Here is a 55,615-nt window from a genome sequence, read left to right on the forward strand (position 1 = left end):
CCCTCCAACCCTGGCCCCTCCAACCCTGCCCCCTCCAGCCCTGACCCCTCCAACCCTGGCCCCTCCAACCCTGCCCCCTCCAGCCCTGACCCCTCCAGCCCTGGCTCCACGCCCACAGGGCCCACGGGGCTCAGACAGCAGCCCGCTCGTCAGGGTGTCGGGAGGGGACTGCTCGTGTCCATGGTGACGTGGGTGGTCAGGGTGGGGTGCCAGGACGCGGGGATCTTCTCGCCGTACGCGACCTTGCGGGCGCCCGCGAAGGCGGCCAGGTCGCTGATCGACTGGGCCACGGAGCGGATGGTGGCCTCGTCGCCGGCCGTGGCGGCCTCGGGGAAGACGCCCTCGATCTCCAGCACTCCCGCGCGCCGGTCCATCCGGGGGACGAGCCGGCCGATCAGCCGGTCGCCGTGCAGGATCGGCATGATGTAGTGGCCGTACTGGCGTTTGTGCCGGGGGATGTACATCTCCGTGCGGAAGGTGAAGCCCCACAGCCGCACCGTTCGCTCCCTGTCGCAGATGAGGTTGTCGAACGGGGACAGCAGCGTGGAGCGCGGCTCCCAGCCGGGCGCCGGCTCGGCGGCGAGGTCGAGCACGTCGCGGTGGGCATACCAGACCTCGTCGCCGCCCTCGACCGCCACCTGCCGGACGCGGCCCGAGCGGCACAGGCCGTCGAGCACGCCGGCCAGGCCCGGATAGCGGTCGCGGGTGAAGTGGCGCTCGATGTCGATCGGGCGGGCCACGCCGAGGGCGCGCAGCGCGTGCTCGGCCGCCCGCGTCACGATCTCCTCTTGCGGCAGGGGGTCGGCGCGCACCGCTTCGGGGAGCCGGCGCTCGGCCAGATCCCAGTGGCGGGCGCGGCCGTGCCTGCCCGCCACCATGACCTGGCCCTGGCACCACAGGAAGTCGAGCATCCGCTCGACGCTGCGGCCGTTGGTCCACCCGGTCTGGGCGCGGAGTCCGCCGGCCTGTGGGATTCGCGTGCTAGCGTCGGAATTCGGACGGGCTCCCCCCACGGAGGTGGGATCGCCGTGGCGTGGATCGTCCTGGTCATCTCGGGGATTCTGGAGGCGGTGTGGGCCGCCGCGCTGTCGGCCTCGCACGGTCTGTCGCGCCTGCGCCCCAGCCTGCTGTTCGGCGTGGGGCTGGCCGCGAGCATGGTCGGTCTCGGCTACGCGCTGCGGACGATCCCCGTGGGCACGGGTTACGCGGTGTGGGTGGGCATCGGGGCGGTCGGCACGGCCTTGTACGGCATGATCTTCCTCCAGGAGCCCGCCACGGCCGCCCGCCTCATCTGCCTGGCCCTGATCATCGGCGGCGTCGTCGGCCTCAAGTTCGTGCACTGACCCCGGCCCGGCGGGCGGCCGGCTCCCGGCACACCCCACCAGGTCCGGGGGCATGCCGCCCGGACCTGGATGGGGCCGGGAGTCAGGGGCGGGTGGCGTCGATGAGGTTCTGGTGAGCGTCGGCGGGGAGGAGGTAGCCCGCCTTGAGGTTGCGGGCGTCGGCGCGGACCACGGCCGAGACGTAGTGGCTGCGGGTGGGGTAGAGCCGGTCGAGCTGCTCCTGGCCGAACGGGATGTGCGCGCCGAACAGCACGCAGAAGCTCGGCCCCGAGTTGTCGCCGTCGTTCAGGGCGGTGGGCGCCTCGACCTGGGAGAGCCGGATGCCGCCGCGCGCCAGGCCCAGCTCGTCGCGGGCCTTGGTGCCGTCCGGGGCGAACTCCAGCGGCGGCGCGGTGGGCGGCGCGATCCCGCGTTCGGCCCAGCGGGTCAGGTGGTCGTAGGCGGCGGCCAGGACGTGGTGCAGGGGGACGCGGCTGAAGGGCGGCCGGTCGCAGGTGTAGGTGGGCGGGGCGCCGAGGTCGCGGGTGAGCAGGGGCAGGCGGGCGTTGTAGCCGTGCCAGCCGGAGTGCGCGCTGCCGGCCACCTCCCAGCGGCGGAACCGTTCGGTGTCCGGCGGCCGTACGGGCGTGCGGACGTCGGTCTCCGACAGCACCTGGAAGACCGGTTCGGCGCCGGCCCGGGTGGGGGCGGAGCCGACGATCTGGCCGTAGCCGTCGAAGACGCTCTCGATCTTCGGCAGCACCGCGTCGTAGTAGACGGTCATCCGGCCGGCGGACTGCGAGGCGCCGACGGCCAGCACCGTACGGGGGCGCAGGCGGCCCAGCAGCGCCGTCGCCCTGATCGCCTTGGCGGCCTGGGAGAAGACGTCGTAGGAGAGCTGGTCGGTCATGAACTGCCCGCCGCCGGTGACGTCGAGCGAGCCGTACCGGGCGGGGCTCCACTGGCGCAACTGGTTCACGCCCACCCGCTGGGCCGAGACGCCGACCCAGGCGTAGCCGGCGCGGGTGATCGCCTCGGTGTGCCAGAGGGCGTCGAGGTCGTAGCCGGCGGAGACGTTCTGCCACTCGGTCAGCACGGTTCCGTTGAACTTGAGCGGGCTGACCGGGCGGCGCACCACGACCCTGGTCCGGTACGGCACGTCGGCGGCGAGCAGCTCGCCCGTCGCGCTGTAGGCGTCGGCGTTGCCAGATAGGTGGAACTCCTGCTCGACATAGCCGAGCGCGGCCAGGTCGGCGTCGGTGGCCAGCCACGGGTAGGTGTCGGCCGGGTCGGGCGAGGCGGGGTCGCCCGGCGGCGCTCCCGGCAGCGGTCCCTCCACGCGGGGCACCGCGACCGGCGCCCTCTCGGCTCCGGAGGGGGCCTCATTCGCTGAGGCGGCTTGGGCGGAGGCGGGTAAGAGGGTGGCGGTGATCAGGGTGGCGAGGGCGATTCGTACCGATCCGGGGAATGGCACCATGGCTCGATCTCCTTCCGGGCCCAGCGAGCCGGCCACCCCCGATGCTCTTGCGTTCCCGTCGCTCCCGCATCGGCACAATCACCGGTCACGGCCATGGCGACGCGCGGAGCCCGGGGCGGGGGTGTGGGAGTCGATGCGGAAGAGGGAGCTGAACAGCGGCCAGGTCAGGCGGGCCATCTCAGCCGGTGAGTGCACGCAGCCGCGCTGCAGCCAGTCGGCGGCCACGCCGATCAGCGCCCCGGCGGTGAACGCGGCGGGAACCTCGGGCGGAAGGTCGCGCGGCGGGCCCGCGTGCTCGGGGAGGCCCGGCAGCGCGGCGGCCGCGTCGCGCAGGCGGTCCTCGATCGCCTGGGCGCTGCGGCGGCGGATGTGGTCGGCGACGCGTGCGCTGCCCTGCGGCCCCAGCAGCGCGCGATAGAGCCCGGCGTGCTCGGCGAGGCTGGCGAAGAACGCCTCCAGGGCCAGCGTCGCCGACGGCCCCGGGTCGGCCAGGTCGATGCCCGTGGTGTCGGCCAGGGCCTCGACCATGTGGTCGATCATCGCGGTGCAGGCCACCTCGGCCAGTTCGTGCACGTCCCGGTAGTGGTCGTAGAACGTCGAGCGGCTGACGCCGGCGCGCTCGGCGACGTCAGCGACGCTGACCCGGGACAGGTCCTGCTCCTCGACGAGTTCGAGCAGCGCCCGCGCCAGGGACGCCTGAGTGCGGCGGACGCGCCGGTCGCCCGTGGGAGAGGTGTTGTTCCTGGTCGTGGCCACGCGTTCACCTTATCTCCTAACGACAAGTGCAGGTTTTCCTACATGTGTAGGGTAATGTGGGGACGAGACGAGCGAAAGGACCATGACCCATGCGGACATGTGCAGACCGGCGCCGGGAGAGCGCGGCGTGACCACGCCCGGGAGCGTGCTGATCGTCGGCGCCTCGGCCGCCGGGCTGAGCACGGCGGAGGCGCTGCGCAGGCAGGGTTACGAGGGCCGGCTGACGCTGCTCGACGCCGAGCCCCACCTGCCCTACGACCGGCCGCCGCTGTCGAAGCAGGTCCTGGCGGGAGCCTGGGAGCCGGCCCGCGCCCAGCTCCGGGGCCAGGCGCAACTGGAGGCGCTGAACGCCGCGTTCGTACGCGGGGAGCCCGCCGTCGCCTTCGACGCCGCCGCCCGCGAGGTCCACACCTCCACCGGCCGCGCCATGCGGGCCGACGCCGTGGTGATCGCCACCGGCCTGACCCCCTGCCGCCTGCCCTGCCAGGAGAGCCGCAACGGCCAGAACCGCGAGGACGGCCAGAGCGGGCGAGACGGCCAGAGCGGCCAGAGCGGGCGGAACGGGCCGGCGGGGGTGCACGTGCTGCGCGGTCTCGACGACGCGCTCACGCTGCGCGCCCACCTGACGGCCGCCAGGCGGCTGGTGGTCGTGGGCGAAGGCGTGCTGGGCGGCGAGGTCGCCGCGACGGCGCGCGGGATGGGCCTCGACGTCACCCTCGCCGGCCTCGGCTCCGGGATCCTCGCCGGCCAGCTCGGCGAGCAGGTCTCCGCGCTGCTCACGCGTACGCACGCCGAGCGCGGCGTCGTGCTGCGGCTCGGCGTCGCGGTGGCGGAGCTGACCGGCGCGGACGGGCGGGTGACGGGCGTCCGGCTGGCCACCGGCGAGCTGCTGCCCGCCGACGCGGTCGTGGTGGCGATCGGCTCGCGCCCCGCGACCGGCTGGCTGGAGGGCAGCGGCCTGGCGCTGGGCGACGGGGTGGAGTGCGACGCGCGCTGCCGGGCCGCCGAAGGCGTCTACGCCGTCGGGGACGTCGCCTCATGGGAGCACGAGGGGCTCGGCAGGCGGCTGCGGCTGGAGAACCGGACGAACGCCACCGAACAGGCCCAGGTGGTGGCGGCCAACGTACTGGGCGCGGACCGGGCGTACACGCCGATCCCGTACTTCTGGACCGACCAGTACGACATCAAGATCCAGGCACACGGCCTGCTGTCGGCGGCGGCCGAGGTGAGCATCGTGGAAGGCGGTGTGGAAGGCGGCGTGGAAGGCGACGCTGAGCAGCGGCGCTTCGCCGCGATCTACCGGGAGGGCGGGCAGGTCACCGGCGTGCTCGGCTGGAACATGCCCAAGCAGGCCCGCCTCCTGAGACAGCAGCACCTCGTCACCCGGCCCCTCGCCAGCGCGTGAAGGGCCGCGGCGGAGCAGGCGCCGAGAGCGACCCGGGCATGACGACGCGGGCATGACGACACAGGCATGACGACACAGGCATGACGACACGGGCCGCCCCGCACGAGGGCGGCCGACGATCCGTACGCGAGGAGATGCCGAATGAGCGTGAACGAGCAGGTCCTGAACTATCCGATCCCGAGCGACGCGCCGCTCGACCCGCCCGAGGAGTGGGCGCGGCTGCGCGGCGAGTGCCCGGTGGCGCACGTGAAGCTGCCCAGCGGCGACTCGGCCCGGCTGCTGACCCGTTACGACGACGTCAAGCAGGTGCTGGCCGACCCGCGCTTCACCCGCCAGCTCACCGCCCCCGACGCGGCCCGGCTGTCGGCGGACGGCGGCGGGGTGTTCAACAGCGACGTGGCGCAGATCATCCCCGACAGCGGCGAGGAGCACCAGCACTGGCGGCGCCTGGTGGGCAAGTGGTTCACCGCCAAGCGCATGGCGGCCCTGCGGCCCCAGATGGCCCGGATCGCCGACGGCCTCATCGACGACATGGTCAAGAGCGGCGCGCCCGCCGACCTCAAGGCGGGGCTGGGCTTCCCGCTGCCGGTGTACGTCATCTGCGACATGCTGGGCGTGCCCGCCGAGGACCGGGAGAAGTTCTCGTACTGGTCCGACACGCTGCTCAACCTCACCCGCTACGGCAAGGACGAGATCGAGGCCGCCCAGGCCGCGTTCTTCCAGTACATGTCCGACCATCTGGCCGCCAAGCGGGAGCAGCCGGGCGAGGACCTGCTCAGCGAGCTGATCGCGGCCGGCGGCCCGGAGGAGGGCGGGCTGAACGACCTGCAGATCCTGGTCACCGGCATGGCGCTGCTGGTCGCGGGGCACGAGACCACCGCCAACATGATCGGCAAGATGGTCTCCATGCTGCTGGCCGACCGCACCCGGTGGGAGCGGCTGCTGGCCGACCCGTCGCTGATCCGCACCACGGTGGAGGAGACGCTGCGGCTCGACGCCAACTCCGGCTTCGGCCTGCCGCGCTACCTGCCGGTGGAGGCCGAGATCGGCGGCGAGACCCTGCCCAAGGGCACCACGGTGATCTGCAGCATGGCGGCGGCCAACCGTGACGACAGCGCCTTCGAGGCGGCGTCCGAGATGGACCTGACCCGCAGCCCGAACCCGCACCTGGCCTTCGGCTCCGGCGCCCACTCCTGCCTGGGGCAGTCGCTGGCCCGCACCGAGCTGCAGGTCGTGCTGGAGGTGCTGCTGCGCAGGCTGCCGACGCTGGAGCTGGCCGTCCCGGCGGCGGAGATGGAGCGCGTGGAGGGGCTGGCGGTCGGCGGCCTGCGCACGGTCCCGGTCCGCTGGTAAGCCCGATCGACGAGGAGGGAAACCGACATGAAGGTCACCATCGACGAGGACAAGTGCTGCGGGGCGGGCTCGTGCGTGCTGCTCGCGCCGGAGGTCTTCGACCAGCGTGAGGACGACGGCATCGTGATCCTGCTGGACGCCGAGCCCGGCGAGGACCGGCACGCCGTGGTCCGCGAGGCCGCCGCCGTCTGCCCCGGCGCGGCCATCGCGGTCAGCGAGTAGATCCGGAAGAGTCTCAGGGCCGGTCCCCTCGCGGGACCGGCCCTTTCCCCTGCGATCCCGGCCCTTTTCCCCGGGATCCGGGCCTGGGCGGGCTCATGGGCGCGGGGGCTCATCGGCGCTGGGGCGTGATGGCCGTGAGGAGGGAACGGGTGCGCGCGGGCGCGCCCTCGGGCAGCTCGGCGAGGACGTCGGCGAGCGAGACCCCGGCCAGGCTCTTGCGCCACGCCCGGTGCGCGTCGGCCATCCTCGCGGCCAGGACGCAGATGCGCCGGCACTCCTCCGGCGGCAGCGCGCCCCGCCCCTGCTGCCGGATCTCCCTGCACTCGTACGGCGACTGCGCGCCGTCCACCGCCTCCACGATCTGCAGCAGCGTGATCTCCGAAGCCGCCCGCGCGAGCCGGAACCCGCCCCGCGGCCCCGTCGTCGCCGACAGCAGCCCCGACCTGACGAGCGCCTGCAACTGCTTGGCCAGGTAGGGCGCGGGCAGGTCGTAGTACTCCGCGAGCTGCGCCGCCGACGCCGTCTCTCCGGGTTCGAGCTGCGCCAGCGACGTCGCGCAGTGCAACAGCCATTCGGTGCTCCCAGGCAGCTTCATGATCTCAGCATATCGCGGATATTGCGGATCTATTTAGTCCGAGATATGGTCGTGGCCGTCACGAGAGCGAAGGAGATCATCATGCGGATCGCAGTCGCCGGGGCGACCGGGAACATCGGCCGCCTCACCGTCGCCGCCCTCGAACGGGACGGGCACGACGTCGTGCGCGTCAGCCGCTCGCTCGGGGTGGACCTGGAGAGCGGCAAGGGGCTCGACGAGGCGCTCACCGGTGTGGAGGCGGTCGTCGACGCCGTCAACGGCCCGGCCGCCGGGCGGGAGGAGACGGTGGCCTACTTCGGCGCCACCACGCGCAACCTGCTCGCCGCCGGAGAGCGGGCGGGCGTGCGCCACCACGTGCTGCTGTCGATCGCCGGCGTCGACCGGGTGGAGGGCAACGCGCACTACGCGGGCAAGCGGGAGCAGGAACGGCTCGTGTCCCAGGGTCCGGTGCCGTGGACGATCGTCCCGTTCACGCAGTTCCACGACTTCGCCGCCATGGTGGCCTCCTGGACCGAGCAGGACGGCGTGGCCACGGTCCCGCCGCTGCTCGTGCAGCCGATCGCGCCCGCCGACGTGGCCGCGGTGCTCGCCGAGCTCGCGGTGGGCCCGCCCCGGGGACGGTACGCGGACGTCGCGGGCCCCGAGCCGCAGGACCTCGTCGACATGGCCAGGCGCACCCACCAGGCGCTGGGACGTGAGGTGCGGCTCGTGCCGACGTGGTCGGGGCTGTTCGGGCCCGGGATGGCGGGCAATGCGCTGCTGCCCGGCGAGGGGGCCCGCATCGCGCCGACCACGTTCGAGGAGTGGCTGGCGGACCTGAAGGAGAGCGCCGCCGGCTGATCGGGTACGGTGCCGCCATGATCGAGCCCACTCTGGTCGACCTGTCCCACGTCATCGAGCACGGCATGACCACCTACCCCGGGCTTCCCGGCCCCGACATCACCGACCACCTGTCCAGGGAGGACTCCCGCCGCACCTACGCGCCCGGGACGGAGTTCCAGATCGGCCGCGTCACGCTGGTCGCCAACACCGGCACCTACGTCGACGCGCCCTTCCACCGCTTCGAGCACGGCATGGACCTGAGCGAGATGCCGCTGCACCGGTTCGTGAACCTGCCGGGCACGCTGGTGCCGGCGACCGGCGGGGCGCGGGCGATCGGGCCCGAGGCGTTCGCGGGGCACCCGATCAAGGGCCGGGCGGTGCTGGTGCACACGGGCTGGGACCGGCACTGGGGCACGCAGGCGTACGGCGACCCCACCCACCCCTACCTGACGGCGGACGCCGTGAAGTGGCTGGTGGCGCAGGAGGTCGCGCTGGTGGGGATCGACTCGGTCAACATCGACGACGTGGCCGACCGGACCCGGCCCGCCCACACGGGACTGCTGGCCGCGGGCGTCCCGGTGGTGGAGCATCTGACGGGGCTGGAGCGGCTGGCCGGGCGGCCGTTCGTGTTCCACGCCGCGCCGCCGGCCATCCGGGGGATGGGCACGTTCACGGTGCGGGCGTACGCGGTGGTCTGACCCGGCCGGCGGGCGGCCCGCGGCTCAGAAGTACTGCTTGATGCGGAACTCGCGGACCACGAGCGGCAGGGCGGCGCGGCCGAGCACCTTCACCTTCCTGATGTGCGTGGCCTTGTCGATCACCACCTGCACGCACTTCAGGTGCACGATGTGGTGCCCGGGGGGCGCGTAGCGGGAGATGATGATGCCCGCCTTGCCGAAGCCCCGGTCGGACAGGCCCACCCCCACCTGCCGGTAGGTGCGCCACGAGCCCTTGCGCATGAACGCGGTGGAGCCGATGAGCGCGTGGTTGGAGTCGACGGGACAGTGGAGGAGCGCCCGGACCACGTCGTTCTGGTGCGCCGAGTGCGGCATGAGGTGGAACGAGGTGAGCTTGCGCCACCACCGGCCGTCCTTGGCGTCTTCGGTGTCCTCGTCGTTCCTGGTGTCCTCGTCGTTCCTGGCGTCCTCGTCGTCCTCGCCGGCCTGTGCCGCGCCGGCGGGGACGATCGCCAGGACGGCCGCCGCCGTCATGCCGATGATGGCCCGCATCCGCACCCCTTCGCCCACCGTGACCGTACTGTCTCTCATTGTGCTGGTTACCGGCCGGGAGCCGCGGGCCGCCACGCCGACGGAAGGGGCGGCGCGGACGTGAACCGTTCGCCGCCCGCCGCGCGTCCTAGGGACAGGAGCACCCATCGGCCGAAGGGGGATTCCATGCGCGCCGCTCTCAGGATCACCGTCATGCTCGCCGTCACCGTGCTCGCCATCGCGGTCGTGCAGGACGCGGCCTCCGCCGCCACCGCCATCGAGTACGGGCTCGTCGCCGCCCTCATCCCCTGATCGGACCGGGCAGTAAACTGCCCGATATGCGGCGTTTGAGCAGCACAGTGGTCGTGGTGGCCGGCGACGGGGCCCCGGACGTGGTCGCCGGACTGGACAAACTGCACAACGTACGGGCGATCACCCGGGGAGAACGCAGCCCCGCCGAGGTCATGGACCTCGCCGGACGCTCGGCGGCCACCTATGTCGTGCACGACGCCGACCCGCTGGCCGACGTGGCAGCCGCGTGGGCCGCGTACTTCGACGGCACCGGCGTGACCGGCGCGCTCGAAGTGGCCATCGAGGCGGCACTGGCCGAGCTGCGGGCCGACCGGCTCGCGCTGCCCGACTACTACCTGGTGCTGGAGCCCGACACGCTGACCCCGACGTGGCGGCACTGGTGGCTCGGGGTGCTGGCCGGGGCCGCGCCCGTGCGCGTGGTGCCGGTGAGCGCGTCGTCGGCGGCGGTCGCCGGGGAACTGGGCCGGCTGGCGGCCGGCCGGTGGTGGCCTGCCGACCTGGAGGCGTGGCTGCGCGCGCTGCCGAAGGTGGTGCCCGACCAGGCCGGCCTGCCCGGCGCCGCCACCGCGCCGGCCTGACCCGCGCCCTCTTGATGGGCCGCCGGGCTGCGAGCAGCGGTCCCATGCCGGGGACCGCGTCGATATCACTCACGGTCTTCCCCCGCGCAAGGTCAACATCGGACATGTGACCAGCCTCGGGCTCGCGGCCGGGGGCGGGGGCGGGGGCGGGGGCGGGGACCAAAGTCCCTGATCAGAGGTCCGATGGACCCGCGGCACCGGCCGGCACTGGGCGGCACTGGGCGGCACTGAGCAGCACTGGGCGGCACTGGGCGGCACTGGGCAGCACGGCGGCGTGGCCGGGGGCCGTACGTGGGGGTGCGGCGCTCGCGAAGGCTCCGCGGGCTGCGGGGGCGGTTTCAGGATGACGGGGCCGGGACCGATCAGAGGAGGGTGGAGAGCCGCTCCTCACGAATCCCGTGCCGCCCGAAGCTCATGACCGGCCTCGGGCGGCCGGGGTCAGTGCGCGGCTTCGTACTGCTCGACGACGGTGGAGGCGATGCGGCCCCGCTCGCTCACCGGCAGGCCCTGGGCCTTGGCCCAGCGCCGGATCTCCGTGGCCTTCTCACGGCTGACGGCCCGAGCGGAGACGCCGGCGCCACGACGGCCGCGACCGACCCTGTCGGCGCGGACGGCCCGCGCCTTGGTGATAAAGGGCGCCAGAGCCTTCTCCAGCTTCTCCCTGTTGGAACCCGACAGGTCGATCTCGTAGCTGATTCCGTCGAGAGCGAACCTTGTCGTCCCCTCGGCCTCACTACCGTCGATGTCGTCGATAAAGGATTCAACAATGCGCTTTGCCATAAGGGTGCTCCAATTAGGTCACGGTTGCAGGTACTGTAGCCCTCTTCAGCACATCATGCATCATCTGGGCAGGCGATACCTGCGCAAACGACTTTACCGAACCCGCCCTCCGCCGCGCTGCCGCCGACCGGCGCACGACCACTCCCGCCTTTCCCCGGCCTCGCATTCCTCGGCGCCATAGGGGGATCGGACGATGCCGACACCGGAGGTCATCCGGCGTCACCCGGCCTGTGAGAAAGATCCTGGCCTGTCGCGGCCCGTCCACCCGGCCGCCGCCGCCACCGCGCATCCCCCGCACCCGGCCCCGATACCAGCAGTTGCCCGATCCGGCCACCAATGGCGCGGAATCCATGGTATTGAAGTCGAATTCAAACAAGCCGACTCCGCATCCGGCATTGGCACAAAGCACGATCCGCGTCAAGAACCACCCATCAATGGCCGGGCCGCCCGCCGCCCCATCCGGGCGCGGCGGTGACGTCCCCCGCACGGAAACGCGGCAGCTCGCCGCCGGTGGATGCCCGGCGAAAGGCGGCGGTCGCCCGCCGGCCGTCCACGAAAACGCGCCGGCCTCCGTGGAATCGCGGCGACCGGCCCGTGGGACGGACACGGGAACGCGGCGACCGGCCCGTGGGACGGACGCGGGAACGCGGCGACCGGCCCGTGGGACGGACACGAAACGCGGCGACCGGCCCGTGGGACGGACGCGGAAACGCGGGAGTGCGGCGCCGGTGGGCGGGTCCGTGAAACTTTCATCGCCGTCTTCGCCTGCCGCTCACCCTTCTGACCTGGGCGAATCCGGAAGCCCTGCAACGAGGTGCGGCGACTTGCCGCCCGTTTGCAGCCGTTGGATCGGCGGCACTTCCCGCCCGCGATCGCGCTGTGCTTAACTCGACCACGCCTCGGAAAGCGCTTACCCGAACGGCGCGTCCCGTCCGTCCGGACTCCTCGGCCGAGCCTCCGGCCCGCGCCGGGAGAAGCACCGTTTTCGGCACTCATCATCGAACGGAGTTCGACGTGCGCCACGACAAACGTCTCAGGAGGCTGGCAGTCACGCTGGCCGCCGGCCTCATCACCACGGGAGGGCTGGTGGTCGCGCTCGACACGCCGGCCTCGGCCGCACCTTCCAGCGGCGACTACACGCTGGTCAACGCCGGGAGCGGCCTGTGCGCCACCGTACCGGGACAGAGCACCGGTGACGGCGTGCAGCTCGCCCAGAGCGCGTGCACCGGCGGCGCCGGGCAGGTCTTCACGCTCACCGCCAGTGGCTCCAGCTACACGATCAAGGCCCGGCACAGCGGCATGTGCGCGGGCGTGCGCGACGCCTCCACCTCGGCGGGCAAGGCGATCCAGCAGGAGAGCTGCACCGGCGCCGCCTCGCAGACCTGGACGCTGACCGCCTCCGGCGCCGACTACCGGGTGGTCAACTCCAACGGCGGCAAGTGCCTGAACGTCAAGGACAACTCCACCTCCTCGGGCGCCCTCCTGCAGCAGAACTCCTGCGACTCCGCCGCCACCAAGCAGTGGACGCTGCGCCCGGCCGACGGCTCCGGCCCCGAGCCCACCCCGACCGTCACCCCGACCTCGGGGCCGGGCGGCGGTGACGGCAGCGGCCCGTGGCCGACCGCGAAGGGCAGCGTCAAGGTCAGCGACACCCAGCAGGTCACGAACTTCGACGGCGGCATGAAGAGCTACTACGGCATCGGCGACGGCGGCCAGAGCGAGAGCCAGGACCCGATGTTCGAGGTGGCCAACGGCGGCACCATCCAGAACGTCATCATCGACGCCCCGGCCGGCGACGGCATCCACTGCCTGGGCTCGTGCACGATCCGCAACGTGTGGTGGAACGACGTCGGCGAGGACGCCGCCACGTTCAAGAGCTCCAGTTCCTCGGCCACATACCTGGTGGACGGCGGCGGCGCCAAGTCCGGCTCGGACAAGGTGTTCCAGCACAACGGCGCCGGCAAGGTGACCATCAAGAACTTCCAGGTGCACAGCTCCGGCAAGCTCTACCGCGCCTGCGGCAACTGCTCCAGCTCCTACCAGCGCCACGTGGTCATGGACGGCGTGACCGCCCGCTCCACCAAGGTGCTGGCCGGCATCAACACCAACTGGGGCGACACCGCGCGCTTCAGCCGGATCACGGTGTACGGCAGCACGACGATCTGCGAGAAGTACAAGGGCGTGCCGAAGGGCAGCGAGCCCAGCAAGATCGGTGAGGGCGCGGACGGCACCCACTGCCTGTACTCCCCGTCCGACATCACCTACAAGTAGCCAGGGCAGCCCGCCCGCTCAGACGTGAAGAGCTCCCGGCCCGGGGTCCGCAAGGGCCGGGAGCTCCTTCACCCCCGCTCGCCACCGCCCCCGCGGACTGCGAGCAGCGCCCTCACCCCCGCTCACCCCCACCCCGCTCGATCCCGGCCCCGCGGACGGCGAGCAGCGCGGCCATGGCGACCGAGACCAGCACCAGGCCCAGGTTCGGCCAGGCGAACTCGCCGCGCACGACGTAGCTGAAGACCGAGGTCGTCAGGACGCCCCCGGCCCAGCCGAAGGCGAAGATCAGGCCGGGCCGGGCGAGCCGCTCCGGCAGGGCGGCGGCCACCGCGAGGAACACGGCCACGGCCACGTCGGGCCAGAGGAACAGGTTGGCCGGCCGGTGGGCGCCGTCGAGCGCCAGGTAGACGGCCATGATCAGGCTCAGCACGGCGGCGACGCCGCGGGCGGCCAGGACGACGTTCACGGGAGGCTCACTCTCATCAGGAGGCCGGCCCGCGTGCCGGGCGGCCTTGACGAGGACGAGTGTGCTGGCCGGGCCGGGCGGTGAGAAGCGAGCCCGCCCCCATCCGCCCCCGTGCCCGCCGCATCCCCCTGGTGCGGCTACCCGCACCCCGGGGAACAGTGCGGCCACCCACCTTCCGGAACCGGTGCGGTCATCCGCACCTCGGAGAAACACAGTGCGGCCGTCCCGGCTCGAAGGCGGTCAGGCGTTCAGGTAACGCAGGACGGCCAGCACGCGCCGGTGGTCGTCCGGGCTCGCGGGCAGGCCGAGCTTGGCGAAGATGCCGGTGCAGTGCTTCTCCACGGTGCGCTCCGCGATGGCCAGCCGCTCGGCGATGGCCTGGTTCGTACGGCCCTCCGCCATCAGCCCCAGCACGGCCCGCTCCCGCTCCGTCAGCGCGCGCAGCGGGTCGTCGCCGCCGTCGTGCCGCCCCACGAGCTGGTCCACCACGATCGGGTCGAACGCCGAGCCGCCCCGGCCCACCTGGCGCACCGCCGCCGCGAACTCGGCCAGGTCCGACACCCGGTCCTTGAGCAGGTAGCCCAGGCCGCGGGCGCCGCCGTCGAGGAGCTCGACGGTGTAGCTGACACGCACGTACTGCGACAGGACCAGGACGCCCGTGCCCGGATGCGCCCGCCTGATCTCCCTGGCCGCGCGCAGCCCCTCGTCGGTGCGCGTGGGCGGCAGGCGGATGTCGACGACGGCGACGTCCGGCCGCCGCGCCGCCACCTCGGCGAGCAGCGCCGCCGCGTCCTCGACCGTGGCGACGACCTCGAACCCGGCCTCGGTGAGCAGCCGCGCGACGCCCTCCCGCAGCAGCGTGTTGTCCTCGGCGATGACTACGCGCACGGCAGCGTCGCCTCGATCCTGGTGCCCCGGCCCGGCAGGCTGTGCACGCGCAGGCGGCCGCCGTTCGTCTCGACCCGGCCGGCCAGGCCGCGCAGGCCCGAGCCGCGTCCGGGGTCCGCGCCCCCGTGGCCGTCGTCGGTGATCTCCACGGAGAGTGTCCCGTCCGTCCTGCTGACGCTGACCGCCGCCCGGCGGGCCGCGGCGTGCTTGGTCAGGTTGGCCAGGGCCTCGGCGACCACGTAGTAGGCGGTGGTCTCGACCTCCGCGGGCAGCTCGCCGGCGACGTCGAACGAGAGCGCCACCGGCACGGGCGCCACCGCCGCCAGCTCGCGCACCGCCCCCGCGAGGCCGCGCTCGGTGAGGATCGGCGGGTGGATGCCCTGGGCCAGCGCGCGCACCTCCTCCAGGGCGGCGAACGCGGTCTGCCGGGCCTCCCCGATCAGCGGGCGCGCCCGTTCCGGGCCGGCGGACAGCGCCGCCTCGGCCAGGCTGAGCGTCAGCGGGATCGCCAGCAGCCGTTGCTGGACGCCGTCGTGCAGGTCGCGCTCCAGCCGCCGCCGCTCGGTCTCGGCCGCGCGCAGCACCTCGGCCCGGGAGTCGGCGAGCTGGCGCAGCCGCGCGCGCAACTCGGCGGTCAGGCGCTCGTTCTCCAGCGCGAGCGCGGCGGCGGCGCACGCCGCCGCGATCAGCTCGGGGTCCTGCAGCAGCGCCGGGTCGTGGGCCAGCACGGCGAGCGGCCCGTCCCGGTCCACCCTGGTCAGCACCTGGCCCGGCCCCTCCCGTACGGGGTCGCCCTCGACGTCGAGGTACGCCTGCGCCTCCGGCACCCAGTACCCCACGCGCAGCGCCGGGTCGTGCAGCGTCTCGGCCAGCGCGCCGCGCAGGGCGGCCGGACGCGTCTCCCCCGTCAGCCGCACCACCAGCCCGGCGACCCCGCCCCTGTCGATGCGGCGGCGCAGCAGGCTCCACAGGAACGCCAGGGGGATCGCGGCGAAGGCGAGCTGCACGGCGAGGGTGAGCGCCGCCCCGGCCCCACTCCCGGCCCCACTCCCGGCCCCGCCGAGGACCGCCGCGCCGTCGGCCCCGGCCGGGGCCGACGGCGGGGCCGCGATCTCCAGGGGTTTCCAGACCACGAACAGCGCCGTGGCCACGAGCGCGGCCGCCAGCACCGGCGTGAGCGTGCGGCGGGCGGCCACGCTGCTGCGGCGCAGCCGCGCCGCCTGAAGGGCGATCACGGCCGCGCCGATGAGCACGAGCGCCACCGTGCCCGCCGTGCCGATCGCCGCCCCCGTGGCCGGGGCGGCGAGGTGGCGCAGGCCCATGACGGCCGCGCACAGGTAGCCCAGCCCCACCACCGCCCCGGGCAGCGGGCCGCCCAGCCGGCCGGTGGGGAAGGCCATCACGAGGTGGGCCAGCAGCGCCGGCCAGACCCCCGTCGTCGCGGCGGCGACCTCGCGCGGGATCGGCAGCGGAAGCTGGTGCACCGTCCACAGCACCCCTTCGGCGACCAGCAGCCCCCCGAACCGGCGCCCGGCCCGCCGTCCGGGGTGGGTCAGGAGGGAGGCCAGGCCCGCGACGGCGAAGGCGGCGCCGGTGGCGGCGGGCACGAGCGCGGTGGACAGGCCCGGGATGTCGATCGGTGATCGTCCTCTCTCACTGATCCGGCAGGGGGCGCCTCGCGTCAAGAATACGCAGGCGGGCCGGGCAGGTGGAGCCGTGGCCAGGAGGCGGTGTCCCGCAGGAGCTGCCTGTCGTGCGTGGCCAGCACCACCGCGGCGCCGGTCGTGGCCAGCGCCCCCGTCAGCTCCTCCACCAGCGCCATGGACAGGTGGTTGGTCGGCTCGTCGAGCAGCACCACCTGGGGCCGCGCGGCCAGCAGCAGCGCCAGGTCGAGCCGGCGCTGCTGGCCGACCGACAACTCGGCGACCGGCCGGTGCACGGCCTCGGCGGGCAGCAGGCCGAGCCGGCCGAGCCCGATCGTGTCGGGCTCGGCGAGCCGGCCCGAGGTGACGAGCCGGCCCACGGCCGCGTCGTACACCTCCGAGGCCCGGCGGCGCGACGGCTCGGGCGACTCCTGGGCGAGCAGTCCGACGCGCACGCCGCGGCCGGCCTGCACGCTGCCCGAGTCGGGCGGCAGGGCCCCGGCGAGCACGCGCAGCAGGCTCGACTTGCCCGCGCCGTTCGGCCCGGTGACCACCAGCCGGTCGCCCGCGCGCAGCAGCACCGACTGCGGGGCGGCGAACCGGCCGCGCACCAGCACCTCGTCCGCGCGCAGCAGCGTGGCGCCCGGGGACGCGTCCAGGTCGGGGAGCCGGAAGCGCAGCGGCGGCGGGGGCACGTCCACCACGTGCGACTCCAGCTCCTCCTGCCGCCGGTGCACGGCGCGCACGAGCGCGGGGGCGCGGGTGGCCCGGGCGTGCTTGCCGGTGCCCTTGTCCGGCCGCCAGCCGGTGACCAACCGGTTCTGCGCCTCGGAGAGGTTCTGGGCCAGGCGGCGGCGTTCGAGCTGCTGGTCGCGGTAGGCCAGCTCCCAGCGCTCCCGTTCGGCGTCGCGGCCCTCGCGGTAGCCCGCGTAGCCGCCGCCGTAGGTGCGGGGGCGTCCGTCGCTGGTCGGGTCGAGGTCCAGCACGGCGGTGACCACGTCGGACAGCAGCGCCCGGTCGTGGCTGACGAGCACGACCCCGCCCGGGTGCGTACGCAGCCGCTCGGTCAGGTGATCGAGCCCGCCGGCGTCGAGGTGGTTGGTGGGCTCGTCCAGCAGCAGCAGGTCGTGCCCGGCGCCGAGCAGGCAGGCCAGCCTGATCCGGTACCGCTGCCCGACCGACAGCTCGGCCAGCGGCCGGGCGCGGTCGCTCACCGCGCCGAGCGCCGCCAGCGAGACGTCGACGCGGCGGTCGGCCTCCCAGGCGTCGATGGTCTCGGCGGCGGCCAGCGCGGCGGCGTAGTCCTGCTCCGCGCCGGGGCGCTGCTCGGCGAGCGCGAGAGTGGCCGCCTCGAACGCGCGCAGCACGGCCCGCACGTGGGCGAGCTCGTCGTCGATCAGATGGCCGACCGTGCGGTCGTCGCCGACCGGCATCTCCTGCCGGGCGACGCCGAGGGCGCCGGCGCGGTGCACGGTGCCGGAGTCGGGGGCCAGGGTGCCGGCGAGCACCTCCAGCAGGGTGGTCTTGCCGCGGCCGTTCTCGCCGACGACGCCCAGCCGGTCGCCGGGCGAGACGGTGACGTCCACGCCGGTGAGCACCGGGCGGCCGCTGCGGGAAACGTGCAGGTCGGTGGCGTTGAGGTGGGCGCGGGCACGCGCCGCCGGAACGGGGTGGGTGAACATGCTTCTTCCTCGGTGAGCGCAGGCTCGCGCGCGCCTCGGCAGGAGGCGGGGAACCTGGAAGGTGAGAGACGACGGCTCAGCTCGGCCGCGCCCGGGGCGGGCGGGCGAGCCGGTCGTTCTCACAGGAAGAAGTACAAACGCACGTCCCCACTGTAGCGGACGTCGGTCAGGCGTGCCCGTGCGGTCCCGCGCCGTACGGGGAGGGGTGGCCGTTCGGACCGGCGCCGTACGGGGAGGGGTTGCCGTTCGGACCGGCGCCGTGGTGGCCGTCGTAGCCGTGGCCGTTCGCGCCGCTGGGCACGTGCGGCGGGGGAGGCGGCGGCTGGACCTGGCCGGCGGGCAGCCGGTGCCACGGAGGCGGCGCGACCGTCCCGTACGCGGGCGGCGGGAAGGCGTGCGCGGGACCGCGGCGGCGTCGCCTGCGGCGCAGGACCTTGAGCACGACCAGGGCGAGCACGGCGACGATCAGCGCCCCCGCGCCGATCAGCAGCCAGGTCCACAGGGGCCGCGGCGACTCGTCCTTGCCCGCCGAGATCGCCTGCTGGGAGTCGCTGATGTACTTGGCGACGTACGGGTGGTTCGGGAACAGCGCCTGCACCTCGCGGAACTTCGGCAGCGCGGCGGCGTAGTGGCGGCGGAAGAAGTCGTCGAGCGCCTCGTTGTACCGGGTGGTGGTGAGGGCCTGGGCGGGTTTGACGTTCTTCTCCCCGAGCTTCTCCTTGACGATGCTCACGGGCAGCACGAAGCTCTCGCTCTCCGAGGCCTCCCCGCCCTCGCTGACCGTGCCGGCGATCAGCATGCCGATGACCTTGCCCTCCGCGCCGAACACCGGGCCGCCGGAGTTGCCGTGGTAGGACGGCGCCTGCGTCTGGATATAGGGCACGCCGGTCTGGGTGCTGCGTCTGGCGTTGTACGGCCCCTCGGTCAGCGCCGGTTCGAGCCGCGACTCCAGGCTGAAGAAGGGGGTGTTGGTGACCAGGCCGGGGAAGCCGCTGATGTAGAGGGTGTCGCCGGTGCGCACGTCGGCGTCGTCGCCCAGCGGCACGGTCGGCAGGTTCTGCTGCCCGCTGACCTTGAGCAGCGCGAAGTCCTTGCCCGGGTAGTTCTCGCCCACGGAGACCAGCTCGGCCGGAACCGCCTTGGCCGTCTTGTCCACGCCGCCGCCCGGCAGGCTCTGCAGCACCGACAGGCTCTGCTTCAGGTCGCGGATGCGCATGTGGGCGGTGTTGAAGGTGACGTAGATCTGCTGGGCCAGCTTGAGGATCTCCTCGTCGGCCTCGATGCCGCGCAGCCCGCTGACGATCTCCTTGGCGTCCTGCTCGTTGAACGCGGCCAGCGCCTGCTGCGCGAACAGCCGGCTGAGCTCCGTCTCGCCCACCTGGACGCAGTGCGCGCCGGTCACCATGTAACCGTCGGGGGTGACCCACCAGCCGGTGCACATGCCGCCGACCTCCGCCTCGACCGTGCGTTCCGGGGTGGTCGCGGCGAGGTAGGTGTCGACGTCGGCCGCGATCCGCCGGAACAGCCACGTGGCGATGCTGCGCTCGTCGGAGGAGATCTTGCCCTGCTGCACGGCGACGACGGCCTGCCGGGTGAGCCGGTCGAAGGCGTTCTGATTGATCGTGCTGGTCGGCACGGCGACGGTGCCGGTGTAGGTGAGGCTGGTCAGCTGGACCGCGGCCTGGGTACGCGCGGCCAGCCAGGTGCCGACGGGCACGTCGGGCCGGTCCTCGGGGGCGCCGTCGGCCGCCGCCGGCGCCGCGGGCAGCGCGACCGCCAGGACGACCGCCGCCGACGCGGCCACCTTCATCCACCTTGTCCTGAAATTTCCGCTCACAGCGGGAGATCGTGGGGCACGCCGCTTGTGACTGACTTGGAGCCGACTACGCCGGGCAGGCGGCCTCGTACGTCCGAGGAGGCGTGGTCCCGCCGGAGCCCTCGGCGGGACCGTTCCTCCTGGTCCCGGTGAACGCCGGCGACGCGGTGGTCAGCTCGTGCGGCAGGAGACCGCGGGCCAACTCCAGTTGCCGCCGTGCTGGACGGTGAAGCCGAAGGTGTTGCCGCTGCCGTTCGGGCGCATCGTCATCACGTTGCCGCCCGAACTCCACGACGGGCTGCCGTTCCAGGTGGCGATGACCCGCTGCGGCGGCGTCATGGTGACCGTGACGATCCACGCGTTCGATCCCGAGACGGTCACCGACAGGTTGAAGCGGTCGCCCCACTGCTGGCCCTGGGAGATCGTGGCCGTGCAGGCGCCGCCGGGCGGCGGGCTGGTGGGCGGGGTGGTGCCGCCGTCGGGGGCGACGGCCCTGCCGGTGGCGGGCGAGATCATCCCGGCGCACAGGTTGCGGGCGCGCAGGCCGGCGGCGATCTGGGGGATGGCGGCCAGCATCGTGGCGTACTGGTCGTGCATGAGGATGACCTGGCCGTTCTGCAGGCGGCCCGCGGCCTGGACGATCGCGGCGGTGCTCGCGCCGTTCCAGTCCTGCGAGTCGACGTCCCAGAGCACCTCGGTGAGGCCGAGCTGCTGCTCCACCGACCTCAGGGTGGCGTTGGTCTCCCCGTACGGCGGCCGGAACAGCCGGGGCGCGGTGCCCGTGGCCTGCTGGATGACCTGCTGGGTGCGTTGCAGCTCCGACAACATCTGGGAGCTGCCGAGCTGGGTGAGGTGCGGGTGTGACCAGCTGTGGTTGCCGATCCACATGCCGGCGTCCCGCTGCGCCCGCACCAGGGCCTGGTGGTTCTGGGCGTTCTGGCCGGTGTTGAACATCGTGGCCCGCAGGCCGTTCGACGTCAGCGCGTTGAGCAGGTTGGCGGTGTTGCTGGCGTTGGGCCCGTCGTCGAAGGTCAGCCCGACATATCCGGCGCTGCAGTCGGCGGCGGCGCGGCGGTTCGCGGCCACGGCGGAGGTGGCGGTGACGGCCAGGCAGACGGCGAGGATCGCGCCGAGGAGCGCGGCGACGAAGGCGGGGCGGCGGTTCCGATCGGCCATGCTGATCCCTTGATCGTTGGAGGGTGGCTGCACCTGCGGACATTGTGAGGACGCCTCCGAAATGTGTCAACGTTGATCAGAAAACTTTCGGGAGCATTCCGTCTTGAATCAGGAAGCCATCGCATCCGACCTCGTGATTTTGGGACCGAAACTTTTCGGGAGCATGGAATCTTTCATGGGCCGGTCGCCGAGGTGTGAACGCGCCGAAAGGTGGTAGCCCAGAGACGAGAGCGACGACGACACGGGAGGCACCATGGCCGAGGCACTCCTCACCGACGAGGAGATCGACACCGCGCTGGTGGCGCTGGAGGGCTGGCGGAGAGAGGGCGACGCCCTGCTCAAGGACGTGCCGGTGACGCCGGACAGCCACGGCTGGCTGCGCGAGGCGGTGATGAACGAGGCCGACGCGCTCGACCACCACCCCGACATCGAGGACACCGGCTCGGGCCTGCGCTTCCGGCTGTCCACCCACAGCGCGGGCGGCGTGACCGCACGCGACGTCGAGCTGGCCGCCCACATCGACCAGGTGCTCGACGGCGGAGCCCGCGACCGCGGCTGATCTCCGCGCGCCCCGCGAGGGCCGATTCCCGCCTTGCCCCGCACACCTGTTATACAGGTTGCCATCCTGTCATACAGGTTGCGGCGGCGAGGAGGAGGCTCACGTGGGCATCGGGGAGCACTACGACGTGGTGCTGGTGGGCGGCGGCATCATGAGCGCCACCCTCGGCGTGCTGCTGCGCCGGGTGCAGCCGGACTGGTCGGTCCTCGTGCTCGAACGGCTGGACGGGCCCGGCCTGGAGAGCTCCTCCGCCTGGAACAACGCGGGCACCGGCCACGCCGGGCTCTGCGAGTTCAACTACACGCCGCTGCGCGGTGACGGCTCGATCGACGTCGCCGCCGCGATCGCCGTGAACGAGCAGTTCCACCTGTCCCGGCAACTGTGGGCGCGGCTGGTCGAGGAGGGCGCGCTCGGCGACCCGGCGGGCTTCATCCGCTCGGTCCCCCACTACGGCTTCGCCCGCGGCGCCGCCGGCGTACGGCACCTGCGCCTGCGGTACGAGGCCCTGCGCGGGCACCCGCTGTTCGAGGGGATGGAGTTCATCCGCGACCGGGAGGCCATGGCGCGCTGGCTGCCGCTGATGTTCGCCGCCCGGCCCGACGACGGCGGGCAGGTGGCCGTCTGCCGCACCCGCACCGGCACGGACGTCGACTACGGGGTGCTCGCCCGGCGGCTGCTCGCCTCGCTCGGCGACGTCCCGGTGCGGACGGGCCACGAGGTGCGCTCGCTGACCCGGGAGGGCCGCCGCTGGCGGCTGCGGGTGCGGGACACGAAGGGATCGGACGAGTACGACGTGCGCGGCTCGTTCGTCTTCCTCGGCGCGGGCGGGGGGACGTTGCCCCTGCTGCAGAGCGCCGGCGTGCCCGAGACGCGCGGCTACGGCGGTTTCCCGATCAGCGGGCGGTTCCTGCGCACGGCCGCCCCCGGGCTGATCGCCCGCCACCACGCCAAGGTCTACAGCCACGCCGAGCCCGGCGCGCCGCCGCTGTCGGTGCCGCACCTCGACACCCGCGTCGTGGACGGCCGGGCCTACCTCATGTTCGGCCCCTTCGCCGCGTTCTCGCCCCGCTTCCTCAAGCACGGGCGCCTCACCGACCTGCCGCGCTCGGTGACCGGCCGCAACGCCGGCACGCTCCTGGGCGCCGCCCGCGGCGACCTCGGCCTGCTGCGGTACCTCGTCGGGCAGCTCGCGCAGACCCGCGACGGGCGGCTGGCGGCGCTGCGCCGGTTCGTGCCGGACGCGCGGCCGGAGGACTGGGAGCTCGTCACCGCCGGCCAGCGGGTGCAGGTCGTCAAGCGGGTCGGCGGCCGGGGCTCGATCGCCGGGTTCGGCACCGAGGTCGTCACACCCGCCCAGGGCGGGCTGGCCGCGCTGCTCGGCGCCTCCCCTGGCGCCTCCGCCTCGGTGGCTATCATGCTCGACGTGCTTGAGCGCGCTTTCCCCGATCGCCTGCCGGCCTGGCGCACCGCGCTGCGGAGCCTCGTCCCCAGCTACGGCACTCCCCTGGCCGGGCAGCCCGACCTGCTGCGGAAGGTCACCGAGCGCAGCGCCGCCGCCCTCGGCCTGAACGACGACGCCCCCCACGAGGCGGGCCGTGGCTGACGGGGGCGGGGCGTTCGCGGACGGCGGCGCATCGCGGAAGGCGAGCCCGTCAGGCGGCGCGGTGCGGGGAGCGGGCCGTGGCTGACGGGCAGGAGGGGAGCCTGGCCGATCGGGTCGAGGGCGGGCTCCGGCGCGACCTGGGCGACGGCGTGTGGCGGCCGGGCGAGTTGCTGCCCTCGGAAGGGGAGCTGGCCGCCCGGTTCGAGGTCAGCCGCACCGTCGTGCGCGAGGCCATCTCGCGGTTGCGCGCGGCGGGGCTGGTCGAGACGCGGAAGGGGCGCGGGTCGTTCGTGCTGGCCCGGCCGGCGGCGCAGGACTTCGGCCACTCCATCGGCACCGTGCGCAGCCTGAGCGACCGCCTCCACCTGCTCGAACTGCGGCGCGGCATCGAGGTGGAGGCCGCCGCGCTGGCCGCCGCCCGCCGCACGCCGGCCGCGCTGGCCGCGATCGAGGCCGCGCTGCGCGGGATGGCCACGGTGCGCGGCAGCGCCAGCGACGCGGTGGAGGCCGACTTCGCCTTCCACCGCGCCGTCGCCGTCGCCACCGGAAACCGGTTCTACCTCGACCTGCTCGACACGCTCGGGGCCGCCGCGATCACCCGTCCGTACGCCGGGTCCGAGCGCGCCCCCGACCACCTGGACCAGGTGCTCGGCGAGCACCACAAGATCCTGGACGCGATCCGCGCCTCGGACGCGCTGGGCGCGGCGGCGGCCATGCGCACCCACCTCGACGCCTCCCGCGCCCGCCTGGAGGGCTGAGCGACGGCCGGGACGGTCACGAGGAACGGAGCCTCCTGTTACCGGCTCTTGGACAACGCGTCAGTACGGTTGCCGTCGTGACCAGGATCAGGCGCAGCATCCAATGGCAGGACGACGAGCGGTCCGCGAGGCGACGGCAGGAGGCGATCCAGCGGATCGTCGGCGAAGCGCCACCGCCGCGCCGCGCTCCCGACACCATCACCGTCACCGTCACCGACACTGACGCCGGGGAGCCGGAGGAGGACGGGCCGCACCCGGCGGAGCCCACCGCCACCCTGCCCGACCCGCGCCCCCGCCCATAGCGGAGCCCCGGCGGTGGCGGAGCCCCCGGCCGTAGCGGAGCCCCCGCCCGCGGCGGAGCCCTCGGCCGTAGAGAGGAGCCCTCGCCTGGCGGCCGTCGTGCCGTCCCGCTGCGCCGGCCGGATTCCCCGCCCCGAGCGAAGCTCTACGACCTGTAGAGTATGCGCGACATTTCGCGTGAAAGGGGAAGCATGCTGCGCTGGTTCCGCGTCGTGGCGGTGGCCGAGGCCTGCTCGTGGGCGGGGCTGCTGATCGGGATGTTCTTCAAGTACGTGGCCGCGACCGGTGACCTCGGGGTGAAGGTGTTCGGGCCGATCCACGGGGCGCTGTTCGTGCTGTACGCGGCCGGCGTGCTGCTCTCGGCCCGCGAGGCCGGCTGGAGCCGGGGCGCGGTGGTGCTGGGCCTGGCGTGCGCGGTGCCGCCGTTCACCTCGCTGTGGTTCGAACGGCGGATGGCCGCCCGCACCGCAGCCCGGCAGCTCGCCTGACCCCTCCGGCGGGCCGGGTCAGGCGGGTGGTGGGGGCGGCAGGACGGCGACCGAGCACGGCGCGTGGTGTAACACCGCGTGGCCGACCGAGCCCAGCACCAGGCCGGCGAGGTCGCCGCGGCCCCTCGACCCGATGACCAGCAGGTCGGCGTGTTCGGCCGCGCGCAGCAGCACCTCGGCCGGGTGGCCGTGGACCACCTCGGCGGCCACCCGGCCGGCCCGTCGTGGGCGAGCGGCTCACCCCCACGCTCAAGGGCACGGCCACCGGTCTGGCCGTCTCGCCGGAGGGCCGCATCGCGTACGGACGGTCGACCGGTGCGGGCGACTTCGTGGGCACCCTGGAGCGCGAGTGGCCCGCAGCCCGCCCCGTCACCGGACCTCCCGCAGCCCGGCACCCCCGCGAACACCCCGGAGCAGGGCACTTCGGCGGACCTCCCGCAGCCCGGCACCCCGGCGAGCACCTCACACGACGACACCGTGACGAATGTAGCGGCCTGGTGACCGACCGCCCCCGCAGACACCCCGTGCAGAGGCCGGGTGGCCTGCCCGCCGGCCTGCCGGCGCCGGCCGTGGGCGGGGCTGTCACACGCTGCGCAGGACCGAGACCACGATGCCCAGCACCACGGCGGTGTCGCCGTCGATGACGTCGTAGGCCGGGTTGCGGGGTTCGAGGTACACGTGGCCGTCGCGCCGCCGGTAGACCTTGACCGTGGCCTCCCCGTCGATCATGGCGGCGACGATCTGGCCGGAGTGGGCCTCGGGCTGCTGGCGTACCACGACGATGTCGCCGTCGCAGATCGCCGCGTCGATCATCGAGTCGCCGCGTACGCGCAGCCCGAACACGGTGCCGCGCCCGGTCAGGTCGCGGGGCAGGGTCAGCGTGTCGTCCAGGTGCTCGTCGGCCGTGATGGGGACGCCCGCCGCGATGTCCCCCACCACCGGCACGCTCACCAGGTCACCGGCCGGGCGCGGCGCCGCGGCCCGCAGGAACAGCCGCACGTCGATCGGCCGCGTCACCGTCGCGCCCCGCTGCAGGAAGCCCTGCTCCTCCAGGCTTCTCAGGTGTTTCGACACCGACGAGGTCGATCGCAGCCCGACCGCGTGAGCGATCTCCCGGGTGCTCGGAGGGTACCCGTATCTCACCACGTGGTCACGGATGGCGGCCAGGATGCGCTGCCGGCGCGGCGGCAGCGCGGAGAAGTCCAGGTACTCGAACGCGTCGGGATCATCGTAGACGGTCACCACCGAAATGGTAGACGCCACGGCGCTCACGACGCCGGTCGGCAACGCGCCGACGCGTTCTGGACGTACTGGGCAGGGGCCCGGACAGGCTGGGCGGAGGCCGTCAGGCTGGGCGAAGGCCCCGTCAGGGTGAACGGGGCCCGTCAGGCTGAACGGGCGGGCGCCCCGCCCGTTCAGGCGGTGCGATCCCCGGAGGGGGAGCGGCCCTCGCGGGCCGCCGCTACCTCAGCGCCCTGGACAGGTCCTTGAGCGATCCGGCCAGCGTGGCCTGGGCCGGGTCGGAGGACCTGAGCAGCCGCGCGGCGGCGCGCAGCTCGACCGCCGCGATCCGCTCCAGCCCGCGACCGGCCAGCCGCTCGGCCGAGTCGATGAGCCTGTCCACCGCGACGGCGACGTGCCGGTGCATCGTGCCGGCCCGCTCCGCCTGCACCTGGTGCGCCCGGACCAGCTCGAAGCTGGGCCGGTGCTCCACCTGCGGCTGGTGCTGGGGGTTGAACACGTCATACCTGACCTTGGCCGCGGCGGCGATCTCCTCCTTGGCGAGGTCCGCGGTCGGGGTCAGCTCGAAGACGTCCAGGCCGCGGGCGATCTCGGAGCCGTAGACGTGCCCGTTGTAGTAGTACGCGGACCAGATGCCGCCGGTGAACAGCTGGGTGGCGCTGATCGGGCCGCGGTCGAAGAAGGCGATCTCCTTGGGGTTGCGCGAGTCGGTGAAGTCGACCGCCGAGACGCCGCCCTGGTACCAGCCCTGGACCATGATGTCGCGCCCCGGCACCGGGATCAGCGACCCGTTGTGCGCGACGCAGTTCTCGGTGGTGGTCTGCACGGCGGGCATCTTGTAGTAGCTGCGGAACTCCATCTTGCCGTCGACGATGTCGAAGATGGCGTTCGCGCCCCACGACAGCTCGTCGGTCTCCCGGCAGCGGGCGCCGGTGCCGCCGCCCCACTCGTCGGTGAAGACGACCTTCTTGCCGTCGTTGCTCAGGGTCGCCGAGTGCCAGTAGGCGAAGTTGGGGTCGGAGACCTCGTCCAGCCGGACCGGATTGGCCGGGTCGGTGGTGTCGAGCAGGATGCCGTTGCCCGCGCAGGCGCCGGCGGCCAGGTTGAGCGCCGGGAACGCGGTGATGTCGTGGCAGGCGCTGGTGACCGGCTGCGGGCCCCAGGGTCCGCCGGACGGGTGCGTCGGCGCGGGCGGCGTGTTCTGCAGGCCGTTGATCGCGCCGGTCGCCGGGTCGGCGAACACGCGGGGCTGGCTGACGACCGCCGCGTCCTGCGGGGCGGCCAGCGGGACCTTGATGACCTCGATCCGCCACAGGGCGGTGTTGACGTCGGTCGCCGGGGCGTTCACGCAGCCGGCCAGCTCGTCGCCGGAGCGCACGCCGGCGGTGCCGGAGACGTAGACGTAGACGTTGCGCCGGTCCTTCTTGCTGGTCACCACGCTGTGCGTGTGCGAGCCGCGGCAGGTCTGCACGGCGGCGACCTGGACGGGCCGGGAGATGTCGCTGATGTCGAAGATCCGGACGCCGCGGAAGCGCTCGGGGTTCACCGGGCCGGGCGCGCCCTGGGTGCCGCAGTCGAGGCGGCCCCGGGTCTCCTCGACCGACATGAACAGCAGGTTGCGGTAGACCGACATGTCTCCCTGGCCGCCGGGGCAGACCACGGAGGTCTTCAGCGCCGGCTGGGACGGCTTGGAGATGTCGTAGATGTTGAAACCGTGGAAGTTCCCGACGAACGCGTACTTGCCGGAGAACGCGAGGTCGGAGTTGGCCAGGGCCAGGTTGCCCGGGTTGTCGGCCTGGTAGAAGCCTTCCGGCCGGTCCTGGTGGCCCACGAGCTTGAGCCCGCTGGCGGCCTGCTGGGCGTCCAGCCATCCGGCGCCCAGTCCCACCCGTGGGTCCGCCTGTGACGGAGCCGGCTCGGCCGACACCGCGGCGGTGGGTGACAATCCGGCTAAGAGCACCCCCGCTGCGATGACCGCCAGGCCGCGTAACCCGGCACGACGTCGTGCCCTGCTGAACTTTCGCATGGGCCGCACCCCTCCTCTTCTGGTGTTCCGGCGTGACCCGAAGCGCCGTGCCGCAGCCCGGTACGGCCCTGGATGTCCAGCCGGGGCCGTCACTAGTCGGCACGACGGTTATGGGGGACATTAAAGTAATTGCGTGGACTGTGCTATATCTCGTCCTGTTTTCCGGGTAGGTCCGATACGTCGCGTGTGAAGCGAGCGCCCGCCATGATCTCCTCACGCCTCCTCGTCCCTTCGTTCCTGATCGTGGCCGCCGCGCTCAGCGGGTGCACGGCCGACCAGTCCCGGGCGACGACCGTCGTACAGCCGGGGCGGCCCGGCGAGAGCGGCCGGGTGGTGCCGCTGGACGAGATCCAGCAGCCCGACACCGGCTACACCGAGGCGGACGTGCGGTTCATGCAGGGGATGATCCGCCACCACGCCCAGGCGCTGGAGATGACCGGCCTGGTCGCCGGGCGTACGCAGAGCACGAACCTGCCGCGGCTGGCCAAGCGCATCGAGGTCTCCCAGCGGGACGAGATCGATCTGATGGCGCGCTGGCTCAGCAAGCGCATGGAGCAGGTGCCCAGCGTGGACTCCGGCGGCGGGCACGGGAGCGGTCACGGGAGCGGGGGCGGCGGGCTCATGCCGGGCATGCTCACCGAGGCCCAGCTCGCCGAGCTCAGGGCGGCCAAGGGCGAGCGGTTCGACCGGCTCTTCTACCAGTACATGATCCAGCACCACACGGGCGCGCTGACGATGGTGGAGCGCCTGTACGCCGAGCGGGGCGGCCTGGAGCCGGAGATCGACCAGTTCGCCACCCACGTCGACTCCGACCAGCGCATCGAGATCGCCCGCATGCAGCAGCTCCTCACCCGCCTCTGACAGTGACGATGGCTCCGGTGCTCCGGCCCCGGCGCGCGGTCGTGCGCGTTCCCTCGTGACGGCAGTGGGGGTCGCCTCGTAGGATTCCCGTGTCTCCGAGTGCGTCCCGCGACACGTCTTCCTCCACTGGAGCGTTCATGCCAGGACCCAGGCGCCACCCGTGTGATCTCCCGTCCTCACCCCTCCCCCTCCCGACGCCCGGGGAAGGCGACTCGTGACGGCGCGCCCGCCGCGCGGAGCCGGCTCCCCCCGCGTGCTCATCGCGGGCGCCGGCATCGCCGGGCTGACCGCGGCCCTGAGCCTGCACGCCGCCGGCATCACCGACGTGACCGTGCACGAGGCGGCGGCGGAGCTGCACCCGCTCGGCGTCGGCATCAACATCCTCCCGCACGCCATCCGGGAGCTGATCGAGCTGGGCCTGGGCGACCGGCTGGCCGCGATCGGCGTGGCGACCGCCGACCTGACCTTCCTCACCCCGCGCGGGCAGCGCATCTGGTCCGAGCCGCGCGGCCTGGCCGCCGGCTACCGGTGGCCCCAGTACTCGATCCACCGGGGCCGGTTGCAGATGATGCTGCTGGAGGCGGTACGCGAGCGCCTCGGCCCCGGAGCGGTCGTGCTGGGCTCCCCCGTCACGGGCCTAGACCACGACGCCGACCTGCTCATCGGCGCCGACGGCATCCGGTCCGCCGTCCGCCGGGCGCTGTTCCCCGGCGAGGGCGAGCCGCTGCCCGGCGGTGACGTGTTGTGGCGCGGCACGACGTACACCAAGCCGTTCATGACCGGCAGGTCCATGCTCATGGTCGGCGACAGCACCCAGAAGCTCGTCATCTACCCCATCGCGCCGCCCTCCGGCGACGGCGTCCAGCTCGTCAACTGGGCCGTCCAGCGGCGGGCGGACGTCGAGGGCGTGACCACGGGCGACTGGAACCGGCCCGTCGACGTGGCGAAGGTCCTCCCCCACGTGCGGGGCTGGCACTGCGACGAGCTGGACCTGCCCGCGCTCGTCGCGTCGGCGGAGCAGGTGCTCGAATACCCGCTCGTCGATCGTGACCCCTTGCCGCGCTGGTCGACGGAGACGGTGACGCTGATGGGCGACGCGGCGCACCCGATGTATCCGACGGGCTCCAACGGCGGCACCCAGGCGATCATCGACGCCCGCGTCCTGGCCTACGCGCTGGCGAACGGTCTCGGCCTGGAGTTCTACGAGGAGCAGCGGCGACCGCTGACGAACAACGTGGTGCTGGCCAACCGCGGCGACGGGCCCGAGGTCATCCTGCGGCTGACGCACGAGCGCGCCCCCGGCGGTTTCGCCGACATCGAGGACGTCATGCCGCTGGCCGAGCGCGAGGAGATCGCGCTGCGGTACAAGAAGCTGGCCGGGTTCGAGCCCGCCACGCTCAACGCGCGCCGGAGCTGGTCGGTGGGCCCGCGGACGCCGGCGGACGCCTCAACGCCCCGGGACGGCGGGAGGGCCCTCTCCCCCTGAGACGGCGGGGGCGCCCACCCGCTTCCGGGCGCCCGCCAAAAAATCTTGAGAAGATTTCGCGGCGTGTGTCGAATGGCCGTCTTCCCGTTCGCAGCGTAGGCGAGAGGGCCGGAGGAACCGGCGTCACCCTGAGGAGAACAGCATGCGTTACCTGGTCACCCTGAAGGTCACCGTCCAGCCCGAGGGTCCGCCGCCGGCGGACCTCATGGAGGCCATCGTCAAGCTCGGGCAGCAGGCCACCGAGTCCGGCGCCCTGCTCGACCAGAGCGGCCTGGCGCCCAGCGCGGAAGGGGCCAGGGTCGAGGTGTCCGGCGGGCGGCTGGCCGTCACCGACGGGCCGTTCGCCGAGGCCAAGGAGCTGATCAGCTACGCGATCTACGAGGTCAGGAGCAAGGAGGAGGCGGTGGAATGGGCCTCCCGGTTCGTCCGGCTGCACCGTGACCTGTGGCCCGGCTGGGAGGGCGAGGCCGACGTGCTGCGCCTGTTCGCCCCCGAGGACTTCGCCCCGCCCGCCTGATTCCGTTCCCCGTCCGGCCGCGCGACGCGTCGCGCGGCCGGATGTTGTATTCAGGACGCATGACGGTTGCCGATTCCCACCGGGCGGTGGAGGCGGTGTGGCGGATCGAGTCCGCCCGGGTCATCGCCGGCCTGGCCCGCATGGTGCACGACATCGGGCTGGCGGAGGAGCTCGCGCAGGACGCGCTGGTGGCCGCCCTCGAAGAGTGGCCGCGCAGGGGCGTACCCGACAATCCGGGCGCCTGGCTGATGCTGACCGCCAAGCACCGCGCCATCGACCAGTTCCGCCGCCGCGACACCTACGAGCGCAAGCTCCAGGAGGTGGGACGCGACCTGGAGCTGCGCCAGGATGCGGCGGCGGACGACCTCGACGACGCGCTGGACGACCCCATCGGCGACGACCTGCTGCGGCTGATCTTCACCATCTGCCACCCCGTGCTGCCGGCGGAGGGCCGGCTCGCCCTCGCGCTGCGCCTCCTGGGCGGCCTGACCACCGAGGAGATCGCGCGGGCCTTCCTCGTCCCCGAGCCGACCGTCGGCCAGCGCATCTTCCGCGCCAAGCGCACCCTCGCCGACAAGCGGGTCAGGATCGAGCTGCCGCCGCCCGCCGAGCTGCCCGCGCGGCTCGCCTCCGTGCTGGAGATCATCTATCTGATCTTCAACGAGGGGTACGCCGCCACGTCGGGCGACGACTGGGCCCGGCCGTCGTTGTGCCAGGAGGCCATGCGGCTGGGCCGGATCCTGGCCGGGCTCATGCCGGACGAGCCGGAGGTGCACGGGCTCCTGGCGCTCATGGAGATCCAGGCGTCCCGCATCCCGGCCAGGACCGCCCGCGACGGCAGCCCCGTCCTGCTGCTCGACCAGGACCGCAGCCGGTGGGACCGGCTGCTCGTCCGCCGCGGGCTGGCCGCGCTGGGGCGCGCCGAGGAGCTGGGGACGCTGGGCCCGTACGGTCTGCAGGCCGCCATCGCCGCCTGCCACGCCCGCGCCCTGACCGCGGAGGCGACCGACTGGGAGCGGATGGCCGCGCTGTACCGCCTGCTCGCGCACGTCGCCCCGTCACCGGTCGTCGAGCTGAACCGCGCGGTCGCCGTCGGCATGGCCCACGGCCCCGCCCGGGGGCTGGAGATCGCCGACGCCCTGCGGGACGAGCGGGCGCTGCGCGGTTACCCGCTGCTGCCCGCCGTCCGCGGCGACCTGCTGGCCCGGCTGGGCCGGGACGAGGAGGCGGCGGCGGAGTTCGCCCGCGCCGCCGAGCTGACCCGCAACGAACGCGAGCGCGCCCTCTTCCACGCCCGCGCCACCGCCCTCCTCCCGCAGGACGCCCCACGGGCGTGACCCGGGGCACGGGTCCCGTCGCGGGTGCGCCCGGGGAGCGGGCGACGAGCGCGCACACGCAGGTGGCCGGCTTCGCGGCGGAGGTCGCCGAGTGGGCCGACGCCCGGGGCGAGCTGGCGGTGGTGGCCGAGCTGGCGAGCCGGCGCGGCGACTCCGTGCTCGTCCGCCAGGCCCGCCGCCTGCACGCCCGCCTCACGACACCGGCCACCGCCTGAAGAGTGCCAGGCGCCGGTCGTGCGGGTTTGCGTTCGAGCGCGCTCCAAGGCCTAGCGTCACCGTCATGACGACACAGACCTGGATCATCACCGGCGCCTCCCGCGGTCTCGGACGCGCCCTGGCCGAATCGGCGCTCGCGGCGGGCGACCGCGTGGTGGCGGCGGTGCGCCGCCCCGAGAGCGTGGCCGACCTGCGGGACGCCTACCCCGACGACTGCATGGTCGCGGAGTTCGACGTCCGGGACGTCACGGCGGCCGCGGGCCTCGTACGCGACACCCTCGATCGCTTCGGCGGCCTCGACGTCCTCGTCAACAACGCGGGCCGGGCCGTGGTCGGCGCGGTGGAGGAGGTCGGCGACGCGCAGCTGCGCGAGCTGATGGACCTGCACCTGTTCGGCCCCGCCGCGCTCGTGCGCGCCGCGCTGCCCGCGATGCGCGCACGGGGCGCCGGGACGATCGTGCAGATGAGCAGCCAGGGCGGGCGCATGTCGTTCCCCGGCGTATCGGCCTACTCGGCGTCGAAATTCGCCCTGGAGGGCTGGTCGGAGGCGCTGGCCGGGGAGGTCGCGCCGTTCGGGATCCGGGTCATGATCGTCGAGCCCAGCCGGTTCCGGACCGGCTTCAACGCCGCCGACGTGCTGGAGTTCACCGAGGTGTCCGAGGTCTACCGTGACGTGCTCGCCCGCGTGCGCGCTGACATGGCCGGGACCGACGGCCGCCAGGAAGGCGACCCGGCCCGCGCCGCCGAGATCATCGTCTCCCTCGCGCACGCCGATGAGGTGCCGTTGCGGCTGCCGCTCGGGCGCGAGGCGGTCGAGCGCATCTCGGGCGTCCACCGGCGTGGCCTGGAGGAGATCGAGCGGTGGGCCGAGACCGCCCGCGGCGCCGACTTCGCAGGTGTCCCCGCATCGGTGCGTCCGATCTAGGCTGATTGTCATGACCACCGACGACCTGATGGCCAGGGCGCTCGAATCGCTCGGCGCCGACGGCCCGCTGTCGGTCGAGGCGATCCACCGCCTCGCCGACGTGGCCGACGTGCCCGAGGCGATGACGATCGCCGAGGTCGCCGACCTGCTCGACATCTCGCCCCACACGCTGCGCTACTACGAGCGGGCCGGGCTGATCGAGGTGGCCCGCGACGGCAACGGCCACCGCGTCTATGACACCCACGCGGTGCGGCGCCTGGTGTTCCTCACCCGGATGCGGCTGTCCGGGATGCCGATGCGCGACCTCCAGCACTACGTCTCGCTCGTCGACGACGGTGAGCGGACGGTTCCCGAGCGGCTCGACATCCTGCTCGAACATCGCGACACCGTACGCCGCCAGCTCCGCGAGCTGACCCTCTCCCTGGCGGCGATCGAATACAAGATCGCCACCTACGGTGGCCGGACCGGACCGGACGCCGAGCTGTCCGTGCGCCGCGCCCGCTAGCCGGGGCCGCACCGCAGCCGGGCCTGCTCCTTCATGGGGCCCGCGTAGTACAGAGGGTGGAGGCGGCTGGGCGGCCGATGCGCGGCCGGCGTCGGCGGCGAGCCGTCGGTCACTCCGTGGCCGGGTCGGGCGGGCCGGCGGACAGCCGCCGCGCGTGCGCCCGGTTCACCTCGGCCAATCGACCCAGCAGGCGGACGAAGCCCCGCAGCTCGGCGTCGGGAACGTCGTCCAGCACGGCGATGGCGTCCGCGCGGACCCGCTCCCAGGTGGCGGCCCGCAGCTCCGCGTGACCGTCCGACAGGCCGATCACCTGGGACCGGCGGTCGGTGGCGCTCTGCCGCCTGACCGCGTACCCCGCCGCCACGAGCCGGTCGACGACCTTGGTGATGGCCGCCGGGCTGAGGTTGCTCAGCCCGGCGAGGCGCTGGGCGCGCAGCTCCCCCTCGCGCTGCAGGATCTCCAGGCAGCGCAGGTCGTTGTGGTTGAGACCGTAACGTCCCGCCACCGACTCCAGCAGGGCGCCGTGCGCGGCGTGCAGCTCGCGGACCGCGTCCAACGCCTCGGCCGCGCCATCGTTCTCCTGGGAACCCGCGCTGCTCGCCATGCCCACCTTCAGTTTCCGTCGTGTACCTTTCACGATGTGAAACACTTTATCGCACAGGGAAACTGGTCGGCCGTCGCCGCGGCGCTGTACGGGTTATGGGGATTGCTGCACCTGGGGCTGGGGGCGGCCATGATCGTGGCGGGCGTGTCGGGTGGCCCTCCGGCGGGTGAGGCCGCCGCCGAGAGCCTGATGTTCTTCGTGTGCGCCGCCGTCTTCGGGGTCCAGGCCATCACCGTCGCCCTGACCATGAACCGGCTCAACAGCCGCCGCGGCTACTGGCTCAACCTGGTCACGCTCGGCGTCGTCGACGTCGCGTTCCTGGCGCTGATGGTCCGGCCCGGCCACGTCGATCCGGTGGGCGGGGCGTCCGGGCCGCTGATCTGGCTCCTCGCGGCCGTCGCCTCCACGGTCGCGCTGCGCCGCGAGCCCGTCTCCGCGTAACGCCGTCCGGCGCGGCGACTCGGACCGGCAGGGCGATTCCGGCCGGCAGGGCGATTCCGGCCGGCAGGGCGATTCCGGCCGGCAGGGCGATTCCGGCCGGTGGGGCGATTCCGGCCGCGTGCTCAGCTCGCCGTGCCCATGATGTCCTCGGCTTCGCGCACCACGGCGTCCAGCGGCACGTCGGCCACCCAGGACGGGTCGTGCTCGCACCGCTCGACGTCCAGGTCGAGCCCGCTCGCGCCGCAGACCGGGCAGGCGGCGGTCCAGGAGATCAGGGGCCGGTGCCGGTGGCGGGTGAGCGGGCCGGCGTTGATGAGGTTGCCGCACCAGTAGATGACCACGGTGGCGGTGCCCACGGCCGCGGCGAGGTGACGCGGGCCGGTGTCGTTGGAGATCAGGAGATCGCAGCGGGCGTACAGGGCCGCCAGCCCGCCGATGCTCAGCGCGCCCACCACCGGCAGGGCGGGCGACCGCATCGCGCCCGCCACCCTGGCCACCAGGTCCCGCTCCGCCTCGGAGCCGGTGATCACGACGGGGCGGCCGAGCCGGTCCGCGGCGGCGGCGAAGCTCTCCGGCGGCCACTGCCTGCGCCGGTCGGTGGCGCCCGGATGCAGCGCCACCAGCCCGGCGGGCAGCTCCCCCAGCGCCGCCAGCTCCGCCTCGTCGCGCGCGGTCAGCGCCACGGACGGCTCCACCCGGTCGGTACGCCCGCCGACCAGCGCCGCCGCCTCCAGGTAACGCAGGACCTCGTGCTGGAAGTACGAATACCGCACCCACCGGTCGAGCGGCTCCGCCTCCGGAGTGCGCAGCCCCACGGTCAGCCCCGCGCCGAGCGCGCGCACGAAGGGGTTGGAGTACCGTCCGCCACCGTGGATCTGCACGGCCAGGTCGAACCGGCGCTCCCGCAGCCGCGCCAGCAGCCCGGCGGGGGCCTCGTGCCCGCCCTCCGACGTGGACACGCCGGTGATCGGCGGCAGCACGATCACCTCGTCCACCGGCCCGGGCCGGCCCTCCAGGAAGGCGGCGTGCCACTCCCTGCCGAGCAGCGTGAGCGTGGCGTCGGGGTACGCGTTCTTGATCGCCTCCAGGGCGGGCAGTGCCAGCACGAAGTCGCCGAGCGCGTTGGCACGCAGCGCCGCGATCCGCCGCACGCCGCCGACGATCCCGCTCACCCCCATGACCGCTCCACGACACCCCGCCGGGACCGGCGACGCGCGCTCCGCCCCCAGAGGACGAACCCGTGAAGGGCAAGCAGGTGGCGCGTCTCGGGAGCGTATGGGTCGAGCACGGTCGAGGGGTACCCCGCCACCGGGCGCCAAAACCGTGGCCGACCTCCCGGCGATCGTCCTGACCTGCGGATACGCTCGGTCCTGTGCCCGCTCACCCGGACCCGCCCACCCTGCTCGTGCTGCGCGCCCTCAACTTCGGGGACCTGCTGGTCGCCGTCCCCGCGCTGCGGGCGCTCCGCCGTCACCACGCCGGGCACCGGCTGCTCCTGGCCACCAACCCCGCGCTGGGCCCCATCGCCGCGCTCACCGGCGCCGTCGACGCGATCGTGCCGCACCGTGACCTCAGCCCGCCGCCGGTCCACGCCCCGGAGATCGCCGTCGACCTGCACGGGGTGCTGCCCCACAGCGTACGGGCGCTCCTCGCCACCCGCCCCGGCCGCCTGACCGCGTTCGCCTGCCCCGAGGCCGGCCACACCCACGGCCCCGCCCCGCACGTCACCACCCCCCGCAAGCCCGCCTGGGACCTCACGACCTCCCGCGAGCCTGCCCCGGACATCACCACGCCCCACGAGCCTGCCCCGGACATCACCACGCCCCGCGAGCCAGACCCGTCATCCCGATCGGCCGCCTTCCCGGCTCCCGGGCCTGTCGGCTCCGACGGCCTCCAGGAGCCGGAGCACGAGGTGGCCCGGTGGTGTCGCCTGGTCCGGTGGGCCGGGGCGGAACCGGACGAAGCCGACCTGCTGCTCGCCCCGCCGCCGCTCTCCAGCCCGAGGCCGGGAGCCACGATCGTGCATCCCGGCGCCGCGCACGGCAGCAAGCGCTGGCCGGCGGCCCGGTTCGCCGCCGTCGCCCGGACACTCGCCGCGGGCGGGCACGACGTGGTGGTCACGGGGTCACCGGCCGAACGCGACCTGGCCGCCCGGGTGACCGCGGCCGCCGGCCTGCCGGGCGGCGCGTGCCTGGCCGGCCGGACCACGCTCGACGAGCTGATCGCGCTCGTGCACGGGGCCGCGCTCGTGGTCAGCGGCGACACCGGCGTCGCCCACCTGGCCAGCGCCTACGAACGGCCTTCCGTGGTGCTGTTCGGCCCCGCGTCGCCCCGGATCTGGGGCCCTCCGCGCAAGCCCGTGCACGCCGCTCTCTGGCACGGCACGGGTGAACGCGAGGTGCTGACGCACGTCCCCGACCCGGCGCTGCTCGCGATCACGCCCGAGGAGGTGCTGGCGGCGGTCGCCACCGTCCTGGCCGCCCACGACGGCGGGCCGGACCGCCCCCGAACCTGACTCCGCCGTCCCGCGCAAATGTGACGACGGGTCAGCCCGTCCGGGAATCCGGCTCGCCCGTCCCTTGTCACGCGACGGCTGGGCCGGGGGCCGTCAGCGAGCCTGGCCCGGCCGGCGGAAGGTCACTTCGGACGGTCGTCGTCGCCCTGGTCCGGGGCGGTGAGATCCTCGGCGGTCCGGCCGGAGCGCCGCAGCGCTTCTTCCATGGCCGCCTGGCCGGCATGCCGCGGCTCGTTCCCGGCCCGCTCGCCCCTTTCGCCGGCTCGGGCCGCGTCGAGCAGCGGCTTGGTGTCGGTCTTGGCCTCGTTCTCATCAGGACTGCTCATGGGCCTCCGGCTACCCCCGGCATCGCCCTCCGAACACACCTCCCACCAGCCGGGCCCGGACGCTCCCGCCGGCAGCGGTCACACAAGGCGTGACTTCCCCCTGGCGCAACGCAGTGTGATGTACGACACTCTCTCTAGAACGCTGTTCCAGAACCGTGTTCTGGGGGCTTCCACACCCGAGGCACCATCCGGGGGCACCTACCGCGGAGGAGAAAGTCATGGTGAAAGCCGTCACCCGCGAACGCCGCCGGCTCGGGTCCCCGCCGCCCGGCGGAATCAGCCCGACCGATCCCAACCCCTTCGGCTGGGGGCCGTTCGTCGTCCTGTTCGTCGTCGGCATGGTCGATCGCATCGAAGCCAACCTGATGGCCGGCGTGCTGCCGCTGATCCAGGCCGAATGGGGCTTCAGCGACACCGCGGCCGGCTCCATCCCCACCGCCGCCGCGCTGGCCGCCGCCCTCGTCGCGCTGCCCGCCGGCTACCTCGCCGACCGGTACAGCCGTACCAGAATCATCGCCGTCGTGGTGCTCTGCTGGGCCCTGGCCACCCTCGGCTCGGGCCTGGCCGCCGGGTTCGCCGTCTTCTACCTCATGCGGGTCCTGCTCGCCGCCGCCGAGAACATCGACAACCCCGCCGTCGGCAGCCTGCTCGCCGACTTCTACCCCGCCGCGACCCGCATGCAGGTGTACGGCTGGACGCGCATGACCACCTACCTCGGCGGCGTCGGCACCCTGCTGGGCGGCGTCATCGGGCAGGCGTTCGGCTGGCGGGCGGCGTTCCTGCTGATGACGATCCCGGGAGCGCTGACCGCCATCCTCGTCTGGCGGCTGCGCGAGCCGCAGCGCGGCCAGATCGACAAGATCATGGCCACCACCACCGACACCACCACCGACACCACCGCCGCCGCCGACGCGTCCGCCAACGCCTCCCCCACCGCCGCCACCGTGCCACGGCAGGCTCCGCCCCCGGACGCCACGGAAGCGCCGCAGGCCGGCCCGCCCGCGCCCACGCCCACGGCCACGCCCATGCCCATCCCGGGGGACAGCGGGAAGCCGCCCTTCTGGCCGCAGGTGCGGCAGGTGCTGGCCATCCGCACCCTCGTCCTCGTCTCCCTCGGCGTGATGATCCTCACCCTTGGCCTCGGCGGCGTCTACTTCTGGCTGCCGTCCCTCATGGTGCGCGTCTTCGGCATGGAGACCGGCGTGGCCAGCAGCATCAGCGGCGGCGTCACCATCGTCGGCGTGCTGGCCGGCACCACGATCGGCTCCTACCTCGGCAAGCACCTGCACGGCCGGGTTCAGGGCGGCCGGCTGCTCGTCGGCGGCTCCGGCATCGCCATCGGCTCGACGCTGCTCGGCGTCGCTCTGCTGATGAGCTCTCCGGTGGCGCTGGTGATCCTCGTGCTGTCGGCCGTCACGATCTCCGCCACCGCGATCCCCACGTGCACGGCCTGCATCGCCGACGTGGTCGCGGCCAGGTCACGCGGCGTCGGCTTCGCCGTCCTGCAGTTCCTGCTGACGGTCGGCGTCGCCTTCGGCCCCCTCATCGTCGGCATGACCTCCGACGCCACCGGCTCCCTCCTCGTGGCCATGTACGCGCTGATCGTGCCCATGGTCCTCGGCGGCCTGGTGGTGCTGGCCTCCCGCGGCTCGTACGAGCGGGAGGCGGCCCGCGTCCTCCACGACGCCCGCGCCTCCTGACCCCCCGCGGCTCCTGACCCCCGCTCCGCCGGCCCGCCACCGCCGCCCGCTGCCGCCCCGGCTGACAGCGAAAGCCGATCACCGCAGGATGCCGATGCAATGCTTTTTTGGGGAAACTCCGATGTCCCGCCTCACGTCCTCCGGCATGGGCGGGACTGGTGGTGCTCTATTCTCTGAGCGTGCCTCGGCTCCCGTCCGTGCGCCGATCCGCCGCGAACACCGCCCACGTCCGAACCTCGCGAGCCGTGGCGGCGGGCGTGCAGCAGATCAGGCGTTTCGCAGAGCTTCTGCGCGATCATCCGCCTTTTCGGTGGTCGTGGATGGGCTCGACCGTCTCGATGCTCGGCAGCCGGATGGTCGGCGTCACCTATCCCCTCCTGGCCTTCACCCTGACCGAGTCACCCGCCTGGATCGGCGGGGTGATGTTCGCCTCGACGGTGCCCGGCCTGCTCTGGTACATCCCGGCCGGGGCGATCACCGACCGGCTCGGCCCGCGCCGGGTGATGGTGTGCAGCGAGTCCGCCCGCGTGCTGCTGATGACGGTGCTCTGCGCCGAGATCGCGCTGGGCACGCTGGAGATCTCCCATCTGGTCGTCATCGCCCTGCTGGAGGGCGCCCTGTCGGTCAGCTCCTCGGTCGCCGAGACCGCGCTGATCCCGACCACCGTCGAGCCCGGCACGGTCGAGACCGCCCTGGCCATGCACGAGACCTCCGTGCACGGCATGGTGCTGGCCGGCCGGCCGCTGGGCGGGCTGCTGTTCGGGCTCAAGCCGATCGTCCCCTTCGTGGCCAACGCGCTCATGTTCTTCTCGGCCGCCGCCCTGCTCGCCCGGCTGCGGCCGGACGACGGCGGCAGGGGCCGGCGGCGGGTGCCGCTGCTGCGTGACATGCGGGCGGGCCTGGGCGAGCTGTGGCACCACCGTTTCCTCAGGTCGGCCACGCTCATCACCGCCTTCACCAACCTCATGGTCCAGGGCCTGATCGTGGTGTTCCTGTCGGAGGCGGCCGAGCAGGGGCTGCCCTCGGCCCTGGCCGGCGTGATCCTGGCCTTCTCCGGCGTGGGCGGGATCATCGGGGCGTTCATCTCGCCCCAGCGCCAGCGCATCTCCCGGCGCATCGAGGAGAAGGCGTCCCGGCGCGAGTGGGCGGCCTCGCTGGTGGGCTGGCTGGGGCTGGCCCACCGCCAGCGCTCCATGATGCTGGTGCACCTGTGGGCGTGCGCGGCCGCGCTCGCCCTGCCGCTGGCGCTGGCCCAGGTGTCCTTCTCCTTCGCGCTGGCGCTGCTGGTCGTCGGGCTCGCCGGCGGCCTGAGCAACGTCACCCTGCGCACGGTGCTGAGCCGGGTGCCCGCCGACCGGGTCGCCCGGGTGGTCGGGGTGTCCCGCCTGGGCAGCTACAGCGCGGTGGCGATCGGGCCGCTGCTGGCCACCCTGCTGGTCGGCCGGGTGGAGTCGTACGTGGCGCTGCTCGTCCTGGGCACGCCCATGTTCCTGCTGGCCCTGGCGATGACCATGGTGGGCAGGTTCAGGAGCAGCCTGACCTCGGCGCCCGACCCGCAACGGGAGCCCGTCTCATAGCCGATCGATCAGGGCCGCGATGCGGCGCGCCGGCGTGCCGTACGCGCAGGCGCCCCGCCCGCTCGACGCCGCGGTGCGGGCGGGGCTGCTGCGACAGTGCGACGCGCGGTCGATCCCGTTGTCGGCCAGGGGGATCCTGATGTCCCGGTAGGCGGTGGTGAGGGCCGGACGGCCGCCGCCGTCGAGGGTGAAGTCGCCGAAGACCTTGGTCACCCCGCCGAGGGCGAGGTGGAAGTGGCTCTGCTCGCCTCCGGCCGCGCCCTTGATGCGGATGAGGAGATGGGTGTACGCGGACAGGTTCGTGTGGACGTCGCTGCCGAACCAGCCGCAGTCGGCGTACCGCAGGCTGAGCGCCCCGCCGGAGACGGCGCCCGAGCGTAGGTGGGCGTGATGACCAGGACGGTGCTCATGATCGCTCCTCAGCTCGCGTGCCGATAGTCCGGCCAGGTGGTCGTCCACGGGGCCAGCGGCCCCGAGCAGACCGTCAGGGGCAGGCCCTGCTCCTCGTTCACGACGCCGGTGCCGTGGTCGATGGTCCCGGCGGGCTCACAGTGCGCGAAGCGTTCCCGCAGGCGGTGCGGCGGCAGCCCCACGGCGACCACGGCCCGCGCCGTCTCCGGCGGCGGTCCCTGGTACCACAGCTCGTTGTGCCCGCTGTGGACGGGGATGTGCGGCGCGAACCGGTCCAGCGCGCCGGCCTCGCCGTAGTTCGAGGTGAGCACGACCGCGCCCGGCGGCAGCGTCCGGTGCACCGCTGCCACCTGGGAGACGAAGCGCGGCCAGCCCACCGACTCCCTGGACACCTCGTTGGGCGAGTACGTGAGCGCCGGCAGCGGCAGCAGGGGCAGCGCCACGGCGATCCCGACGGTCGAGGCGCCGAGCAGCCCGCCCCACACCGCCCGCCGCCGGGCGGCGCGGCGCTCCATCCAGGCGGTGACGGGCACGCAGCCGGCCACGAAGGCGAAGACCAGGCTGCCCGCCACGTAGTCGGCCCGCCCGCCCGACACCCAGCCGAGCAGGATCGTCACCAGGGCCGCGATCGCCAGCGACCGGGTCTCCCGCCGCCGGTACAACCAGCGCCACCCGGCCACGGCGATGGCGAACGCCCCCATGCTGAGCAGCGCCACCAGCATCGGCAGGAACATGACGCGGTTCAGCGGCTCGCTGAGCACGGAGGCCATGGTGAGCTGCGGCCAGCCGTTGACGGCCTGGTAGAGCACGTTCGGCGCGGCGATCACGGCGGCCAGGAGCGCGCCGGACCAGAACCACCGGTCGGCGAAGACGGCGCGCGGCCCCTTCACCGCCAGGCCGGCGGTGATGAGCAGGCCGGTGGCCAGCCCGGTGACCAGCAGCACGATGAGGTGCTTGTTGAACGTGGCGGCCCCGGCGACCGCGCCGGCCGCCACCCACCACCGCCCGTCGCCGCGCAGCAGCGCCCGCACCGCGCACAGCAGGCAGGCCGTCCAGAACACGAAGTCGGCCGACTGGGTCAGCAGGGTGTGCCCGGCGAGCAGGGGGAACATCCCGGTGCCGAGGCCGGCGGCGGCGAGCGTCTGCGCGCCCGCCCGGCCGCCCAGCTCCCGCGTGATCGCGGCGCCGAGCAGGATCAGCGCCGCCGTGCACAGCGCGGGGACGACCCGCAGGCCGACGATGGTGTCCCCGAACAGCTCCGTGGACAGCCGGGCCAGGAGCGGGGTGAGCGGGGGCTGGTCGAAGTACCCCCAGGCGGGGGTCTGGCCGAGCAGGCGGAAGTAGAGCTCGTCGCGGTGGTAGCCGTACCACGGGCTCATCGTCATCAGGGTGACCACGACGGCGCCCGCGATGGGGGCGACCGTGCGCCAGGCGAACGCCGGCGGCGCGGGGGCGGTGGCCGGAGCGTGGGGGGTCTGGAGAAGCATGCCTCCACGGTTTCCGACGGCCCCCCGGCCTGTCGTCTGGCCGGGAGCAGAACGTGGGGTCAGCCCCCGGGCATAGCCGGCGGCTCCCCCGGGCGGACCACGCCGTGGTCGAAGGCGAAGACGACCGCCGCCGCGCGGTCGCGCACCGCCAGTTTCGTGAAGATCCGGCCGACGTGGGTCTTGATCGTGCCCTCGCCGACCACGAGCCGCCGGGCGATCTCGGCGTTGGTGAGCCCGCGTCCGACGAGCCGGAGCACGTCGAGCTCGCGGGAGGTGAGGTCGCCGAGCCTGCGGACGGCGTCGGGGTCGGTCACCGGGTCGTTGCGGTAACGCCGCAGGACCCGCCCGCAGACGCCGGGGTCGAGCCAGCCGTCGCCCGCCGCGACCGCGCGCACGGCCCGCTGGATGTCCTCGGCCGGGGCGTCCTTGAGGCAGAACCCCGACGCGCCGGCCCGCAGCGCCGCGGCGAGCACGGCGTCCTCCCCGAACGTGGTCAGCACCAGGACGCGGGTCGCCGGATCAGCGGCCAGCAGGGCGCGGGTGGCCTCGACGCCGTCCATGTGCGGCATGCGGATGTCCATGACCACCGCGTCGGGCCGCACGCGCGCCACCTCCGCCAGCGCGGCCCGGCCGTCGGCCGCCTCACCGGCCACGTCGAACCCGTACGGCTCGCGCAGGATCGTGCGCAGTCCCGCCCTGGCCAGCTCCTGGTCGTCGACCAGCACCACCGAGATCATGCGGGCAGCTCCGCCCGGACGACCCAGTCGTCGCCCTCGGGGCCGGCGGTGACGTGGCCGCCGACCATGCGCACCCGGTCGGCCATCGCGCGAAGTCCCATGCCGCCATTGTGGCGCGGCGGGCGGCCGGGCAGGGGGTTGGTGACGGTGGCGTGCACGGCGCCCTCCTCGGAGACGCGCAGCCGCACCGCGACGGGGCAGCGGGGGGCGTGGCGGCTGGCGTTGGCCAGCGCCTCCTGGACCAGCCGGTAGAGCACCATGCCGGTCGTCGGGCCGACCACCGGCAGCTCGCCCTCGACGCTCGACTCCAGCTCCAGGCCCGCCGTGCGGTATTCGTCGAACAGCTCGCGCAGCCGGGGCGCGGTGGGCTGCGGGGCGACCACGGCGGAGCCCGCGCCCTCCTCCTCGGCCAGCACCCGCACCACCTTGCGCAGCTCGGCCATGCTCTGCCTGGCCAGGCGCTCGGCCTCGGCGATCCCCGCCGCCGCCTCCTTCGGGTCGTGTTCGAGCGCCAGGCGCACGCCGCCCAGGTGCAGCACGGTCACGGCGAGCGTGTGGGCGACGATGTCGTGCAGGTCGGCGGCCAGGCGCTGCCGCTCGGCCAGGGCCGCCGCGGCGGTGGCGGCGCTCTCCGCCCGGTGCAGCCGCTCGCTCACCTCGGTGCGGTAGCGGGCGGCCCAGGTGCCCCAGAAGACGAGCGTGACGGCGGCCATCCAGTTGGGCCAGCCGGGGTCGGGCGAGGTGAACGCGGCCGCGACCACCACGGCGAGCGAGGCGAGCCACATGGCGATGCCCGGCCACAGCCGCAGGGTCAGCGCGGCGAACGCGATGGAGAGCACCAGCACGAACCAGCCGACGCTGTTGACGGCGAGCCCGGTCAGCGCCGCTATGGCCGCGGGCGCCAGCAGCCCGGCCACCTCGGCGGCCCGGCCCGGCGTGGTGCGCACGATGACGAGACCGAGCACGAACAAGGCGCCCCCACCGGCGAACGGCCAGGCGCAGCCACAGCCACGCATGATCGCCTGCGCCCACGACAGCCCCACGAGCAGCGCCAGCAGGCCGAGGTCAACCGGCGGGAGGTCAGCACCCGCCCATCGTAGGAACAGGGGCGTTGCGTCCGCATCCACCCGTGGTGATACCCGAGGTCCCCCTACGGTCGGACGCCGCGAAGGCTCGGCGATCACCAGCCGCCGCCGCGAAGGCTCGGCGATCACCAGCCGCCGCCGCGAAGGCTCGGCGATCACCAGTCGCCGCTGTGGAGCTGGCCGCGTACCGCGCCGCCGGGGAACTGGGCGTTGTGCAGGTTGGCGTACCAGTTGCGGGGGTTGTTCCAGATGCGGCGGGCCACGGCGGCCGACGTCGTGGTGCTGCCCGCCAGGCCGGTGACGCCGGCCGGCAGGCCGCCCTTGGCCTCGAAGAAGGGCACGACGACGGGCCCGTTCTTGCCCTTCGGGGCGCGGTGGATGTGCGCGGCGGTCGGCGCGGCGATCCGCTTCCAGGCGGCGGCGAACCAGACCCGCCGGCCCTCCGGCTGCACCAGCCAGGCGGCGCGGCCGTCGGCGTCGCCGACCTTCGTGCCGGGCGCGCGGACCTCCTGCCGCCCGTCGGCCTGCGTGGTCAGGGTGCGGCCGAACCCGTGCGCGAGCACCGACTCCATGGACACCGGCCGGACCCGGTGCAGCTGCGCCCGCACGGCGCCGCCGCCGAACTCGGCGTTGTGCAGATTGGCGTACCAGTTCTGCGGGTTGCCGAGGATGCGGCCGAGCAGGCCGCGGTCCTTGACGATGACCGTGCCCTTGACGGCGTGGAGCTGGGCGGGCAGCGCCTTGGCGAAGAACGGGATCTTCACCTCGCCGTTCCGGCCCGCCGCGCCCCGGTGGATGTGGAACCCGCTGGGCGCCTTCACCCCGTGCCACCGCACCGCGTAGTCCACCCGCTGCCCGTGGACGCGGAAGACGGCCAGCGCGCCGCCGTCCTTGTCGCCGACCTTCGCACCGGGGACGGGGACCTCGTTCGCGCCCGTCAGAGAGGCGGCCAGATAGACGGGGGTGGCGCCCGACCGCGCGGCGGCCGGGGTGACGGAGGTGGCGATCAGAGCCGTGGCGACGGCCAGGCCGGGAAGAGCGAGGGTGCGCTTGTTCATGGTCGGCCCTTTCGGTGCCTCTTCGGTGAGGCCGGATTGGTTGCTCCTGAGAGGTACGGGCCGCGTCATGAGCCGGGTTCAATCGGCCGGGCCGTCAGGCGAACGCGCTGATCCCGGTGATCGACTTGCCGACGATCAGGGTGTTCATCTCCCGGGAGCCCTCGAACGAGTAGACGCCCTCCGCGTCGGCGAAGAGCTTGGCGATCTCGTGCTCCAGCACGATGCCGTTGCCCCCGAACAGCTCCCTGGCCCAGGCCACCACCTCGCGCATGCGGGTGGTGGTGACGGCCTTGGCCAGCGCCGCCTGCTGCGCGGTGGCGCGGCCCGCGGCGACGAGCTGGTTGAGCCGGACGGCCATGCCGAACATCGCGGTGACGTTGCCGACCATCTTGACCAGCAGGTCCTGGACCATCTGGTAGGAGGCGATGGGCTTGCCGAACTGGCGGCGGGTGACGGCGTACTCGCGGGCCAGCTCGTAGGCGCGCATCGCGATGCCGAGCGCCTGCCAGGCCACGCCGCCACGGGTCTTGGCCAGGACCTTGGCGACGTCGCGGAAGCCGTTGACGCGCTGCAGCCGGTCGGACTCGGGCACGCGCACGCCGTCCAGCACGATGTCGGCGTTCTGCACCGTGCGCAGCGCGATCTTGCCCTCGATCTTGGCGGTGCTCAGGCCGGGCGTGCCGCGCTCGACCACGAAGCCCTTGACCTGGCCGTCGGCCACGTCGCGGGCCCACACGACGATGAGGTCGGCGAACGTGCCGTTGCCGATCCAGCGCTTGGCGCCGTCCAGCACCCAGGCGCCGCCCTCGCGGCGGGCGGTGGTGCGCATGCCGCCGGAGACGTCGGAGCCGCCCTCCGGCTCGGTGAGCGCGAACGCCCCGATCCTGCGCATCGCGGCCATGTCGGGGAGCCAGCGGCGGCGCTGCTCCTCGTCGCCGCCGCCGTGAATGCTGCCCATGGCCAGGCCGGTGTGCACGCCGGAGAACACGGTGAACGACGGGTCGACGCGGGTGAGCTCCAGCGTGAGGAAGCCGGAGAACAGCGGGCCGCGCTCCCGGCCGTCGCCGAACTCCGGGAAGGCGTATCCGGCCAGGCGCAGCTCGGCGAACTTCCCGATCGCCTCCATGGGGAAGCGCGAGCTCTCCCAGGCCGGGTTCACCAGCGGCTTGACCTCGCGTTCGAGGTAGTCGCGGACGGCCGCCAGCTCGGCGCGCTCGGCGGGGGCGAGCAGCTCCTGGAAGCCGAAGAAGTCGGGGTCGGTGTCAATGTGCCGGGGCATCGGCGTCTCCATCTGCTTGATCTGATCTCGGGGCGGGCGGGTGGCGTGCTCAGCTCGCGTCGCGGGCCCGGGCGAGCTCGGCGAGCACCTCGGCGGTGTGCTGGCCGGGGCGCGGGGCGTGGCGCCGCACGGAGGCCGGGGTGGCGGAGAAGCCCACCGGGACGCCGATCTGCCGGTACGCGCCCTCGGTCGGGTGCTCGGCCAGGTCGAGCAGGTGGCCGCCGCGTACGTAGTCGTCGTCCGCCGCCTCCTCCAGCCGCAGCACCGGCGCGACCGGGATGTTGTGCTTGGCGCAGACCTCCATCCACTCGGCGGTGGTCAGCGCCGGGGTGGCCGCCTCGATCATCCGGCTGATCTCCTCGCCGTGCCGGCGCATGTCCAGCGTGTCCCCGCTGACCAGCGGGTGCCCGGCGAGGTCGGGCCGCCCGGCGGCGGCGAACAGGTCGCGGCAGTTGCCCGGCGTGTACGGCACGATCATCGCCAGCCCGTCCCTGGTCGGCCGCGCCCGGTGCCCCTTGACCATGGACAGCGTGAACCCGGTGGGCCCCAGCGGCGGCTCGAACGTCCGCCCCTGCAGATGCTCGACCAGGTTGAAGGCGAGCAGCGTGTCGGCCATCGGCACCTCGACGAGCTGCCCCTGCCCGGTCGCGCGCTGGTGCACGAGCGCGGCCAGCACGGAGTAGGCGATGGTGAGCGCGGCGACCTTGTCGGCGAAGATGCTCGGCAGCACCACGGGCGCGCCGATGTCGCCGCTGCGCTCGGCCACGTCCACCAGGCCCGAGGCGGCCTGCACGGTCTCGTCGTAGGCCGCCAGCCCGGCCCGGTCGGAGTCCGGCCGGAACCCCTGGGCGTGCGCGTAGATCAGCGCCGGATGCGCCTCGGCCAGGCTCTCGTAGTCGAGCCCCAGCCGGCGCAGCGCGCCGATGCGCATGTTGGTGACGAGGATGTCGGCCCGGCCGATCAGGTCGAGCGCCCGCGCGCGGCCCTCGTCGTCCTTGAGGTCGAGGGCGACGCTGCGCTTGTTGCGGTTGACGTTGAGGTGCAGCGGGGTCATCCCCGGGGTGCGGCACACGGTGCCGGCGCGTACGGTGTCGCGCGGCGACTCGATCTTGACGACGTCCGCGCCCAGGTCGCCGAGGATCTGGGCGGCGTACGGGCCCATGACCACGGTCGCCAGATCCACCACCCGGACGCCGGCCAGCGGCCCTTTTCCGGTCTGTGCCATCACGACCTCCCATAGGCAGATAATTAGTCCCGCTAACTATGGTAGGCGCGGGCGCCCCCGAACCCCAAAGCGGTAATGACACCAACTGGCGAACAATGGCGTGACCGCGCCGGTCACGCCGCCGGGTCGGGCAGCACCTCCTGCGCCAGGCGCAGCAACTCGGCGAGTTCCGGCCGGTCGACGCGGTCGGCCCGCCAGATCAGGCCGGTGGTCAGCTCGGGCCGGAAATCCTCGAACGGCACCGTCACGACGTTCTCCGGGCGCAGCCTGCCGAGCGGGCTCGCGGCGTCGAGAAAGGAAATGGAAAACGCCGCGCCGTTGGCCACCATTTCGCTGGTGCTGGCATAGTCGGCGGTCTCCAGAATGATCCGCCGCCGGATTCCGGCCGATTTCAGCCGGACCGCGAGCTGCTCGAAGTAGGGCGGCAGGCCACGTGGCGTGACGTAGGCGTACCCGGTCAGCTCGCGCAGCGAGACCGACGCGCGCCCGGCGAACGCGGCGGCCGGGAGCACGGCGCCCAGCGGCTCGCGCAGCACCTCGCGCACCTCGATCCCCTCGGCGCCCACCGGCAGGTGCACCAGCGCCGCGACCTGCTCGCCCCGCTGCACCCCCGCCAGCAGGTCGGCGCTGCCGCCCGGCCAGCGCTTCAGCTCGCACAGGTGGGCGGCCCGCCGCTCCAGCACGGCCAGCCGCTCGCGCAGCCGGGGGTGCAGGACCGGCGGGACGCCGACGTACACGGTGGGCCGGCCCTCCTGGACCGCCTGGCGCAGCCGCCACGGCAGGTCGTCGAAGCGGGCCAGCACGTCCTTGGCGATGGGCAGCAGCGCCGCGCCGGCCTCGGTCAGCTCGACGTGGTGCGGGTCGCGGTCGAACAGCCGCACGCCGAGCTCGCCCTCCAGGTCGCGCACGCGCCGGCTGAGCGGCGAGGTGGCCATGTGCAGGCCGCGCGCGGCGGCGGAGAAGCTCAGGTGCTCGGCGACCGCGACGAAGTACCGCAGGTGGAAGATCTCCATCGCCGCCCAGCGTACGCGAATCCGCAGGTCAGACCCTTGAGGAGGCTCCGGGCGCGGGTGGCGGCGGCCGTCCCGCCGGGGCGCGCGAGCTGTCGGGGGATGTGAAGATTATGAGCTTTCCGCGCGCGGACCGATGATCTTCTGTAGGCAGGAACAGATCCTTTGACCGCATGACCCGCAGACGACCAGGAGGCTGCCCCCGTGCCCGACGACCAGGAGGCTGCCCCCGTGCCCGACGACGAGGAGGCTGCCTCCGTGCCAGACGACCAGGAGGCCCCGCGTGCTCTCTGACCGGTACGTGCTGCAGGACCGCCTCGGCAGCGGGGGCATGGGCACCGTGTGGCGCGCGCACGACCGGCTCCTCGGCCGCACCGTCGCGGTGAAGGAGATGCACCTCCGGAGCGGCGGCGCGGCCCGCGCCGACCAGGCCGCCCGGGCGCACCGGGAGTCGCACGCCATCGCCCGGATCTCCCACCCGAACGTCGTCAACGTCTACGACCTCGTGACCCACGACGAGCGGTTGTGGCTGGTGATGGAGTTCGTGGACGGGCCCTCCCTGGCCGAGCGCGTCGCCGCCGCCGGGCCGATGAGCCCCGCCGAGGTCGCCGGGATCGGCTTGCAGCTCCTGTCCGCCCTGGAGGCCGTGCACGCCGCCGGGGCGCTGCACCGGGACGTCAAACCGGCCAACGTGCTGCTGCGCCGCGACGGCAGGGTGGTGCTGTGCGACTTCGGCATCGCGGCCCTGACCGGCGCCGACGCGCTCACCGAGAGCGGCGCGGTGGTGGGCTCCTACGACTACATCGCCCCCGAACGGCTCGGCCACCGGCCCGTGGGTCCGCCCAGCGACCTGTTCTCGCTCGGGGTCACCCTGTGCTGGCTGCTGTCCGGCCGCACCCCGTTCGCCCGTCCCGAGCCCGCCGGCGTGCTCCACGCCATCGCCACGGAACCGCCCGAGCTCCCGGCCGCCGCCGGGCCGCTGCGTCCCGCGCTCGAAGCGCTGCTGCGCAAGGACCCGGCCGACCGCCCGCCGGCGGCGGAGGCGAGCCGCCTGCTGCGGCCCCTCAGCACGACGGCGCCCACCGCACCCGACCGGCCGGCGACGGCACCGGGACCCGCCCCCGCGTCCGACCCGCCGGTGGCGGCACCGCGGTCCGGCCCCGCGTCCCACCCGTCGGTGGCGGCGCCGCGGGCCGGCTCTCCGTTCGACGTGCCGGTGGCGGCACCGAGGGCCGGCTCCGCGCGGCGCCGGCGGCGGCTCGCCCTGGCGGCGGCCTCCGCCGCCGTCCTGCTCGCCGCCGTCGTCACCGGCGGCGTGCTGATGACCCGCGCGGGAGGCGGCGTCGCCGGCGGCACGAGCGACGGCGCGGGCGCGACGGCGAGCAGGTCGGGCGACGCCGGGGCCGGGACGGCGAGTCCCTCCGTGCCGGTCACCGGCGGGCCGGTCCGCGTCGAGGCCGTGCTGCCGGTGCCCGGCGACCCGGATCTCGACGCCCCCGGCCACTACTGGATGTTCTCCGGCGACCGCTACGTCCGGGTCAGCCTCGCGGCCTCGGGCTACCCGGTGCGGCAGCTCCTGCTGCCCTCCTCGCCGCTGCTGGCGTGGCAGGACACGTTCGGGGAGCTGCCGGGGTTCCGGGACGGGATCGACGCGACGCTGCGCGTCCCCGGCTCTCGGGACGAGTACTGGGTGTTCTCCGGAAGCGAGTACATCCGCATCCGGATCGCCGGCGCCGACCAGGGGTACGACGACACGCTGGTGGCCGGCCCGCGGCCGCTCAGCGACTGGCGGGACGCCTTCGGCGACCTCGCCGACGAGGGCATCGACGCGGTGATGCGCACGCCGGACGACCCGGACCAGTACTGGGTGTTCGCGGGCGACCGGTACGTGCGGACCACACTGGACGGCGAAGGCCCCGCCGGCAGCGTCACCATCGGCCCGTCGGGGCTCGACGGCTGGCCCGGCACCTTCGGCAAGGTCCCCGCGTTCCGCCAGGGGATCGACGCGGCGATGCCCGTGCCGGGCGAGCGGAACGACTACTGGGTGTTCTCCGGCGCCCGGTACATGAAGATCCGCGTCACCGACCGCGCCTACGAGGACACCGTGCTCGAAGGCCCCCGGCCCCTTCGCGACTGGGCCGCCCTCGACTGACCCGCCCCGCCCCCTCCGCGACTCGGCCACCCTCGGCTGGGCCGCGCTCGGCTGACCGCCCCCGGCCGACCCGCCCCCTCGCTTGAGCCACCCTCGGAGGTGGCCCGCGCGCCGGTCAGCTCGTGACGGGGCGCTCGTCCCGGCGGCCCAGGAAGAAGTAGACGCCGCGGTCGGCCTGCATCGCGGTGTGGAACTTCCTGGCCTTGGACCTGCCCGACTCGTTGGCGGTGACGACCGTGACCACCACGTAGTTCAGGTACGAGCCCGAGTAGACCGCGCCGTAGGCGTACCTGCTGTGGGCGCTGCTCCTGCGCCAGCCCACCTTCCTGTCGGCGGAGTTCCGCAGCCGGTCGGCGGTCTTCTTGGCATCGGAGCTGTTCGGGAAGGACAGGATGACCTGCACCGCCCTGACGTTCCCGCCGTAGGCGGTGTAGGCGAGCTGGATGGCGCTCCGGCAGTCGTTGTCGGCCATGACGCCCTCGGGGTCCACCGGGTCGCACGAGTCGTACGTCCAGCCGCCGACCTTGCGGGCCGCGTACTTCTCGCCCTTCAGCGAGTAGTTCCAGTTGCCGAACTCGGTGTGCCGTAGGGGGCCTGCCGAGGTGTCACTGGAAGTGGCGGACGGCTCGGCGGGCTCGGGCTCCGGGGAGCCGGTCGGGCCGGCCGACGGGGACGGGTCCGACGAGGGCGGGTCCGACGGCGGGGCGGACGTGGGCGAGGTGCTGGGCTGGGCGATCGTGGTGGGCGCGGGGCCGGGGTCGCCGAGAAAGGCGTACGCGCCGAACGCGCCGCCGCCGATCAGGAGGAGCGCCGACAGCGCGACGATCACGCCGATGAGCACGGGGTTGTTGCGGTTGCCCGGCGAAGGACCCGGGGGAGGACCCGGGGGCGGCCCGGGGTGGTTCCCGTAGCCGTACGGGCCCGGCGTCTGACCGTACGGGCCTGGGTTCTGGGCGTACGGGCCCGGGTTCTGGTCGTGCGGCCGGCCTTGGCCGTACGGGCCTGGCGGCTGGCCATGAGGCCGGCCTTGGCCGTACGGGCCGGGGTTCTGGCCGTGCGGCTGACCGTACGGGCCGGGCCGGCCGTAGGGGTCCGGGTTCTGGCCGTACTGGCCTGGATGGCCAGGCTGGCCGGGGTGACCTGAAGAGGCAGGCTGACCGGGGTGGCCGGGCGGCTGGGGTGGGCCGTAGCCGGGGGCGCCCTGGCCGGGTGGCGGCCCGTACCCCTGGGGGCCCTGCGGTCCACCGGGCCCCTGGGGATAGGGCTGCTGAGGGTGTGCCATCACCCCATTCTGCGGCACACCCGTCACAACACTCCCAAGCACCCCAACCTGGACCCCGCCGGGGGCCCCGGGGGCGAGGGAGGCGCGAGGTGGTCGCGTAGTCTGTCGTGGTCCTTTTCGACCCCGTATCCCCAGGAGAGCGTTGTGGACAGGAGCCGGCACCGGATGCTGACGGTGCTCGCGCGCCGCGCCGCCGAGGCGAGCCGGCCCGGCGAGCGGACCGACGGGCACCGGGTCGCCCTCGCCATCGAGGGCGGCGGGATGCGGGGCACGGTGTCGGCGGGCATGGCGCTGGCGATCCAGCAGCTCGGCCTGCTGCCGCTGTTCGACGCCGTCTACGGCGCCTCGGCGGGGGCGATCTCGGGGGCCTGGCTGCTGAGCACGCGTCCGGAGGGGCTGCGCGGCTGGACCGACCCCGTCTTCGCCAGGGCGCTGATCCGCCGGGGCAACGTGTTGCGCGCCCGTCCCGTCGTGGACGTGCGGAGCCTGGTCGAGACGGTCTACGTCCGGGACTTCCCGCTCGACTTCGCCTCCGTGCTGACCTCCCCGATCGAGTTCCATCCGCTCGCCACCGACGTCCTGACGGGCGAGGCGGTGGACCTGCGACCGTCGCTCACCGACGAGCGCGCCCTGCGGCTCGCCCTGCGGGCCAGCGCCGCCCTGCCGCTGCTGGCCGGCCCGCCCGTGCCGATCGGCGACCGGCTCCTGTACGACGCGGGCGTGGCCGAGTCGATCCCCTTCCGCCAGGCCCTGCGCGACGGCGCCACCCACGTGCTCGTCCTGCGCTCGCGCCGGCTGGTCGACCGGGCCCCGGCCCGCACGGCGCCGTCCTGGGGGTCGCGCCTGGTCACCGGCGTCGGCCTGCGCCGCCACACGCCGGCGCTGCGCACGGCGTTCCTGGCGCGGGCCGCCCGGCTCGCCGCCGACGACCTGCTCCTGGCCGAGCACGACCGCGACGGCCCGTCCCTGAGCGACGGCCCCGCGATCCTGTCCATCCGTCCGCCGGACACCTCGCCGGGGATCAGCCGTCTGGAGAGCGACCCGGCCCTCCTGCACACCGCCTTCGAGGTGGGTCACGCCGCCGCGACCGGCGTGCTGAGCCCGGTCACCCGCCCCCTGGACGACAGCAGATCCGGCCCGGCCTGACGCGGCCACCAGGGCGGCGCGGACCCGCCGGACGAGCTCGATGCGGCCCCAGCCGTACCAGTGTCCGGGGGATGCGCCGTCGGACAGCCGCCGGACCAGCAGGGCGTGCTCGTCGGCGTAGCTCTCGATCGCCGCCAGCTCGGTCACGGCCAGCGCCGCGAACAGCGGGCCGCGCTCGCCCAGCCAGGTCTCGGCGAACAGCGGCAGCACCTTCCGGTCGTCCCACTGCAGGATGGCGGCCGTGATCTTGGTGATCACCGCGGCGCCCAGCGGGGTGGCGGTGGGCCGGCCTGCCAGGTAGGCCGCGCCGGCCGTGGCGAGCTCCGGGTCGGGGCACCTGGCCAGCGAGTCGAGGAGACGCTGGCGGCACTCGGCGAGCCTCTTGGCGAGCTCCTTGGGCGCGCCGGGGTCGGGCCGCTGCGCGGGAACGCGCACGCCGCCTCGCCGCGGGTGCAGCGCGCGCAGCCAGGCGGCCGGCATGACCAGCCGGTCCTCCTCCTCCGCGCCACCGGCCGCCGCCGGGGAGCCGGCCCGCGCGGCGGCCCCGGCCTCCTCCTCCGTGTAGCCCTTGCCCGCCGGGGAGACGGGGTGCCGCGGGCGGGGCGCGACTCTTAGGATCGGGGCATGCCCCTGAGCGTGCAGGACGTCGACCGGTTCGAGGCGGCCAGGCCGCGGCTGGAGGCCATCGCCTACCGGCTGCTCGGCTCCGCCGCGGAGGCCGAGGACGCCGTGCAGGAGACGTTCCTGCGCTGGCAGGCCGCCGACGTCGAGCGCGTCGGGGTCCCCGAGGCGTGGCTGACGAAGGTCCTCACGAACCTGTGCCTCAACCAGCTCACCTCCGCGCGGGCGCGCCGCGAGACCTACGTGGGCCAGTGGCTGCCCGAGCCGCTGCTCGCCGGCGACCCGATGCTCGGCCCCGCCGACACGGCCGAGCAGCGCGAGTCGGTCTCGTACGCCGTCCTCGCCCTCATGGAGCGCCTGTCGCCCAACGAGCGGGCGGTCTACGTGCTGCGGGAGGCCTTCGACTACCCGCACCGCGAGATCGCCGAGATCCTCGACCTCACCGAGGCCGCCAGCCAGCAGCTCTACCACCGTGCCAAGAGGCACGTCGCCGACGGCAGGGCCCGCGCCGAGGTCGACGAGGCCGCCGCGCGGCGCATCGTCGAGGAGTTCCTGGCCGCCGCCGTCACCGGCCGCACCGAGCCGCTCGTACGCCTGCTCACCGCCGACGCCGTCTCCGTCGGCGACGGCGGCGGGAAGGTCCCGGCCCGCGCCAAGGCGTTCGAGGGCGCCGGCGCGGTCGCGACGTTCCTGCGGGGCCTGTTCGCGCCCGGCGTGGCCAAGCGCGCGATCGTCGGCGGCTCGCCCGAGCTCTACATCTGGCCCGCCAACGGCGCCCCCGCCCTCGTGGCCGTCCTGGACGGCCGGGTCGTCGGCGTCATGTGCCTGGAGATCACCCCCGAGGGCATCGCCGCGTTCCGGCACCAGGTCAACCCCGACAAGCTCCAGCGCGCGACCGAGCAGTGGGCCGCCACCGACCACGGGGAGCCGCTGCTCACCATCTGGTGACCCCCATGTGAGGTGCGGGCGCGAGGTGCGGGTGTGAGGTGCTTCACACCGCGTTCCTGTCAGGAATCGGCGGGCTGCCCGGTTCAAGGGGCAAAACCGCGCGAGACAGGAGCAAGAAGATGCAGCACCGCATCATCGTCCTCGGAGCCGGATACACCGGAGCGATCGCCGCCGGCCGCCTCGCCAGGCGGCTGCGCCGCGAAGACGTCGCCATCACGCTCGTCAACGCCGAGCCCGACTTCGTGGAACGCGTCCGCATGCACCAGCTGGCCGCCGGCCAGGACCTCAAGCCGCGGCCGTTCAGCGAGATCTTCGCGGGCACGGGCGTCGAGGTGCGGGTCGCGAGGGTCACCGGCGTGGACGTCGACCGCAAGACCGTCACCATCACCCCCACCACCCCCGAGCCGGGCGCCGAC

General features: G+C 73.8%; 57 protein-coding genes (1 of these 57 cut by a window edge). 30 read left to right on the forward strand and 27 right to left on the reverse strand.

The window, feature by feature from the left end:
* Window positions 1–149 precede the first annotated feature (149 nt).
* Window positions 150–1,100, reverse strand: a complete 951-nt coding sequence (locus IO39_RS37475) for a DNA glycosylase AlkZ-like family protein (RefSeq protein ID WP_084774162.1) — start codon at window positions 1,098–1,100, stop codon at window positions 150–152.
* Here IO39_RS37475 and IO39_RS37480 point away from each other — a divergent pair.
* Complete coding sequence (locus IO39_RS37480) at window positions 1,029–1,343, forward strand: DMT family transporter (RefSeq protein WP_043634125.1); 315 nt, start codon at window positions 1,029–1,031, stop codon at window positions 1,341–1,343. The genes IO39_RS37475 and IO39_RS37480 overlap by 72 nt on opposite strands.
* Window positions 1,344–1,425: 82 nt before the next feature.
* Here the strand turns inward: IO39_RS37480 and IO39_RS37485 are convergent, their stop codons facing one another.
* Both IO39_RS37485 and IO39_RS37490 read right to left on the reverse strand, forming a co-directional pair.
* The gene (locus IO39_RS37485; protein ID WP_245642518.1) at window positions 1,426–2,799 is read right to left on the reverse strand and encodes an alpha/beta hydrolase domain-containing protein; all 1,374 of its coding nucleotides are present in this window, start codon (window positions 2,797–2,799) and stop codon (window positions 1,426–1,428) included.
* A gap of 78 nt (window positions 2,800–2,877) precedes the next feature.
* Window positions 2,878–3,555 (reverse strand): TetR/AcrR family transcriptional regulator, encoded by a 678-nt coding sequence (locus IO39_RS37490; RefSeq protein ID WP_043634127.1) that lies wholly within the window; start codon window positions 3,553–3,555, stop codon window positions 2,878–2,880.
* Between the two features lie 127 nt (window positions 3,556–3,682).
* On the opposite strand from IO39_RS37490, the gene IO39_RS37495 reads away from it, so the two are divergent.
* From IO39_RS37495 to IO39_RS37505, 3 genes are all read left to right on the forward strand, one after another.
* On the forward strand, window positions 3,683–4,960 hold the full coding sequence (locus IO39_RS37495; RefSeq protein ID WP_043634130.1) for an NAD(P)/FAD-dependent oxidoreductase: 1,278 nt from the start codon (window positions 3,683–3,685) through the stop codon (window positions 4,958–4,960).
* Window positions 4,961–5,101: 141 nt separating this feature from the next.
* A complete protein-coding gene (locus tag IO39_RS37500) occupies window positions 5,102–6,313 on the forward strand; it encodes a cytochrome P450 (RefSeq protein ID WP_043634134.1) in 1,212 nt (403 codons plus the stop codon).
* 27 nt (window positions 6,314–6,340) lie between these two features.
* Window positions 6,341–6,535, forward strand: a complete 195-nt coding sequence (locus IO39_RS37505) for a ferredoxin (protein WP_043634137.1) — start codon at window positions 6,341–6,343, stop codon at window positions 6,533–6,535.
* Between the two features lie 109 nt (window positions 6,536–6,644).
* Here IO39_RS37505 and IO39_RS37510 read toward each other — a convergent pair whose 3' ends face one another.
* On the reverse strand, window positions 6,645–7,130 hold the full coding sequence (locus IO39_RS37510; protein WP_043634140.1) for an RrF2 family transcriptional regulator: 486 nt from the start codon (window positions 7,128–7,130) through the stop codon (window positions 6,645–6,647).
* A gap of 81 nt (window positions 7,131–7,211) precedes the next feature.
* Here IO39_RS37510 and IO39_RS37515 point away from each other — a divergent pair, with 81 nt between their 5' ends.
* Window positions 7,212–7,970: an SDR family oxidoreductase gene (locus tag IO39_RS37515; RefSeq protein ID WP_043634287.1), complete on the forward strand. Its 759-nt coding sequence runs from the start codon at window positions 7,212–7,214 to the stop codon at window positions 7,968–7,970.
* Between the two features lie 17 nt (window positions 7,971–7,987).
* Entirely contained in the window at window positions 7,988–8,650 is a 663-nt protein-coding gene (locus tag IO39_RS37520; RefSeq protein ID WP_052423874.1) for a cyclase family protein, read from the forward strand.
* Between the two features lie 24 nt (window positions 8,651–8,674).
* On the opposite strand, the gene IO39_RS37525 is transcribed toward IO39_RS37520, so the two are convergent.
* Window positions 8,675–9,220, reverse strand: a complete 546-nt coding sequence (locus tag IO39_RS37525; RefSeq protein WP_157549500.1) for a hypothetical protein — start codon at window positions 9,218–9,220, stop codon at window positions 8,675–8,677.
* Between the two features lie 126 nt (window positions 9,221–9,346).
* On the opposite strand from IO39_RS37525, the gene IO39_RS59200 reads away from it, so the two are divergent.
* Window positions 9,347–9,472 carry a hypothetical protein gene (locus IO39_RS59200; RefSeq protein WP_281200354.1) on the forward strand — a complete coding sequence of 42 codons (126 nt, stop codon included), beginning with the start codon at window positions 9,347–9,349 and terminating at the stop codon, window positions 9,470–9,472.
* 26 nt (window positions 9,473–9,498) lie between these two features.
* The gene (locus IO39_RS37530; RefSeq protein ID WP_043634146.1) at window positions 9,499–10,050 is read left to right on the forward strand and encodes a hypothetical protein; all 552 of its coding nucleotides are present in this window, start codon (window positions 9,499–9,501) and stop codon (window positions 10,048–10,050) included.
* 438 nt (window positions 10,051–10,488) lie between these two features.
* Here the strand turns inward: IO39_RS37530 and IO39_RS37535 are convergent, their stop codons facing one another.
* Window positions 10,489–10,830 carry a histone-like nucleoid-structuring protein Lsr2 gene (locus tag IO39_RS37535; RefSeq protein ID WP_043634150.1) on the reverse strand — a complete coding sequence of 114 codons (342 nt, stop codon included), beginning with the start codon at window positions 10,828–10,830 and terminating at the stop codon, window positions 10,489–10,491.
* Window positions 10,831–11,844: 1,014 nt separating this feature from the next.
* Here IO39_RS37535 and IO39_RS37540 point away from each other — a divergent pair.
* A complete protein-coding gene (locus IO39_RS37540; protein WP_043634153.1) occupies window positions 11,845–13,101 on the forward strand; it encodes a pectate lyase in 1,257 nt (418 codons plus the stop codon).
* A gap of 112 nt (window positions 13,102–13,213) precedes the next feature.
* Here IO39_RS37540 and IO39_RS37545 read toward each other — a convergent pair whose 3' ends face one another.
* From IO39_RS37545 to IO39_RS37570, 6 genes are all read right to left on the reverse strand, one after another.
* Window positions 13,214–13,567 (reverse strand): hypothetical protein, encoded by a 354-nt coding sequence (locus IO39_RS37545; protein WP_043634157.1) that lies wholly within the window; start codon window positions 13,565–13,567, stop codon window positions 13,214–13,216.
* A 240-nt stretch (window positions 13,568–13,807) separates the two neighbouring features.
* Window positions 13,808–14,455 (reverse strand): response regulator transcription factor, encoded by a 648-nt coding sequence (locus IO39_RS37550; protein WP_043634160.1) that lies wholly within the window; start codon window positions 14,453–14,455, stop codon window positions 13,808–13,810.
* The gene (locus tag IO39_RS37555) at window positions 14,446–16,062 is read right to left on the reverse strand and encodes a sensor histidine kinase (RefSeq protein ID WP_052423875.1); all 1,617 of its coding nucleotides are present in this window, start codon (window positions 16,060–16,062) and stop codon (window positions 14,446–14,448) included. Before IO39_RS37555 ends, IO39_RS37550 begins: the two co-directional genes overlap by 10 nt.
* A 74-nt stretch (window positions 16,063–16,136) precedes the next feature.
* Window positions 16,137–17,780, reverse strand: coding sequence for an ABC-F family ATP-binding cassette domain-containing protein (locus IO39_RS37560; protein ID WP_043634162.1), 1,644 nt, complete (start codon window positions 17,778–17,780; stop codon window positions 16,137–16,139).
* 166 nt (window positions 17,781–17,946) lie between these two features.
* Complete coding sequence (locus tag IO39_RS37565; protein WP_043634165.1) at window positions 17,947–19,590, reverse strand: S1 family peptidase; 1,644 nt, start codon at window positions 19,588–19,590, stop codon at window positions 17,947–17,949.
* A 177-nt stretch (window positions 19,591–19,767) separates the two neighbouring features.
* The gene (locus IO39_RS37570) at window positions 19,768–20,772 is read right to left on the reverse strand and encodes a polysaccharide deacetylase family protein (RefSeq protein ID WP_043634168.1); all 1,005 of its coding nucleotides are present in this window, start codon (window positions 20,770–20,772) and stop codon (window positions 19,768–19,770) included.
* A 253-nt stretch (window positions 20,773–21,025) separates the two neighbouring features.
* Here IO39_RS37570 and IO39_RS37575 point away from each other — a divergent pair, with 253 nt between their 5' ends.
* The 5 genes from IO39_RS37575 to IO39_RS37595 all read left to right on the forward strand — a co-directional run bounded on the left by IO39_RS37575 (window position 21,026) and on the right by IO39_RS37595 (window position 24,480).
* Entirely contained in the window at window positions 21,026–21,331 is a 306-nt protein-coding gene (locus tag IO39_RS37575; RefSeq protein ID WP_043634171.1) for a 4a-hydroxytetrahydrobiopterin dehydratase, read from the forward strand.
* 103 nt (window positions 21,332–21,434) lie between these two features.
* Window positions 21,435–22,934 (forward strand): malate dehydrogenase (quinone), encoded by a 1,500-nt coding sequence (mqo, locus tag IO39_RS37580; protein ID WP_043634174.1) that lies wholly within the window; start codon window positions 21,435–21,437, stop codon window positions 22,932–22,934.
* A 77-nt stretch (window positions 22,935–23,011) separates the two neighbouring features.
* A complete protein-coding gene (locus tag IO39_RS37585; protein WP_084774167.1) occupies window positions 23,012–23,692 on the forward strand; it encodes a FadR/GntR family transcriptional regulator in 681 nt (226 codons plus the stop codon).
* 77 nt (window positions 23,693–23,769) lie between these two features.
* Window positions 23,770–23,994 carry a hypothetical protein gene (locus tag IO39_RS37590; protein WP_043634176.1) on the forward strand — a complete coding sequence of 75 codons (225 nt, stop codon included), beginning with the start codon at window positions 23,770–23,772 and terminating at the stop codon, window positions 23,992–23,994.
* Window positions 23,995–24,183: 189 nt separating this feature from the next.
* Window positions 24,184–24,480, forward strand: a complete 297-nt coding sequence (locus tag IO39_RS37595) for a DUF3817 domain-containing protein (RefSeq protein ID WP_043634178.1) — start codon at window positions 24,184–24,186, stop codon at window positions 24,478–24,480.
* An 18-nt stretch (window positions 24,481–24,498) separates the two neighbouring features.
* Here IO39_RS37595 and IO39_RS37600 read toward each other — a convergent pair whose 3' ends face one another.
* The 3 genes from IO39_RS37600 to IO39_RS37610 all read right to left on the reverse strand — a co-directional run bounded on the left by IO39_RS37600 (window position 24,499) and on the right by IO39_RS37610 (window position 27,748).
* Complete coding sequence (locus tag IO39_RS37600; RefSeq protein ID WP_052423876.1) at window positions 24,499–24,690, reverse strand: universal stress protein; 192 nt, start codon at window positions 24,688–24,690, stop codon at window positions 24,499–24,501.
* Window positions 24,691–25,062: 372 nt separating this feature from the next.
* A complete protein-coding gene (gene lexA / locus IO39_RS37605) occupies window positions 25,063–25,731 on the reverse strand; it encodes a transcriptional repressor LexA (protein WP_245642521.1) in 669 nt (222 codons plus the stop codon).
* A gap of 211 nt (window positions 25,732–25,942) precedes the next feature.
* Window positions 25,943–27,748: an LVIVD repeat-containing protein gene (locus IO39_RS37610; RefSeq protein ID WP_043634183.1), complete on the reverse strand. Its 1,806-nt coding sequence runs from the start codon at window positions 27,746–27,748 to the stop codon at window positions 25,943–25,945.
* A gap of 204 nt (window positions 27,749–27,952) precedes the next feature.
* On the opposite strand from IO39_RS37610, the gene IO39_RS37615 reads away from it, so the two are divergent.
* From IO39_RS37615 to IO39_RS37645, 7 genes are all read left to right on the forward strand, one after another.
* Window positions 27,953–28,609 carry a DUF305 domain-containing protein gene (locus IO39_RS37615; protein ID WP_043634186.1) on the forward strand — a complete coding sequence of 219 codons (657 nt, stop codon included), beginning with the start codon at window positions 27,953–27,955 and terminating at the stop codon, window positions 28,607–28,609.
* 214 nt (window positions 28,610–28,823) lie between these two features.
* Window positions 28,824–30,095, forward strand: a complete 1,272-nt coding sequence (locus IO39_RS37620; RefSeq protein ID WP_052423877.1) for a flavin-dependent oxidoreductase — start codon at window positions 28,824–28,826, stop codon at window positions 30,093–30,095.
* A 142-nt stretch (window positions 30,096–30,237) separates the two neighbouring features.
* On the forward strand, window positions 30,238–30,612 hold the full coding sequence (locus tag IO39_RS37625; protein WP_043634188.1) for a YciI family protein: 375 nt from the start codon (window positions 30,238–30,240) through the stop codon (window positions 30,610–30,612).
* A 59-nt stretch (window positions 30,613–30,671) separates the two neighbouring features.
* Window positions 30,672–31,949: an RNA polymerase sigma factor gene (locus tag IO39_RS37630; RefSeq protein ID WP_043634191.1), complete on the forward strand. Its 1,278-nt coding sequence runs from the start codon at window positions 30,672–30,674 to the stop codon at window positions 31,947–31,949.
* On the forward strand, window positions 31,946–32,164 hold the full coding sequence (locus IO39_RS37635; RefSeq protein ID WP_043634194.1) for a hypothetical protein: 219 nt from the start codon (window positions 31,946–31,948) through the stop codon (window positions 32,162–32,164). Before IO39_RS37630 ends, IO39_RS37635 begins: the two co-directional genes overlap by 4 nt.
* Before the next feature lie 65 nt (window positions 32,165–32,229).
* Complete coding sequence (locus IO39_RS37640; RefSeq protein ID WP_043634196.1) at window positions 32,230–33,090, forward strand: SDR family NAD(P)-dependent oxidoreductase; 861 nt, start codon at window positions 32,230–32,232, stop codon at window positions 33,088–33,090.
* A 10-nt stretch (window positions 33,091–33,100) separates the two neighbouring features.
* The gene (locus IO39_RS37645; RefSeq protein WP_043634199.1) at window positions 33,101–33,595 is read left to right on the forward strand and encodes a MerR family transcriptional regulator; all 495 of its coding nucleotides are present in this window, start codon (window positions 33,101–33,103) and stop codon (window positions 33,593–33,595) included.
* Window positions 33,596–33,704: 109 nt separating this feature from the next.
* Here the strand turns inward: IO39_RS37645 and IO39_RS51360 are convergent, their stop codons facing one another.
* Entirely contained in the window at window positions 33,705–34,199 is a 495-nt protein-coding gene (locus IO39_RS51360) for a MarR family winged helix-turn-helix transcriptional regulator (RefSeq protein ID WP_052423878.1), read from the reverse strand.
* 36 nt (window positions 34,200–34,235) lie between these two features.
* On the opposite strand from IO39_RS51360, the gene IO39_RS37655 reads away from it, so the two are divergent.
* On the forward strand, window positions 34,236–34,640 hold the full coding sequence (locus IO39_RS37655) for a hypothetical protein (protein ID WP_211267305.1): 405 nt from the start codon (window positions 34,236–34,238) through the stop codon (window positions 34,638–34,640).
* A 122-nt stretch (window positions 34,641–34,762) separates the two neighbouring features.
* On the opposite strand, the gene IO39_RS37660 is transcribed toward IO39_RS37655, so the two are convergent.
* Window positions 34,763–35,818 (reverse strand): glycosyltransferase family 9 protein, encoded by a 1,056-nt coding sequence (locus IO39_RS37660; RefSeq protein WP_043634202.1) that lies wholly within the window; start codon window positions 35,816–35,818, stop codon window positions 34,763–34,765.
* A gap of 194 nt (window positions 35,819–36,012) precedes the next feature.
* On the opposite strand from IO39_RS37660, the gene IO39_RS37665 reads away from it, so the two are divergent.
* Window positions 36,013–37,155, forward strand: a complete 1,143-nt coding sequence (locus IO39_RS37665) for a glycosyltransferase family 9 protein (RefSeq protein WP_043634205.1) — start codon at window positions 36,013–36,015, stop codon at window positions 37,153–37,155.
* 122 nt (window positions 37,156–37,277) lie between these two features.
* On the opposite strand, the gene IO39_RS37670 is transcribed toward IO39_RS37665, so the two are convergent.
* Window positions 37,278–37,481 carry a hypothetical protein gene (locus tag IO39_RS37670; protein WP_043634208.1) on the reverse strand — a complete coding sequence of 68 codons (204 nt, stop codon included), beginning with the start codon at window positions 37,479–37,481 and terminating at the stop codon, window positions 37,278–37,280.
* Between the two features lie 218 nt (window positions 37,482–37,699).
* Here IO39_RS37670 and IO39_RS51365 point away from each other — a divergent pair, with 218 nt between their 5' ends.
* Together IO39_RS51365 and IO39_RS37680 are read left to right on the forward strand one after the other, a co-directional pair.
* Window positions 37,700–39,181 carry an MFS transporter gene (locus IO39_RS51365; protein ID WP_052423879.1) on the forward strand — a complete coding sequence of 494 codons (1,482 nt, stop codon included), beginning with the start codon at window positions 37,700–37,702 and terminating at the stop codon, window positions 39,179–39,181.
* A 257-nt stretch (window positions 39,182–39,438) separates the two neighbouring features.
* Window positions 39,439–40,758 carry an MFS transporter gene (locus IO39_RS37680; RefSeq protein ID WP_281200356.1) on the forward strand — a complete coding sequence of 440 codons (1,320 nt, stop codon included), beginning with the start codon at window positions 39,439–39,441 and terminating at the stop codon, window positions 40,756–40,758.
* Here IO39_RS37680 and IO39_RS37685 read toward each other — a convergent pair.
* The 8 genes from IO39_RS37685 to IO39_RS37720 all read right to left on the reverse strand — a co-directional run bounded on the left by IO39_RS37685 (window position 40,753) and on the right by IO39_RS37720 (window position 49,053).
* Entirely contained in the window at window positions 40,753–41,217 is a 465-nt protein-coding gene (locus IO39_RS37685; protein ID WP_043634215.1) for a hypothetical protein, read from the reverse strand. The genes IO39_RS37680 and IO39_RS37685 overlap by 6 nt on opposite strands.
* A complete protein-coding gene (locus IO39_RS37690; protein WP_043634218.1) occupies window positions 41,178–42,656 on the reverse strand; it encodes an ArnT family glycosyltransferase in 1,479 nt (492 codons plus the stop codon). The genes IO39_RS37685 and IO39_RS37690 overlap by 40 nt, the downstream gene beginning before the upstream one ends.
* A gap of 59 nt (window positions 42,657–42,715) precedes the next feature.
* The gene (locus IO39_RS37695; RefSeq protein ID WP_043634221.1) at window positions 42,716–43,393 is read right to left on the reverse strand and encodes a response regulator transcription factor; all 678 of its coding nucleotides are present in this window, start codon (window positions 43,391–43,393) and stop codon (window positions 42,716–42,718) included.
* Window positions 43,390–44,520 (reverse strand): sensor histidine kinase, encoded by a 1,131-nt coding sequence (locus IO39_RS51370; protein ID WP_157549503.1) that lies wholly within the window; start codon window positions 44,518–44,520, stop codon window positions 43,390–43,392. Before IO39_RS51370 ends, IO39_RS37695 begins: the two co-directional genes overlap by 4 nt.
* A gap of 113 nt (window positions 44,521–44,633) precedes the next feature.
* Window positions 44,634–45,536 (reverse strand): CHRD domain-containing protein, encoded by a 903-nt coding sequence (locus IO39_RS37705; protein ID WP_052423881.1) that lies wholly within the window; start codon window positions 45,534–45,536, stop codon window positions 44,634–44,636.
* Window positions 45,537–45,630: 94 nt separating this feature from the next.
* Window positions 45,631–46,815: an acyl-CoA dehydrogenase family protein gene (locus tag IO39_RS37710; protein WP_043634317.1), complete on the reverse strand. Its 1,185-nt coding sequence runs from the start codon at window positions 46,813–46,815 to the stop codon at window positions 45,631–45,633.
* A 49-nt stretch (window positions 46,816–46,864) separates the two neighbouring features.
* A complete protein-coding gene (locus tag IO39_RS37715; RefSeq protein ID WP_043634224.1) occupies window positions 46,865–48,040 on the reverse strand; it encodes a CaiB/BaiF CoA transferase family protein in 1,176 nt (391 codons plus the stop codon).
* Window positions 48,041–48,153: 113 nt separating this feature from the next.
* Complete coding sequence (locus tag IO39_RS37720; protein WP_043634227.1) at window positions 48,154–49,053, reverse strand: LysR family transcriptional regulator; 900 nt, start codon at window positions 49,051–49,053, stop codon at window positions 48,154–48,156.
* A gap of 280 nt (window positions 49,054–49,333) precedes the next feature.
* Here IO39_RS37720 and IO39_RS51375 point away from each other — a divergent pair, with 280 nt between their 5' ends.
* Window positions 49,334–51,202 carry a protein kinase domain-containing protein gene (locus IO39_RS51375; protein WP_052423882.1) on the forward strand — a complete coding sequence of 623 codons (1,869 nt, stop codon included), beginning with the start codon at window positions 49,334–49,336 and terminating at the stop codon, window positions 51,200–51,202.
* Between the two features lie 115 nt (window positions 51,203–51,317).
* Here IO39_RS51375 and IO39_RS37730 read toward each other — a convergent pair whose 3' ends face one another.
* Window positions 51,318–52,043: a hypothetical protein gene (locus IO39_RS37730; protein ID WP_043634229.1), complete on the reverse strand. Its 726-nt coding sequence runs from the start codon at window positions 52,041–52,043 to the stop codon at window positions 51,318–51,320.
* 135 nt (window positions 52,044–52,178) lie between these two features.
* Between IO39_RS37730 and IO39_RS59205 the strand changes: the two genes are divergently transcribed.
* The 4 genes from IO39_RS59205 to IO39_RS37745 all read left to right on the forward strand — a co-directional run.
* Window positions 52,179–52,346 carry a hypothetical protein gene (locus IO39_RS59205; RefSeq protein ID WP_157549506.1) on the forward strand — a complete coding sequence of 56 codons (168 nt, stop codon included), beginning with the start codon at window positions 52,179–52,181 and terminating at the stop codon, window positions 52,344–52,346.
* A 282-nt stretch (window positions 52,347–52,628) separates the two neighbouring features.
* Window positions 52,629–53,630 (forward strand): patatin-like phospholipase family protein, encoded by a 1,002-nt coding sequence (locus IO39_RS37735; protein ID WP_211267306.1) that lies wholly within the window; start codon window positions 52,629–52,631, stop codon window positions 53,628–53,630.
* A gap of 624 nt (window positions 53,631–54,254) precedes the next feature.
* The gene (gene sigJ, locus IO39_RS37740; protein ID WP_043634232.1) at window positions 54,255–55,199 is read left to right on the forward strand and encodes an RNA polymerase sigma factor SigJ; all 945 of its coding nucleotides are present in this window, start codon (window positions 54,255–54,257) and stop codon (window positions 55,197–55,199) included.
* 119 nt (window positions 55,200–55,318) lie between these two features.
* Window positions 55,319–55,615, forward strand: partial view of an NAD(P)/FAD-dependent oxidoreductase gene (locus IO39_RS37745; RefSeq protein WP_043634234.1) — the beginning only. It continues 954 nt past the right edge of the window; 297 of the gene's 1,251 nt are visible here — the first part of the coding sequence; the start codon lies at window positions 55,319–55,321; its stop codon lies beyond the right edge, outside the window.

The organism is Nonomuraea candida, from assembly GCF_000725485.1.
Classification (GTDB): domain Bacteria; phylum Actinomycetota; class Actinomycetes; order Streptosporangiales; family Streptosporangiaceae; genus Nonomuraea; species Nonomuraea candida.

Bases quoted from the DNA above. Each gene is read 5' to 3' on its own strand.
- IO39_RS37485 (WP_245642518.1), bottom strand. From the start codon at position 2,799: ATGGTGCCATTCCCCGGATCGGTACGAATCGCCCTCGCCACCCTGATC.
- IO39_RS37500 (WP_043634134.1), top strand. From the start codon at position 5,102: ATGAGCGTGAACGAGCAGGTCCTGAACTATCCGATCCCGAGCGACGCG.
- IO39_RS37505 (WP_043634137.1), top strand. From the start codon at position 6,341: ATGAAGGTCACCATCGACGAGGACAAGTGCTGCGGGGCGGGCTCGTGC.
- IO39_RS37510 (WP_043634140.1), bottom strand. From the start codon at position 7,130: ATGAAGCTGCCTGGGAGCACCGAATGGCTGTTGCACTGCGCGACGTCG.
- IO39_RS37515 (WP_043634287.1), top strand. From the start codon at position 7,212: ATGCGGATCGCAGTCGCCGGGGCGACCGGGAACATCGGCCGCCTCACC.
- IO39_RS37520 (WP_052423874.1), top strand. From the start codon at position 7,988: ATGATCGAGCCCACTCTGGTCGACCTGTCCCACGTCATCGAGCACGGC.
- IO39_RS37525 (WP_157549500.1), bottom strand. From the start codon at position 9,220: ATGAGAGACAGTACGGTCACGGTGGGCGAAGGGGTGCGGATGCGGGCC.
- IO39_RS59200 (WP_281200354.1), top strand. From the start codon at position 9,347: ATGCGCGCCGCTCTCAGGATCACCGTCATGCTCGCCGTCACCGTGCTC.
- IO39_RS37530 (WP_043634146.1), top strand. From the start codon at position 9,499: ATGCGGCGTTTGAGCAGCACAGTGGTCGTGGTGGCCGGCGACGGGGCC.
- IO39_RS37535 (WP_043634150.1), bottom strand. From the start codon at position 10,830: ATGGCAAAGCGCATTGTTGAATCCTTTATCGACGACATCGACGGTAGT.
- IO39_RS37560 (WP_043634162.1), bottom strand. From the start codon at position 17,780: ATGTTCACCCACCCCGTTCCGGCGGCGCGTGCCCGCGCCCACCTCAAC.
- IO39_RS37565 (WP_043634165.1), bottom strand. From the start codon at position 19,590: ATGAAGGTGGCCGCGTCGGCGGCGGTCGTCCTGGCGGTCGCGCTGCCC.
- IO39_RS37570 (WP_043634168.1), bottom strand. From the start codon at position 20,772: ATGGCCGATCGGAACCGCCGCCCCGCCTTCGTCGCCGCGCTCCTCGGC.
- IO39_RS37575 (WP_043634171.1), top strand. From the start codon at position 21,026: ATGGCCGAGGCACTCCTCACCGACGAGGAGATCGACACCGCGCTGGTG.
- IO39_RS37595 (WP_043634178.1), top strand. From the start codon at position 24,184: ATGCTGCGCTGGTTCCGCGTCGTGGCGGTGGCCGAGGCCTGCTCGTGG.
- IO39_RS37610 (WP_043634183.1), bottom strand. From the start codon at position 27,748: ATGCGAAAGTTCAGCAGGGCACGACGTCGTGCCGGGTTACGCGGCCTG.
- IO39_RS37615 (WP_043634186.1), top strand. From the start codon at position 27,953: ATGATCTCCTCACGCCTCCTCGTCCCTTCGTTCCTGATCGTGGCCGCC.
- IO39_RS37625 (WP_043634188.1), top strand. From the start codon at position 30,238: ATGCGTTACCTGGTCACCCTGAAGGTCACCGTCCAGCCCGAGGGTCCG.
- IO39_RS37630 (WP_043634191.1), top strand. From the start codon at position 30,672: ATGACGGTTGCCGATTCCCACCGGGCGGTGGAGGCGGTGTGGCGGATC.
- IO39_RS37640 (WP_043634196.1), top strand. From the start codon at position 32,230: ATGACGACACAGACCTGGATCATCACCGGCGCCTCCCGCGGTCTCGGA.
- IO39_RS37645 (WP_043634199.1), top strand. From the start codon at position 33,101: ATGACCACCGACGACCTGATGGCCAGGGCGCTCGAATCGCTCGGCGCC.
- IO39_RS51360 (WP_052423878.1), bottom strand. From the start codon at position 34,199: ATGGCGAGCAGCGCGGGTTCCCAGGAGAACGATGGCGCGGCCGAGGCG.
- IO39_RS37660 (WP_043634202.1), bottom strand. From the start codon at position 35,818: ATGGGGGTGAGCGGGATCGTCGGCGGCGTGCGGCGGATCGCGGCGCTG.
- IO39_RS37670 (WP_043634208.1), bottom strand. From the start codon at position 37,481: ATGAGCAGTCCTGATGAGAACGAGGCCAAGACCGACACCAAGCCGCTG.
- IO39_RS51365 (WP_052423879.1), top strand. From the start codon at position 37,700: ATGGTGAAAGCCGTCACCCGCGAACGCCGCCGGCTCGGGTCCCCGCCG.
- IO39_RS37690 (WP_043634218.1), bottom strand. From the start codon at position 42,656: ATGCTTCTCCAGACCCCCCACGCTCCGGCCACCGCCCCCGCGCCGCCG.
- IO39_RS37695 (WP_043634221.1), bottom strand. From the start codon at position 43,393: ATGATCTCGGTGGTGCTGGTCGACGACCAGGAGCTGGCCAGGGCGGGA.
- IO39_RS37705 (WP_052423881.1), bottom strand. From the start codon at position 45,536: ATGAACAAGCGCACCCTCGCTCTTCCCGGCCTGGCCGTCGCCACGGCT.
- IO39_RS37710 (WP_043634317.1), bottom strand. From the start codon at position 46,815: ATGCCCCGGCACATTGACACCGACCCCGACTTCTTCGGCTTCCAGGAG.
- IO39_RS37715 (WP_043634224.1), bottom strand. From the start codon at position 48,040: ATGGCACAGACCGGAAAAGGGCCGCTGGCCGGCGTCCGGGTGGTGGAT.
- IO39_RS37720 (WP_043634227.1), bottom strand. From the start codon at position 49,053: ATGGAGATCTTCCACCTGCGGTACTTCGTCGCGGTCGCCGAGCACCTG.
- sigJ (WP_043634232.1), top strand. From the start codon at position 54,255: ATGCCCCTGAGCGTGCAGGACGTCGACCGGTTCGAGGCGGCCAGGCCG.